Here is a 56863-nt window from a genome sequence, read left to right on the forward strand (position 1 = left end):
GCAGTGGCAAGTACTGCCCCGCGACGGCCACGGTCCCATGTTGCGCCACAACGGCGCTGGCGCCTGGCGAGTCTGGTGCGAATCGCCGCTGGAATGGGACGAGCCCCGTGCGCTGTTCCGCCGCCTGGGTAACGATTTCGGGCAGTTGAGCGACGAACAGATCGATCAGGTGCTGGCCATCCATGCCATCGACGCCGACCAGTTGCGCGGCTTGCACGTCTGCGGCCGTGCGCCGGAAGCCTGCCTGGTCGATTCCGTGAGCCGAGTACTGCTGGCCAGGCGCATTCAGGCGTTGGTCAGTGAGCTGCGAAGCGGCACCGCTACTGACCGTGAACTGCTTGAGCGCGTGCAGCGTTGGGAGGGGGCAGAGGGGCTCCCGCCACAGGCCTTGGCAAAACGGGTATGGCGCCAGCGCCGGTCATTCCTGCAACAGTTGTACTACGAAAAATACCCCGTCACGGCGGATACCCATGAGCTGCAGCGCAGCTTCCCCAGCTTGCATCGCCTGGGCGCCGAGGAGCTGTTGAATGGAGCTCGCCAGGCGCATCTGGAGCTCTCGGCGGCTGCACTGGCCAGGCGTATCCGCTGTCTGCGGGTGCACGAAGCACTGCTGTTCGACACCCCGCAGAGCCTGGATCTGGCCCGTGTGGTGTTCAGGCTGGCGGAGCAACTACCGGGTGCCGACAAGGGCCCCGCCTGGCAGTTGTTCGACGGTGACGCACTGGAGCCGGTGAGCCAGTCGAGGGTCGGGCAACCGCTGTGGCGCCTGCACCATCGAGCCGGGGCGTTCCAGCTCAGCGATGAAAGCGGCGCCACGGTGGGCACGGATGGCGAGCTGTTCGAGGTGATGGCCAATGCCTACTCGAGTGAACAGCGCGCGGCACTGGGGCTGGGTGAGCCATTCGCTTCGCAGTTGCGGGCTGCGCTGGCCAGCCGCCTGGCGGGGCAGGAAGATAAGCTGGCAGAGTGGCTCGGTATCAGGCGTGATCCTGGCTTTTTCCGGATGCCACAACAGTTGGGTGATGGCCGGGTCGGCTACCCGCTGAGTCAGTGGCGCCGCCGCCTCGGGCTGGAACGGCAGCGCCCGGTAAGCCTGCTGGCAGAGTTGCGTGATCTGTACCCGGGGCTGGACGATGAAGCGGTCGTGCGCTGGCTCGACAACCTGCGAGCGTCGCAACGAAGCCCGGCTGCCGAGCTGCAAGCACTGCGGCAACAGCTCACGGCCTTGCGCCAGTGCCTCAGGGCCTGGCAGTTCTCAACCGTCCGCACCTGGCGCTGGAAGGCGCGCAGGGAGTTCGCCCAAGGGCTGCTCGAATGCTGGCGTTATCAGGTGCCGCGCCAGCTGGGTGCGGTTGCCGAAGAGCACGCCTACATGTTCAGCACCTACGGCAGCGACCTGGACGCGTTACCCGCACTGCCGCCCGACGTCAGCTTCGGCCATGTGACGGAAATCGGCTTGCGTACCTTGCAACTGCGCGAGGTGCCGGAAGGCTTCCTGCGGGCCTTCCCCTCGCTGCGTTCGCTGAGCGTGACCAACTGCCGGTTGCGCAGCCTGTCGCTGCCCGAGGCCATGGCCGCTCGCCTGAATGTGCTGGACCTGTCGGGCAACCAGTTGCGGATGGACGAACCGCTGCACCGCTTGCTGGCGCACGCCGGCTCGCTGGTCTACCTTAATCTGTCGCACAACCCGCTGGCGCGCGCGTTTGCGCTGGAGGGCATGCCGGGTCTGCGCACACTGCTGCTGTGCAACACGCAGTTGGTCGAGATGCCGACGGGGGTCATGCAGGCGCCGCGACTCACTACCCTTGACCTCAGCGAAAACCGCATCTTTGCGCTGCCATTCGCCTTCTATCGCTCCAGGCTGTGGCTGGGTGCCAGGGTGCGGCTTAGCGGAAACCCACTGGCGTTGGCGGCGGACGCCTGGCATGAAGTGGCTGACGGCGAAGTGCCGCTCAAGCTGCGCTGGCTCGACCTGGTTGCCCGTGGGCAGCGGGACCAGATGGCCGATATCTGGGGCAAGCTCGATGGCAAGCCTGCTTCGAGGGACTTCTTCCACCTGCTGGAGCGGCTGACCACATCGGCCGACTTCCAGGAGGGGTTCCTGGCCCGCTACCTGGCGTTGCGGGTGTTCAGGATGCTGGCCTACATGTCCGAGCGCCCGGCGTTGCAGGGGCAGCTGTATGAGCATGCGCTGACCGAACATTGCCAGGACAACGCCACCCTGCGCTTCAGTGACCTGGAGGTGCGGGTGCGGGTCTGGAAGGCCTTGCACGGTGATCTGTCCGGTGAGCGCGAGTGCGCATTGCTGCACCTGGGGGCGCAGTGCTGGCGGCTGGACACGCTGGATACGGTGGCCGGGATGCATGCCATCGCGGCGGGCCGGGCGGAGGAATCGATCGAGTTTGCGCTGGCCTACCGGCTGGCGTTGGCAGACACGCTGGATCTGCCCATCGAGCATGACGACATGCTCAACCCCGGGGTGGCCAACCTTGCAAGCCATGATCTGGTCAATGCCCAGCGTTTGGTCAGGTCTGCCCAGTCCAGCGATGCGCTGGCTGACTATCTGCTAACCCATGAATTCTGGCGCGAGCACCTGACGCAACGACACGAAGCCCGCCTGCGTGTACCGCAAGCCTTGCACGATGAGCTGGAGACGCTGCTCGCAAGCGATGCCGGGCAGGCACAGATCGACCGCCTGCACGCACGCATCCAGCAGCGCGAGCGCAATCTGCTGGAACAGCTTTCACGCGAGGCCATTGCCCGGAACCTGCCCCTGGTCTTCATACCGCCGGTTGTACCGCGGGCGTCGCTGCGTGAGTAGTAGTTATCTAGCCTGGGCCTGGCGCGTGAACCGCCTAACCTCGTGCCTTCGACAACGACGGAGGCATGTATGGGCACACCTGACCGAACCCTGACGGCGGAACAGCAGCTGGCCATGGAGCAGGCGTATCAGGACAAGCTGATCGCCAAGCGGCTGCCTGGCTGGTTGGGCAGGCTGGATAGCGTGCAGCTCGATGCAGTCAGCCAGGCGCTGAAGGCCAGCCTGCTGCATCGACAGCAGCTTGCTACTCGCCTCGCGGGCCTGCAGCCTGTCGATGCCTTCGTCAAGCGGGCATTGAACCAGGCCCTGACGGGCCGCTACGAGCGCGACGTGGATATCGACCTGTTGTACCTGCGCCGTTGGTATTACTACTTCACCGAGAAGCCGACATGGGCCACCGGGCGCTGGCCGCAGATGGACCGGGACTACACCGACACGCCGCTGTATCAGGCTGCGTTGAACAACTTCACTGCCCAGGAAGCGGCCGGGGAGGGTGAGCCCAGGCGCAATGGCCTGTTCGATGTGTTGGGCAAGGAGCTGGGGCAACGGTCGGCGGCGGACTTTGCGGGGCTCTGCCGCAAGCTGGACCTGGGCGCGGCTTATCAGCAGCACCTGGACGCCGTGCTGGATGAAGCGTTCAGGGCGACCCTGACGCAGATGCTGCGCCAGGGTTTGCTGGTCGATGCCTACAGGGCAAGAAGCGACGGGGCGCTGGATGACCAGGAGCTGAAACTGATCATCACCCTGGCGCAGGAATCGCGCCTGCAGCAGCTGGACGGTTCGGTGGTGCGCTATCGGCAACTGCAGCTCAGTGGCTGTGACGTGCAGCAGGTCATCGTGCTGCAAGTGCTTGACGAGGGTTTGTTGCGCAACACCACACGGCGAATCCTCGTGTACATTCCGGGCGACCGCAATGGTGCCTGGAGCGGCCACCCGAGCCTGCAAGGTTTTATTGGCGAAGTGCTGCAGCAACGCCTGCGGGATCGGCAGTACCAACAGTTCTTTCGCCGCTTCATCAAGCTTCGCGACCAGCAGCGGTTCTCTGCCGCCCATACCAGCGGCAGCCTGACGGGGCAGCTGCTGAGCATCGGCGAGGCGCTTTTCGACCATTTGCCAGCTGCGCGTATCGCCCAGATCAAAGACGATGCTGCGATGGTCGTCACGCCAACGGCACAAGTGGACCGCGCCCTGCAGGCGCATCGCGACCAGCAGCTCAAGCAGCAAGGCTGGGCCCTGGCAACGCTGGCCGGGTTATTCATACCGGCGCTGGGCGGCGTGGTACTGGCGGCAACCGTCTGGGAGCTGCTTGGCGAGGTGTTCCAGGGCATCGACGACTGGCGCGACGGGGACACCCAGGCCGCGCTGGAACACCTGACCAAGGTCGCCAGGGACGTGGCACTGGTCGCGCTCACCGGGGCTGGCGTTGCGCTTGCGCGGCGGGCCTGGACGGGCTCCAGCTTTGTCGATGGCCTGGTGCCGACGCAGCTGGAAGACGGTAGCGAGAAACTCTGGGACCAGAACCTGCAGGCATACCGGCGCCCGGCGCCTGCCGCGGACAATGAGGCGGATGCCTTGGGTATCCATGCCGACGGTGAGCATGACCTGGTGGAGCTGGACGGGCATTGGTACAACATCGTGCAGCGCAGCGAGGACCAGCAGTGGCAGGTACGGCCGCAGCAGGGGCACGGTCCACTGTTGCGCCATAACGGCGCAGGTGCCTGGCGGCTCTGGAGCGAACGGCCGTCGCAGTGGGCCGACCCTCGGTACCTGTTTCGACGCCTGGGTACGCCCTTCCGTCAGTTGACCGATGGACAGGTCGATCAGGTGCTGGCCAATCAGGGGCTGGCAAGCGACGATCTGCGCGCCTTGCACATGTACGGCAGGGCGCCGGACCCGGCGCTGGTCGATGCCGTATTGCGCGCGCGCCTGGCCGGGCGGGTGGCACAGCTGATCGAGCATTTGCGTGCGGGGAGTGTGCCCGTGGATTCGGATGCACTCGCCTATGCCCGGGCCTTGCCCGGTGCGGCAAGCATGCCTGGACCCGCGCTGGGCGAACTGGCCTGGGCCAGCCGCCAGGCGTTGTGGCAGCAATGGTACGAAGACGTGCAACTGCCCGAGTCTGCCAGCATCGCCACACTGCGTCGGGCGTTCCCCAGCTTGCACGTGCTGGCCGCCGACGCGGTGCTGCGTGCGGCGACCGATGCCGATCGCCAGGCGCTATTGGACTTCGCCCGTATCACCCCGGGGCTGGCCCGGTTGGCAAGGGCCAGTGCGATACATGCCCGGGTATCGCGGGTGATCGAGGCCATGCAGATCGATACCCCGCAGCACCTGGACATGGCGCGTGTGGTGCTGCGGCTGTTCGAACACTTGACCCGGACCGCCAATGGCCCGGTCTGGCGGCTGTTCGACGACCAGGCCCCAGGCCCGCTGCTGACCACCCGTGGCATTGGCACACACTATGACTTGATCCATCGGCACGGGCGTTTCGCATTGCGCGATGCACAAGGGCTGAGCTTGGGTGAGCCCGGGGATGTGTTCGAAGTCATGACCCGGGCGCTTCCTGCTGCGCAGTGGCACGCCCTGGGGCTGGCTGAGCCGGTGTCCGCCAGCTTGCGACAGGCCCTTGCCGAGCGCGCGGTCGAGCAGCGGGCGCAGCTGCCGGCGATGCTCGGGGTGGCCCGCCAGCCGGCATGGTGGGTGGCGCCGCAACGGGTCGGCAAGTGTGTCGGTTATCCGCTCAGTTGCTGCCCGGGCTGGTTCGATGCCTTCACCTTTCGGCCACGTTCGCTGGCGGCACGGGTGGCGGATCTGTACCCGGATTTTGACGATGACGAGCCTCAGATCCGTCGCTGGCTGGAAGACGTTCAAGCGGCGGGACGCGATGTGGCGCAACTGCTTGCAGAGCTCGAGCAGCAGCTCAAGCTGCTGGAGCGCCAGCTCAAGGCGTGGGCCCACAGTGCCCCCACTACCCGGCAGCGACAGGCGCGGCGCGAGTTCAGGCATGGGCTGGTCGACTGCTGGCGCTACATCGTGCCTCAGCAGAGTTACCGCATCCGTTACGAAGAGGGGTACAGCTGGCGCTGGATTGGCCGTGACGTGAACGAGTTGCCGGAGCTGCCTGTCGAGGTGAGCTTGCCGCATGTCAGGGTCCTGCAGTTCGAGCAATCGGGGCTGAAAGTGCTGCCAGATGGGTTCTTGCGTGCCTTTCCCAATGTCTGCACCCTGGAACTGATGGGTAACCACCTCAAGCGGTTGCCGGCACAGTTGGCGCAGCTCAGCCGCTTACGGTCGCTGGACCTGTATGACAACCAGATCGAACTGGACCCTTCCCAGTCCACGCTGCTTGCCAGCTGCGAGTCACTGCTTTACCTCAACCTGTCGAGAAACCCGCTGCGTGCCAATTTTTCGGTGCAGGCAATGCGCGATCTGGTCGAGCTCAGGTTGCGCGACACGGGCATCACGCGGTTACCGATCGGTGTGCTGGAGCTGCAGGACCTGCAGGTGCTCGAGGTGGGTGGCAACCGTCTTCATGAGCTGCCCGAAGGCTTCTACGACTCGCCGGTCTGGCGTCGAGGCCAGGTCACCCTGGAGGGTAACGAGCTGTTGCCTGCCGAGCGCCGGCGACTCATCGAAGCCAGGGCCGCCAGGGGCATGGAGGCCGTGCAGTCGGCCCCCGGCAATGTGCCGACCCGTCTGCTCTGGCTGGATCGCGTGGGCGATGAGCAACGCGCACCGTTTGCCTCGCTGTGGTCCAGGGTGGAGGATGAGGACGGATGTGAACAGTTCTTCAGCCTGCTCAAGGAACTCACGCAGTCCGCCGATTTCAGCGGTGCACAGGCCAGCGACCTGGCGCGCAGGGTGATGGACATGATGCAGCAGATGACGGAGTTCGCCGCTTTGCGCGAAGCACTGTTTGCCGCTGCGCAGATCGAGACCTGTGGCGACGGTGCCGCCATTCATTTCAGTGAACTGGAGGTGAGGGCCTTGGTGTGGCACGCCGAGCACGAGGCGGCGGGTGCCTGTCAGGCGCAGGTGCTGGCGCGGCTGGCGAGGCGCCTGTGGCGCCTGTCGCGGCTCAACGCTTATGCATTGCGCGACTTTCGCAGCCGGCGGCAACGATCGCCAGAGCTCGAGGAAATCGAGGTGGTGCTGGCCTACAACATTCACTTGCGCGATGGGCTCGATCTGCCGGTCAACACACAGATGATGCGCTTTCCTGCTTCCGCCCTGGTCGATGACCAGCGGGCGGCGCAAGCGGCAGCCTGGGTAGTCGGGCAAGAAACCGACGACAACCTGGCGGAGTGGATGGTGCAGTGCCGTTTCTGGCAGCGCTATCTGGAGAGCGCCCACACACAGGCCCTGCGAGTCCCTGACCATTACCGCAAACAGCTGGCGGCACTGCATTCCGAGGCCGATATCCAGGTACTGCAGGCAGTGATCGATGTGGAACAGCATGAGCGCAAGCTGGCGTTGACACGGCAAGCGCTGCAGGTGGTGGAGACGCCATGAGCCCTGCACAAGCCAGCCCTGCACCGCGCCGGGTTGGACTATGCTCTGGTCATGGGCCTTGGCTGCTGTGCCCTAGGCTGGGATCAGCCGAGGGCTCCTGGTAATGGCCAGTTACCTTTCGCCTGCCCCAAGGCGCGTCAGGTGGTTTAGGCTCTTGTCGGATCTTTCTCCCTGATCCGTAGTCTTTTGGTTTATCGAGAGAAATAAGGAGATTCGCATGCTCGTCCGGTCAATGACCCTCGCCACCTTGCTCGCTGTTGCCGGCCCGTTGCTTGCGGCTGACAGTGATGCGCCGCTGGCCAAGGAACTGGGCAAGGCCAGGCCATTGGTCGTCATCGCTCCAAGCAGTGCCGACCCCACCCTGCGGGGGTTGAACGAGGATCTCAAGGACCCGGCTACCCAGGCGGGTTTCAAGGAGCGCAAACTGGTGCTCTTCAGCGTTGCCCAGATGATGGGCAAGCGTGAGGACAAGAACCTCGAGCAGCAGACCACGATGGCCCTTATTCGCGAGCTCAAGCTGGGCGCAAGCAAGGGTACCAAGGTGATCCTGGTGGGCATGGACGGTGAGCGTCACGTGCTCAAGGATGATGATACAGGCGAGAAGATTGACCCGCAGGCGATCTTCCAGGCCGTCGATGCGCTACCGGCGAGCGAAAAGGCCGTGAGCGCGCCGGAACCTGTGGCGGCGGTACCTGAACCCAAGGCCAAGGACAGCAAGCCCGCCAAACCGGCCAAACCAGCCGCCCCCCCTAAACCCCTGGACGATTGATCGGCGAGTGCAGGGGGCCGTTTCTGTCAGCACGGCGGGGAGGCTCCTACAGGACATGCCAATTTCGGTGATTCAGCCATGTAGCGCCCATGCGGCCTAATGACTCCACTTATCAAGCAAAGTGGAGATGCATCATGACTGAAGCACGTAAAACCCTTGGCCTGCTCGGCGCTGCACTGATTGGTGGCATGGCAGTCGGTAGCAACGCGTTTGCCGTCGAACCGCTGCCACAGGGCTACCTGCTGGCCGATGCCAAGGCACAAGCCGAAGGCAAATGTGGTGAAGGCAAATGCGGTGGCGATAGCAAAGCCGAGAAAAGCGAAGGCAAGTGTGGTGAAGGCAAATGCGGTAGCAGTGGCAAGGCCGACCACGGTAAAAGCAAATCCTGATTGAGTTGCCGACTCAACGACAACGCCCCTCCTGCATGTCAGGCGGGGCGTTTTTCTTGACAGGGGATTCAATGATGAACCGCACACCCTTGCTCACCGGCCTCGGCCTGCGTCGTGGCCTGATGCCTGAACTGCTCGACCTCACACCAAGTGCAGTGGATTTTCTGGAATGCGCACCGGAAAACTGGATCGGCGTTGGTGGTGCCTATGGCCGAAGCCTGGCGCAACTGGCCGAGCGCCATGCGCTGACCTGCCATGGGCTGTCCTTGTCTTTGGGCGGGAGCTTGCCAGTGGACCGGCACTTCATGCAGCAGCTTCGGCGCTTTCTGGATCGCTACCAGGTGCGCCATTACAGCGAGCACCTGAGCTACTGCAGCGACGATGGGTACCTTTACGACCTCATGCCGATACCGTTTACCGAAGAAGCCGTGCATCAGGTCAGTGCGCGTATCCGCCAGGCGCAGGATGAATTGCAGCGGCGAATTGCCGTGGAGAACATCAGCTATTACGCCGCGCCTTATCAGGCGATGACTGAGTTGGAGTTCGTCTGTGCAGTGCTCGATGAAGCCGACTGCGACCTGTTGCTGGACGTCAACAACGTCTTCGTCAATGCCTGCAATCACCGCTACGACGCCCAGGCGTTCCTGCGCGGGCTACCCGCAGCACGCGTGGCAGGGATGCATGTGGCGGGCCATTACCAGGAGGCGCCGGATCTTCTGGTCGATACCCATGGCGCGCCGGTGAAGGACGCTGTATGGGGCCTGTTCGCCAGTGCCTGCAGGCGCTTCGGGGCTGTGCCTTCGGTACTGGAGCGCGATTTCAATTACCCGCCGTTGGCCGATTTGCTCGCAGAGGTCGAGCGCATGCGAGCCATTCAACAGGAGGTAGCGCTTGAGCAGCACATTGCGTAACCAGCAATTCATCCTGGCGCGGCATCTGCGAGATCCGCTGCGCCATGCCCCCCCTCCGGGGCTGGAGGCTCGGCGCCTGAAGGTGTACCGCGAGTTGTTCTACGGCACCATCGAAGGGCTGCTGGCGAACAGTTTTCCAGTGCTTCGGCAAACGCTTGGCGAGCAGTGCTGGCATGCGCGGGTGCATGATTTCTATGCCAGCTACCGCTGTCAAACGCCATTGTTCACCGAAATCGCCGCTGCTTTTGTCGGCTACTTGCAGGGTGTGCAGCCGAAGGCGTCCTGGGAGGTGGAACTGGCCCACTACGAGTGCGTCGAGTCACAGCTCTACTTGAGTGATGCCAAGGACCCGCCCCATGACCCCAATGGCGATTTGCTGGAGGCAGAACCCGTGCTGTCATGCACGGCAAAGGTACTGGCCTATCGCTGGCCGGTCGACCGCATAGGCCCGGGCTTTCAGCCACAAGTGGCGCCTGGCGTAGCGACCTTGTTGCTGGTTTATCGCGATGCCGGCCTGCGTGTGCGGTTTGCCCGTCTTTCCCCCATGACCTACCGCATGCTGGTGCTGCAAGGCCGGGGGCGGGACCGTCTGCAGGCGCTGTCAGCCAGTCTGCAGGAGGGGTTGGCGATGCTCAGGCAGTTGCGAGAGCAAGGCATCATCGTCGGTACCCGGTAAGTGGGAAAACGGGGCTGCCCTGCAGCCCCGGCGTGTCGTCACCGTGAGCGGGCCTTGAGCCAGTGGTCCAGGCTCATGCGCCCCGAGCCTTTGAGCAGCAGTGGCAACAGCGCGACCAGGTAGATCAGCGGCAACTTGAAGTTGCCGTACCCCTGGTCGGTTATGGCATAGCCTTGCGCCAACTCGGCCAGGCTCGACCACTGCGCAGGCCAGTGCACGGCGGCAATCGCCACCACGGTCAGCACCATCAGCCCCGCCGACGCCAGCCGAGTGCCCAGGCCGAGTAACAGCAGCAGCGGCAGCAGCAGTTCGGCCCACATCGACAGCTGCCAGTTCAGCTCTGCTGGCAGGGCGTTGAAGGGGAAGGGGAAACTCCCCTGCAAGTCGGCGAACCAGTTGCTGCCATTGAATTTCTCCAGGCCGGACTCGAAAAACTCCCAGGCCAGGAACAGCCGCAAAGGCAGGTCGGCAGTCCAGCTACCAAGGTGATCGACTTGGTTGAAGGTGCGGGTCAGTGCATTCATGTGGGTATCTCGCTTCAGGAAAGGGCGTTGGCCGCGCGGCGGGGCGCCAGCTTTGCGGTCAGTTTGAGGGCGATGGCGCTGAACATCAGGGCGAAGGCCAGTGGGTACCAGCCGCCCATGGGGATGCGTTTGTAGAACGACAGGCAGAACACTGCGGCCAACACCCACATGCCGGTGCTGTGCAGGGTTTTCCAGGCTCGGCCGCCGAGCAGCCGCATCGGGGCCTTGAACGAAGTCAGGGTGAGCAGCAGCAGGAACAGGTAGCCGATGCTGCCGGGCAGGTTCGAGGTGGCTGTGCGCCCGGCCCAGAACAGTTCAGGAAACTGCTGGGCGTAGCGGTAGATCAGCACACCATGCACGGTGTGCGAAAAGGCGAAGGCCAGGCCTAGGTAGCGCCGCTCGCGAAGCAGCCGCCGGCTGCCGCTGCCGGGCAGCAGGGTGGCTGCCGACGAGGCCAGGAAGGCCAGCAGGAACAACGCGAACGAACTGCGCGCCGTGGCGCGAATGGCACTGCGCAGGCCATCCGCGCCTGGCCCAGCGCCGAGCAGGACCACGGCGGTCATCAGCAAGGTCAGGCCCGCAAGGGCGGCGAACAGCTTCCAGCCGGAGGGCAGGGTGAGCGGCTTCATGGGTGAGGTCTCCCGGAGTGTCGTTGTGTGACCGGGAGTGTGGGCGGGACGGGTATCTGCAGTGTGTCGGTGAAAGCGGCTTTATGTATCGGACTGTAGGCACGGCGGCTGTAGGGCGGCCCGCTCGGCCGCCGATTCTGCCGTCACAGCTCGATCTGAGCGCACAACCCGCCGCTCTGGCGGTTGCTCAAGGTCAGCCTGCCACCCATGGCCTGGATCAGCTGGTGGGCAATGGCCAGCCCCAGGCCGGTACCGCCCGTGCTGCGGTTGCGCGAGCTTTCTACCCGGTAGAACGGCTTGAGCACCTCGTCCAGCTCTTCGGCGGGGATCCCCGGGCCTTCATCCAGCACCCGTATCAGCGTCTTGCCGTGCTCGCGGCTGACCTCAAGCTGAGCCTTGCCGGCAAACTTCAGGGCGTTGTCCACCAGGTTCACCAGTACCCGGCGCAGGGCATGCGGGCGGGTTTCCAGCAGGCTGCCGCTAGTGCCGTGGCGCTCTACCTGGGCGCCGCTGTCCTGGTAGTCGAACACCACGCTGTCGAGGAAGGCGTCGAGGTTGATCCGGCACGGGGTTTCGGTGTTGATGTCCATGCTGCGGGCGTAGGCTACGCCTTCGCGCACCAGATGCTCCATGGCGTCCAGGTCATGCCAGAGCTTTTCCTTTTCGACCCCTTCATCCATTACCTCGACCCGCAACTTCATGCGGGTGATCGGCGTTTGCAGGTCGTGGGAAATGGCTGCAAGCAGCTGCATGCGCTCTTTCAGGTAGGCCGCGATCCGTGCCTGCAGTGCGTTGAAGGCGACGGCGGCGTACTTCACCTCGCGCGGGCCGCTTTCGTCCAGCAGCACACCGGGCTTGTCCGGGTCGAGGTCGTCAACCGCCTGGACCAGGCGGGTGAGTGGCCCGATGGCCAGGCGCACCGCCAGCCAGGTACAGAACAAAAGCACGGCAAGCTGGATCAGCAGCACCAGCGGCAGCCAGCGCGCTACCGGGACGGGGGCCGGTGTGACATCGATGGTCAGCGGTGCGCCATCGGCCAGGCGCAAGTGCGCCTGGAAGTGCGCATTCGGGCCGGGGATCTCCTGGAAAGTCAGGCGGTACTGGCTGCCAATGGCCTTGATGATCGACTCGGCGGCCATGGGCGGGTCGCTGCTCGGCATCGCTTCGCCGGCCAGCCCTTCGTCGAGCCGGTAGCGATAGGTGCGTCGCTCCAGGCGCGGTAGCCACGCAGCGCGCTCGGCGGCAGGCAGGCGGTCGAGGATGGCCACCGAGGTGGCAACGTCCAGTTCCAGGTTGCTGAGCATCATCGAGCGGCTGCTGATGTAGCGTTCGTACGCCTGCAGGCTGAACGACAACCCATAGGCCAGCACCAGCCCGGTGAAGAAGATCAGTGCCAGGCGCGAGGCCAGGGTGCGCGGCCACTTCATGACGGCGACTCGAGCAGTTGCACCGCCAGCGAGAACACATAACCTTCACTGCGAACGGTCTTGATGCAGCTCGGCTCCCGCGCATCGTCACCCAGGCGTTGACGCAGGCGGCTGACCAGCAGGTCGATGGAGCGGTCGAAGATGTCGGCTTCGCGGCCCTGGGTCAGGTTCAGCAGTTGCTCGCGGCTCAGCACCCGCTGCGGGTGGTCGAGAAATACCCGCAACAGGCGGTATTCGGCACCACTGAGCGCCACCAGGGTGCCTTCGTTGTCCAGCAGGTGACGGGCGGTGGTGTCCAGCCGCCACTGGCCGAAGGCGAGCAGGCGGCTGCTTTCGCTGATGGTCAGGTTCGGCGGCAGCATGCGCGTGCGGCGCAGCACGGCATTGATGCGGGCCAGCAGTTCGCGGGCGGAGAAGGGCTTGGTCAGGTAGTCGTCGGCGCCCATTTCCAGGCCGATGATGCGGTCGGTCTCGTCGTTGCGTGCGGTCAGCATCAACACCGGTGTGTTGCGGTGCTTGCCGGCACGCAATTCGCGGCACAGCAGCAGGCCGTCGTCGCCGGGCATCATGATGTCGAGGACGATCAGGTCGACGCTGTTGGCTTCGAGGAAGGCGCGCATCTGCCGGCCGTCGCCGACGATGCTGGTGCGCAGGCCGTTCTTCTTCAGGTAGTTGCCGACCAGCTCGCGGATCTCACGGTCGTCATCGACGATCAGGATGTGATCGACATGTTCCATTCTCAGCGTTCCTGTTCAAGGGCAATGGGCGCAGTGTACCGAGCGCGTGGCTGCTTGCCTGCGGGGTTTTGTATTGCAGTGTATCTGCACCGGATACAGATACAGGAAGAAGCAGATCACAGGCCTGAGCGACACATGGGAGATACCTGGCGAACGTGTAATGGCTCTCGACCGGGGCGTACTGACCCCCACCTTCAATGTGTTGCAAAGGAGAGTTGCCATGAACTTCAAGACCCTCGCCAGCGCCAGCCTGTTTGCCGTACTGGGCTTCGCCGCCGTCGCCGCCAATGCCAGTTCCACTTCGATGAACGACGCCAGCGTCATGCAGTACCGCTACGGCGACCAGCTGGATGTGAAGCGCGTGCTGTCGGTGAAGGATGACCAGAGCAATGCCTGTGGGCCGATCAACACCCGCATGGACTACCTGAACTCCAAAGGCCAGAAAGAGAGCGTTGAATACCGCTCCTACGCCACGAGCGGTTGCCATGACAACTGACCGCCGGCTGTTGTTGAAAGTGGGGGGCGTGGCTTTGGCGCTGGTTGGCCTGGGCCTCGCCGGAGGGCAGCTGATGGCCCGCGACAATTACGGCGCCATGCCGTCGCTGGCCGGTGCCAGCCAATGGCTCAACTCGCCGCCGCTGGATGCGCCGGCGCTCAAGGGCAAGGTGGTGCTGGTGGACTTCTGGACCTGGGACTGCATCAACTGCCAGCGCAGCCTGCCGCATGTCAACGACTGGGCACGGCGCTATGCCGACCAGGGCCTGGTAGTGGTCGGGGTGCATACGCCGGAGTACGACTACGAGCATGATGTGGGGCAGCTCAAGAGCAAGGTGGCAAGCCTCGGCATCGGTTATCCGGTGGCGGTAGACAACGATTACCAGGTGTGGAATGCCTGGGGTAACCAGTTCTGGCCGGCGCACTATTTTGTCGATCGGCAGGGGCAGGTGCGGCATGTGCACTTCGGTGAGGGTGACTATGCCGGCCAGGAGAAAGTCATACAGGCGCTGCTGGATGAAAAAGGTTAGATCGGCGTTTACCCCTTCGCGGGCAAGCCCGCTCCCACAGGTGAAGCGCCAACCTCAAAGGCTGCGGTCAACCTGTGGGAGCGGGCTTGCCCGCGAAGAGGGCGTTGCGGTCTGTCAGGAGAGGCTGGCGAAATGTGCCTGCATCCGCTCGGCATCCGCCGGTTTGCCACTGAACAGCTCGAACGCCTTCACCGCCTGGAACACCGCCATGTTGCTGCCATCCAGCGTGCGGCAACCCAGCGCCCGCGCAGCTTTGAGCAGTTCGGTCTCCAGCGGGAAATAGATGATTTCAGCCACCCACAGGCGCGGGTGCAACAGTTCCACCGGCAGCGGCGTGCCTGGCAGCTTGGCCATGCCGACCGGTGTGGTGTTGACCAGGCCATCAGCCTCGGCCACTTCGGCCGCCAGGTCCGTGCCCAGTACCGCCCGACCCGGGCCGAAATGGCCGTTGAGGTTGTCGACCAGTGCCTGGGCACGCGCCGCATCCACTTCGAACAGCAGCAGTTGCTCGACCCCTTCGCTGAGCAACGCATGGGCCACCGCCGAGCCGGCGCCGCCAGCGCCCATTTGCACCACGCGCCGGCGCGACACATCCGGCAGGCCACGGCGCAGGCCTTCGGCGAAGCCCAGGCAGTCGGTGTTGTGGCCGACCCGCTTGCCGTCCTTGAGCACCACGGTGTTCACCGCGCCAATGCCGCGCGCCTCGTCCGACAGCTCATCGAGCAGCGGCAAGATTGCCTGCTTGAACGGGTAAGTGATGTTGAGCCCGGTAAAACCGGTGTGCTGGGCGGCATCGAGCAGCTGCGCCAGGGCGCTGTCTTCAAGCTTGAGCTGGTCGGCGTCGATCAGGCGATAGAGGTAGCGCAGCTGCTGGGCGTCGCCTTCATGCTCGTGCAGGGCAGGGGTGCGCGAGAGCTGGATGCCACGGCCGATCAGGCCGGCAAGGATGGCAGGCTGGCTCATGCGCGTGGCTCCTGGAACATCGCGGCGAAGTGGCTCAGGGCCATGCGGTAGCCGTGGCTGCCCAGGCCGCAGATCACCCCGACGGCAATCGACGAAACGAACGACAGGTGGCGGAACGGCTCGCGCTTGTGCACGTTGGACAGGTGCACTTCGATGACCGGGAGCTCGCTGGCCACCAGGGCGTCGCGAATCGCCACCGAAGTGTGGGTCCAGGCGCCGGGGTTGATCACGATACCGGCACAGCGGCTGCGGGCGGCATGGATCCAGTCGATCAGCTCACCTTCGTGGTTGGTCTGGCGGAATTCGATTTCCAGGCCGTGGGCATGGGCAGTGTCGGCGCAACCCTGGGCCAGGTCGGCAAGGGTTTCATGGCCATACTGGGTGGGTTCACGGGTCCCCAGCATGTTCAGGTTGGGGCCGTTGAGCACGAGAATAAGGGGCTTCATGGCGGGCATCGCTTTGTTGTTGTTGAATGCCGCTATGTTTGTACTGGGTGGTTAATTTCGTCAATCAGCTAGGGTGTCGCAGGGGGGCAAAGTGGGCGATTATCGGACTGATTTACGCCGTCAGCCGGATTACAGAATTGTAATTTTCGCGCCACCCCTCCGATAACCACCCGTCCATACAGTTCCTCGCCAATGCACGCCGACGAGGACGCCCGAAGTGCCCACCCCCCGCAAGATCGCCTTGCTCAGCCTGCTGTTGGCGGCCTCTGCCAGCGCCCAGGCCGGGCAAGGCATGAGCCTGCCCGAGGCGCTGAGCGCCGCCTTTGCCAACAACCCTGAACTGGCCGCTGCCGGTCGCGAAATCGGCATCGCCGAAGGCGAACGGCGCCAGGCCGGGTTGATCCCCAACCCGGAACTGGCCTGGGAAATGGAAGATACCCGCCGCGACACCAGCACCAGCACCGTTACCCTCAGCCAGCCACTGGAACTGGGCGGCAAGCGCGCTGCGCGCATCGCTGTGGCGGGTGTCGGCCAGGCCATTGCCCAGCTGGACCTTGAGCGCCAGCGCAATGGCCTGCGCGCCGATGTAGTCCAGGCCTACCACGCCGCCCTGCGCGCGCAGACGGCCGTGGAACTGGCGCAGCAATCGCAGGCGCTGACCGAGCGCGGCCTGCGTGTGGTACAGGGCCGGGTCAGCGCAGGCCAGTCGTCGCCGGTGGAAGCCACCCGCGCGCACGTGCAACTGGCCCAGGCTCAAGCAGAGGAACGTCGTGCCAAAACCCAGCGTACCGTGGCCTACCAGGCGCTGGCACGGTTGACCGGTAGCCCGCTGGCGACCTTCGACCTGTTGCCAGCGAGCCAGCTGTCACCCGGGCAGGCTCCGTCAGCCGACACCTTGCTCAGCCAGGTCGAACGGACCGCCGAATGGCGCCTGGCCGCCGCTCAGGTCGAGCGCGGCGACGCGTCGCTGGGCTCGGAAAAGGCCCTGCGCATTCCCAACCTCACCGTCAGCGTCGGCAGCCAGTACAGCCGTGAGGACCGCGAGCGGGTCAACGTGGTGGGGCTGTCGATGCCCTTGCCGCTGTTCGACCGCAACCAGGGCAATGTGCTGGCGGCCGCGCGCCGTGCCGACCAGGCCCGCGACCTGCGTAACGCGGTCGAGCTGCGCCTGCGCAGCGAAACCCGCAGCGCCGTCGATCAATGGCGCACGGCGATGCAGGAGGTTCAAGCCTACGACCGCACCATCCTGCCCGCGGCGCAGCAGGCGGTGGACACCGCCACCCGCGGCTTCGAAATGGGCAAGTTCGCCTTCCTCGACGTGCTCGATGCCCAGCGCACGCTGATCGACGCACGCGGGCTGTACCTCGAGGCACTGGCCTCGGCGACCGATGCACGGGCACAGGTCGAGCGCATTTATGGCGACCTTGATGGTTTGAGCAAAAATTCGAGCAGCAGGAGCAACAATGACTAACCCCCGCAAACTCGCTCTCCTGGCCGCTGCCATTGCCGTTCTCGGCTTGGGTGGTCTGGCCTGGACCGGTATCGATGGCCAGGCCAGCAAAGGCGAGGCCCGGCACGACGACCATGGTGAAGACAGCCATGGCCACGACGACGAAGCTGGTGAAGAGCACCAGGAACAGGAAGGCGCACTGCACCTGTCGATCGCCCAGATCGAGTCGGCCGGCATTCAGCTTGCCGCGGCCGCCCCGCGTGAACTGGGTACCGCCATCAGCTTCCCTGGCGAGATCCGTTTCGACGAAGACCGCACCGCCCATGTGGTGCCACGGGTGCCGGGGGTGGTCGAGGCGGTGCAGGCCGAACTCGGCCAGGCGGTCAAGCGCGGCCAGGTGCTGGCGGTGATCGCCAGCCAGCAGATCTCCGACCTGCGCAGCGAGCAGCAGGCCGCCCAGCGTCGCCTGGAACTGGCGCGCCTGACCTTCCAGCGTGAGCAGCAACTGTGGCAGGAGCGTATCAGCGCCGAGCAGGATTACCTGCAGGCGCGGCAGGCCTTGCAAGAGGCCGAGATCGCCCTGGCCAACGCCCGGCAGAAGGTGGCTGCCGTCGGCCCGGCGGGCGCCGGCAACCGCTACGAATTGCGCGCCCCCTTCGACGCCGTGGTGGTGGAAAAGCACCTGAGCGTGGGCGAAGTGGTCGACGAGACCAGCAATGCCTTCACGCTGTCCGACCTGAGCCGGGTCTGGGCCACCTTCGCGGTCGCACCGCGCGACCTGGCCCGGGTCACCACGGGGCGCAGCGTGACCGTCAGCGCTCCGGACCTCGGCGCCGAGGTCGAGGGCAAGGTCAACTACGTCGGCAGCCTGCTCGGCGAGCAGAACCGCGCCGCCACCGTGCGCGCCACCCTGGCCAACCCCGAGGGAGCCTGGCGCCCCGGGCTGTTCGTCAACGTCGCCGTCAATGTCGAGCGGTTCAATGCTGCGGTCGTCGTGCCCGAAAGTGCCTTGCAGAACTGGGAGGAGCAGACCGTGGTGTTCGCCCGCACCGACGAAGGTTTCCAGGCGCGCCCGGTGAAGACTGGCCGCCGCGACGCAGGCCAGGTGGAGATCACTGCAGGCTTGGCAGCCGGCACCCAGGTGGCTGCCGCGGGCAGCTTCGTCCTCAAGTCCGAACTCGGCAAGGCTTCTGCCGAGCACAGCCATTGATCGCGGGGACGCTTGCATGTTCGAACGCCTGATCCAATTCGCCATCGAGCAGCGCCTGGTGGTGATGCTCGCCGTGGTGCTGATGGCCGCCGTGGGTATCCACAGCTACCAGAAGCTGCCGATCGATGCGGTGCCTGATATCACCAACGTCCAGGTGCAGATCAACACGGCCGCGCCGGGTTATTCGCCACTGGAGACCGAGCAGCGCATCACCTTCGCCATCGAGACGGCCATGGCCGGCCTGCCGGGTCTCAAGCAGACCCGCTCGCTGTCGCGCTCGGGGCTGTCCCAGGTGACGGTGATCTTCGACGATGGCACCGATATCTTCTTTGCCCGGCAACTGGTCAACGAGCGCCTGCAGGTGGCTCGCGAGCAGTTGCCCGAAGGCATTGAGGCCGGCATGGGGCCGATCTCCACAGGGTTGGGGGAAATCTTCCTGTGGACCGTGGAGGCCGAGCAGGGCGCGCTCAAGGACGACGGCACGCCCTATACGGCGACCGACCTGCGGGTGATCCAGGACTGGATCATCAAGCCGCAGCTGCGCAACGTGCCGGGTGTCGCCGAGGTCAACAGCATCGGCGGCCATGCCAAGCAGTACCTGATCGCCCCGGAGCCCAAGCGCCTGGCGGCCTACAAGCTCACCCTCAACGACCTGATCGCGGCGCTGGAACGTAACAACGCCAACGTCGGTGCCGGCTACATCGAGCGCAACGGCGAGCAGTTGCTGATCCGTGCACCGGGGCAGGTGGCCTCGGCCGAAGACATCGCCAACATCGTCATCTCCAGCGTCGATGGCACACCGATCCGCGTCAGCCATGTCGCCCAGGTCGGCCTGGGCGAGGAGCTGCGCTCTGGCGCGGCCACCGAGAACGGCCGCGAAGTGGTGCTGGGTACGGTGTTCATGCTGATTGGCGAGAACAGCCGCACGGTGTCCCAGGCAGTGGCGGCCAAGCTCGTCGAGATCAACCGCAACCTGCCCAAGGGCGTGGTCGCGGTGACCGTCTACGACCGCACCAACCTGGTGGAAAAAGCCATTGCCACGGTGAAGAAGAACCTGCTCGAAGGCGCCATCCTGGTGATTGCCGTGCTGTTCCTGTTCCTCGGCAACATCCGCGCCTCGCTGATCACCGCCATGGTCATCCCGCTGTCGATGCTGTTCACCTTCACCGGCATGTTCAGCAACAAGGTCAGCGCCAACCTGATGAGCCTCGGTGCCCTGGACTTCGGCATCATCGTCGATGGCGCGGTGGTGATCGTCGAAAACGCCATCCGCCGCCTGGCCCATGCCCAGCAGCGTCATGGCCGCATGCTGAGCCGTGCCGAACGCTTCCACGAGGTGTTCGCCGCCGCCCGCGAGGCGCGCCGGCCGCTGATCTACGGGCAGTTGATCATCATGGTGGTGTACCTGCCGATCTTTGCCCTGACCGGGGTCGAGGGCAAGATGTTCCACCCGATGGCCTTCACCGTGGTGATGGCACTGCTGGGCGCGATGATCCTTTCGGTGACCTTCGTGCCAGCGGCCATCGCGTTGTTCGTCACTGGCAAGGTCAAGGAAGAAGAGGGCATGGTCATGCGCACCGCCCGCCTGCGTTATGCACCGGTACTCGAGTGGGTGCTGGGGCGGCGCAAGCTGGCGTTCACCGCCGCCGCCGGGCTGGTGGTGCTGTCCGGAGTGATGGCCAGCCGCATGGGCAGCGAGTTCATCCCCAGCCTCAGCGAAGGCGACTTTGCCTTGCAGGCGCTGCGCGTACCCGGCACCAGCCTGTCGCAGTCGGTGGACATGCAACAGCGTCTGGAGCAGGCGATCATCGCCCAGGTGCCGGAAGTGGAGCGGGTATTTGCGCGCACCGGCACCGCCGAGATCGCCTCCGACCCGATGCCGCCGAACATCTCCGATGCCTACGTGATGCTGCGCCCACGCGAGCAGTGGGGTGACCCGGGCAAGCCACGCGATGAGCTGATAGCCGAAGTCCAGCGCGCTGCTGCCAGCGTGCCGGGCAGCAACTACGAGCTGTCGCAGCCAATCCAGTTGCGTTTCAACGAGCTGATTTCCGGCGTGCGCAGCGATGTGGCGGTGAAGGTGTTCGGTGATGACATGGACGTGCTCAACCGCACCGCTGCGCAGATCGCCAGCAGCCTGCAGCAAGTGCCAGGCGCCTCGGAAGTGAAGGTCGAGCAGACCACCGGCCTGCCGGTGCTGACCATCGATATCGATCGCGACAAGGCCGCGCGCCATGGCCTGAATGTGGGGGACGTGCAGGATGCCATTGCCATTGCCGTCGGTGGGCGCACGGCGGGCACCTTGTACGAGGGCGATCGCCGCTTCGACATGGTGGTGCGCCTGTCCGAATCCCTGCGTACCGATGTCGATGGCCTGGGCAACCTGCTGATCCCGGTGCCTGCCAGCGCTGCAGCCGGCACGGCGCAGATTGGTTTCATCCCGCTGTCGCAGGTGGCGACGTTGAACTTGCAGTTGGGGCCGAACCAGGTCAGCCGCGAGGATGGCAAGCGCGTGGTGGTGGTCAGCGCCAACGTGCGGGGGCGCGATCTGGGTTCGTTCGTCGAACAGGCCGAACAGACCTTGCGCGAACAGGTGCAGATCCCGCCGGGTTACTGGACCCGTTGGGGCGGCCAGTTCGAGCAGTTGCAGTCGGCGGCCGAGCGCTTGCGGGTGGTGGTGCCGGTGGCGCTTCTGCTGGTGATGGCCTTGCTGCTCATGATGTTCAACAACCTCAAGGACGGCTTGCTGGTGTTCACCGGGATTCCGTTTGCCTTGACCGGCGGGGTGCTGGCGCTGTGGCTGCGGGATATTCCGCTGTCGATTTCCGCAGGGGTGGGGTTTATCGCCTTGTCGGGGGTGGCGGTGCTCAATGGCCTGGTGATGATCGCCTTCATCCGTAACCTGCGCGAGGAGGGGCGCGGTTTGCGGGCCGCGGTCGAGGAGGGCGCGTTGACGCGCTTGCGGCCGGTGCTGATGACCGCGTTGGTGGCGTCGCTGGGGTTCATTCCGATGGCCTTGGCGACAGGCACCGGGGCTGAAGTGCAGCGGCCGCTGGCGACGGTAGTGATTGGTGGGATTCTTTCATCTACGGCGCTGACATTGCTGGTGTTGCCGGCGCTTTATCAGTGGGCGTACAGACGCGAAGAGGATTGAAATCGCCGGGGCCGCTTTGCGGCCCCAGGGATCTCAGATCGGAGTACGCACCTGAGGGCTCACATCACTACCAGGTTCATCATGCAGCGAAATCCGCGATGTCTCCGGCAACGCCAACCCGCCCACCAACGCCACCAGCGCAATCACCACCAGGTAGAACGCCGGCGCCAGGCTGCTGCCGGTCTGCCCGATCAGCCAGGTCGCCACCAGCGGCGCGGTGCCGCCAAACAGGGTGTAGGCCACGTTGTAGGTAATCGCCGAAGCGGTATAGCGGGTCCGCGTCGGGAAGCTCTCCGACAGCAACGCCGCCGTCACCACACCACTGCACAGCGCCCCCACCGCCAGCAGGATCACCCCCAGCAGCGCCCCCGACATCGACCCGGAACTGGCCAGCCAGTAAGCGGGGAACACGCAGATCATCACCCACAGGCAGGTGAAGCCGATGGTCTTGCGCCGCCCGACCCGGTCCGAGAAGGCCCCGGCCAGCGGGCAACCGACAGCCGCGAACAGCAACGCCACGGTGGTCACCAGCAGCGACTGGGCGCGGGTCAGGTTGCCGACCAGTTGCAGGTAGGTGGCGAAGTAGGTGGTGAACATGTAGAACGACAATGCCGTCAGCGAGATGAACATGCCCAGGTTGCGGATCGCCCGGCCGTGGTTGCGCAGGGTTTCCTTGAGCGGCGAATGCTCATGCTCCTTGCCTTGGGCGATGGCTTCGCGGAACGCCGGGGTTTCCTCCATGCGCCAGCGCAGGTACAACCCCACCAGCCCCAGCGGTGCGGCCACCAGGAACGGGATGCGCCAGCCCCATGCAGCCATCGCCTCGGCCGACAGGCTGGCCTCCAGGCCGTAGGCGATCACCGCTGCACAGGCAAAGGCGGAGAAGGTCGAGACCGGCACGAAGCTGCCGTAGAACGCTCGCCTGTTTTGCGGCGCGTGCTCCATCAGGTAGGCACAGGCACCGGCGTATTCGCCACCGGCAGAAAAGCCCTGCAGGCAGCGCGCCAGGGTCAGCAGCGCCGGTGCGGCAAGGCCGATGCTGGCATAGGTCGGCAGCAGGCCGATCAAGGTGGTGGAGCCGGCCATCAGCAGGATGGTCAGCGACAGGATGCGCTTGCGCCCAAGGCGGTCGCCGAGCGCGCCGAACACGATGCCGCCGAGCGGGCGCAAGGCGAATGCCACGGCAAACACGGCGAAGGTCTTGAGCAGGGCGACACTGGCATCGCCGCTGGCGAAGAACTGGCTGGCGATCAGCGTGGCGAGGAAGCCATAGACGGCGAAGTCGAACCACTCGACGAAGTTGCCGATGGCCGAGGCGGCGATGACCCTGCGCAGGGTGGCGGGGGATACCTCATGGGATGCAGACATACGGAAGCTCTCCGGTTTCCATAGGCAGCCTGAATGAATGTGGCGCGCTCAGGCGCGCCATCGTTGTTATCAGGGCCAGTAGACCGAGTAGCGCAGCAGGGTGCTTCGTTCAGGGCGACATCGGGATATCTGATTCGACCACCGGCCGCTATTGCCGGCCGACCCGCCACGGTGCGTATTCCAGCTCGCTGTAGCCCTTGGCCACGCCGTGCATGTCTGGCGAAAAGCCCGGCAGCCGGCTCAGGTCCATGCCTTGGCAACGGCTGTTGAGCTGGGCCTGCAGCGTGCCGTCGAGGCGAAAATCGTTCGGCCGCAGCGGGTGCGGGTAGATCTGCACCAGGCACTCTTCGACCTTGCCTTGCGCATTGGCCTGGTAATACACCGACACCCTGCCGATGCTGTTCACCGGCTGATCGCGCAGCAGGTGCTGCCAGAAGTACTCGCGTTGCGCGATGACCTGGCGCCGTGGCGTGCCGGGTGCCTGTGCGGCGGCGGGCAGCACCACGAACATCGGTGCGCGCACTTCCACGGTGCCGTCTTCCTCGCGCATCCCTTCGGGTACCACAGGGTAGATGGTCTTCCAGCATTGCGCCTCCACCATGCTGGCCAGTGCCTTGAAGTCCGAGCGCTTCACGTCGGCAGGCAATTGCATCTCCAACCCGACCGAGGCCTTGCTGGCCTTGCAGTAGGTAGGGGCGGAGTGCTGGTCGAGTTTGACCGTCAGCATGACCACACCGACCTGCTCGTCGGTGTCTGCCGTTGCGATGCCGAGCTTCAGGGCCTGCTGCATGTCGCTGACGAAGGTTTTACGTGCCTGGGGATCCACCTTGGGCGCGACATGGCTCTGGCAGCCAGGCAACAGGAGCAGTGCAACAGACAGAAGAGCGGGAGATAGTGACTTCAACACGGGAGCTTTCAAAACAACGACTTCCTTGAATTGCCTGAGCCGGGGCTTCACGTGCCGGCGTGGATGAGGTCGCACATTATCACTGGTCGCGAGTTAGGAATTGAGAGCAAGGTAAGTAGGAAAGCTCTTAAAGTCTGTGCCGGTGTGGTAACCGGCACAGACGTGAGCATCAGAAGCGCAGGTCCAGCGCCAACTCGAAGGTCCGCGGTGCCCCCATGTAATACTGCAACCCGTAGGCCTGCTTGGCATACACCTCATCGGTCAGGTTGCGCACCCGCCCGGTGATCGTGGTGTGTTCATCCAGCCGATAGCGGGCAAAGGTGCCGAACAAGGTATAGCCCGGCGCCTTGAGAGTGTTGGCGTTGTCGGCATACACCGAGCCGACGTAGCGCGCATCCACACCCGCTGACCAGGCCGAGGTGAAGCTGTAGGTCAGCCACAGGTTGGCGACATTGGCCGGCACGTTGACCGGGGCATTGCCCTTGCGCGAGACCGACACGCCGTTGACCGCTTCGTTGAACTCATCGTACTGCGCGTCGACGTAGGCATAGTTGCCCTCGGCCAGCAGCTTCGGCGTGACCTGCAGTCGCCCGGACAACTCGACCCCGCGCGAGGTCTGCTGCCCGGCCTGGACCGTCAGGTTGGGGTTGCTCGAGTCGCGCACAGCAAAGTCCTTGCGCACGATCTGGTACAGGGCCACGGTCGCCGCGCCGCGTCCGTCGAGGAAGTCGAACTTGCTGCCCACTTCCCATTGCTCGCCCTTGGACAGGTCGAACGTGCCGACGTTGGCGTAGGTGGCTGCCGCCAGCGAGCCGGCCGGCAGGTCGGCGGCGGTGCTGTACTGGGCGTAGAGGCTGGCCGAAGGCGTCAGTTCGTAGGTCAGGCCGATGCGCCCGGACAGCGGTTCCCAGCGCCGCTCGAAGAACGCAGGTGAAGTCGGCGTCACCGCGCCGTAGTTGGTCACCTCCATGTCCAGGTAGTCGTAACGCAGGGCGGTGAGCAAGGCCAGGCGCTCGGTCAGTTGCAAGCGGTTCTCGGCGAACACCGCACGGTCGCTGGTGACATGCCGGCGCTGCTTGGTCAGCCCGGCATTCACCCCGGGGATGTCGTAGAAACTGCCAGGGTCGAAGTGCTCCGGGTCGACCACATCGGTCCAGCTCCCGGCGGTGGGGTACACGCTCTGGCGCATGTGCGAGTAGTCCAGGCCCAACGACCACTGGCTGGCCAGGCCGAACAGCTGATTGTCGTGGCGCAGCTCGATGCGGTCGCCCAGCACGCTCTGTTGGTGGCGCTGCAGGTAGGGGCTGGCGCGTTGGACGTTGCCGCTGCTGGTATAGCTGTAGCGTTCGACGTTGCGGTAATCGCGCTGGGCGCTGTAGTGGTACAGGGTGTTGTGCACGCTGGTGCTGTCGCTGAGCTGGTAGTCAAGCAGCGAGCGCAGCCAGCGCACCCGCTGTTCGTAACGGCCATCGGCGACGTTGTAGTTTTCGAAACGGCGGCTGTTGTCGATCTTCATGGTGCTGCGCCCTGGCAGGATCGGCGTGCCCCAGTACGGGCTGTGTTCGCGGTCCTCCTGGTATTCCAGCGCCAGGGTGTGGGTCAGGTCGGGCGTCAGGTCGCTGAGCAGGGAGAACGCCAGGCTGTCGGTGTTGCGCGTGTTGCGGTCGATGTAGCCATTGCCGTCGGTGTGGCTGAAGTCCAGGCGCATGAAGTGGCGGGCATCGGCCGGGTTGCTGGCCAGCGCCTGGTTGATGCCGATGGCCACCTCCGAGTCGTCGTAGCTGCCGTAGCGCACGCGGCCATCGATGATCTGCTGGTCGCGGCTGGCGGTCTTGGTGATGTAGTTGATCGAGCCGCCCACGGCACCTGCGCCGTGCAGGAAGGATGACGGCCCGCCGAGCAGCTCGACGCGGTCCAGCACCCAGGCATCCACCGGCCGGGTGGCGCTGCTGTAGCCGAGGTTGATGCCGTTGTAGAGCTGGCTGACCTGGTTCTGGGTAAAGCCGCGGTAGCTGACGAAACCGCCGTAGCCCGGGTTGGCCGAAGCGTTGACGCCGGTCATGGCGTTGATCACGTCCTGGCTGTCCTTGGCACCCCGTTCTTCGATGATGCGCCGGTCCGAGACGCTGACCGAGGCAGGTGTCTGCCGAGCGCTGAGGCCCAGCCGCGAGCCGGTGCTAATCGGCTCGTCCAGTTGCACGCCGGAGGGCGCATCGCGCTCACCATCGATGGTGGTGGCGCTGAGTTCGACGGCGGCATCATCTGCCCAGGCGAAGGTGCAGGTGCCCATGAGGAGCACCAGGGAGGTATTGCGGAGCATGTTGTTGGGTCTTCCACGCAAAGGTCATGGCTGACGGCGAGCGCGCAGGCAGGCGCGCCCGGCTCAGGTCAGGCGATTTGAATAACGGCTGCGGGGAGGACGGCAGGGGGAGCGCGGGGTGTGAGGGCAGGGCGCAGGTAACGGGGCGGCGGTTGCGCCCAGCTGCGCACGACGATGGGCGAGGTGGCGGTGACCTGTGACGGGCTGAACGACCAGCCGCCGCTGGCGATTGGCACGGCCAGGCCGAACGAGGAGCACACCGGGCAGTCGAGCTGGGCCATGTGCTGGTCGCCACCGGCACCGTCGAGGTCGATGGCCACACCGTGCTCGCTGTTGATCGAGCAGAAACCACCTTCCAGGCCGGCCAGGCGCAGGCCACCCATCTGGCCGTGGTGCAGGCCACACAGCAACAGGCTGAACAGGACGCTGGCATAGAGCGTCCAGGCAGTCAGCGTGCGGGTGTGCCGGGTGATTTTCATGGCGGCGAATCTATCACCCGGACGAACGGCAGGGTAGTGCCTGGCCGTGGCAGGTTGTCGCAGTTCAGGCCGCGCGTTCGAGCACGTCCAGCAACTCGGCGAACTCCTGCGCCAGCTTGTGGCGTGGCGCCATGTGCACCAGCGGTACCGAAACCTGGTGCGATTCGCGCATCTTGATCGAGCTGCTGAGGTACACCGGCAACACCGGCAGGCCTTCGTTGCGCAGCTGCTCGACCAGGGTCTGGTGCAGGGCGGTGCGCCCGGCGAACTGGTTGACCACCACGCCCTCTACCTGCAGCGCCGGGTTATGGTCCTGGCGCAACTCCTCGACCTCGGCCATGACGCTGAGCAGTGCCTGGCGCGAGAAGCTGTCGCAGTCGAACGGAATCAGCAGGCGTTCGGCGGCCACCAGGGCGCTGAAGGTGTAGAAGTTCAGCGCTGGCGGGGTGTCGATGTAGATCCGCTCGTAGTCCTCGCCCAGCTCCACCAGCAGCTTGCGCAGCTTGTTGATCTTGAACTTGCTCTCCAGCTTGCTCTGCAGGTCGCTGAGGTCGGGGCTGGCGGTCACCAGGTGCAGGTTGTCGTAGCGGGTTTCGGTGATCGCCACGCGGTGCTTCTTGCCAGCGGCGGTGACCGGTGACAGCGTCTGGCGGAAGAAATCGGCGATGCCGGTGGGGATGGCGTGGTCGGTCAGCCCGGTGAGGTAGTAGGTGGCATTGGCCTGGGGGTCGAGGTCGACCAGCAACGTGCGATAGCCTTCGGCGGCACTGGCCGCGGCGAGATTGCAGGCGATACTTGATTTGCCCACGCCACCTTTCTGATTGAAAACCACACGACGCATGAGACGCTCATCCATGAAGAGGGAAAATGTCAGGTTGGGGTCAATCCTATGACCGAATCACGACAGTTTTATGACAAGGTTTGTTACAACAGTGAAGTTCATCTTTCTCCAGGTGCAAGCGCTCTGTTGCGGCCTTTTCGCGGTCAGGGCCGTTCGACGTAGCGCCGGTAGAAATCCAGGGTGGCCAGGTTCTTGTCCTTGGCCTCGAACATGATGTCGAAGCGGTCGGTGAACTGCAGGGCGTAGCGGTTGGTCCAGTCGTTCCACATCTGCGCGCTATGCGGGTACAGATCGCGCTTGTTGACCTTCTCCAGCAGCGCCTGAAGGGTCAGCTTGCTGTCGGCATCGAAGCCAAGCGCCTGCAGGCTTTCGGGCGGCTGCGAATAATGCATGGTTGGCCGCACACCACGCCAACTGTCGATGATCCGCGCCACACGCGGGTCGTGCGGGTCGATGTAGTCACCCTCGTGGATCCAGCAGTGGTGGATGTCCAGCACCACCGGTGCCAGGTCGGCCAGTGCCAGGCAGTCGTCGACCCCATAGGTCTTCTCGTCGTTCTCGAACGTGATGACGTTGCGCGCCACTTGCGACAACCTTGGCCACACCTCGCGTACACCCTGCGCGCCGAGGCGCCCGGCGATGTGCACATTGCACTTGAAGTCCTGAAAGCGCTGGCCGAAGCCCATCAGGCGGATCATGTCGGCGTGGTATTCGAACTCGGCCAGGCTGTTTTCCACCACCTCCGGGCGGTCCGAGCCGAGCACGCAGTACTGGCCGGGGTGGAAGGACAGGCGGATGTCCTGGTCGCGGGCGAGTTTGCCGATGGCGGCGAAGCGCTCGGTCATCAGCGCCTGGAATTCGTCGTCGCGATAGATCGGCCCCACGTTGAGGTGGCTGTAGAGCGGCAGCAGGTCGCTGCTCAGGCGTACCATGCGCAGCATCGGCGGCAGTTCAGTGACATAGGCCAGCAGACGCAGCTGGGCGTCGAGGTTGTGCTGCACCAGCTCCAGCAGCTTGGCCCGGGCCGCTTCGGTGCTGGCGCTGGACAGCCAGCGCAGGGTGGTGGTGCGCGGGTTGAACGTGCGCTCGATGGCCTCCAGCGCCTTTACCGACAGGCTGCGGTGCGGGTGGCGGTACATGCAGGCGAAGCCCAGGCGGGGCATGGCAAGTCTCCAGTTGCGAGATGTTCCTTGGACCACTGCGCATTACAGAATGATCACTTCAAACCTGTGCCGGCGAAATACCAACTCAGGTTCAGGAGCCCGACTTTTCCAGCGTCTCCAATTCATCCTCGACCTGCTGCATGCGCTGCTCGGCCAGCGCCTGGACTTTTTCGTCCCGCGCCGTTTCGCGCATCAGGCCGGTAAGCTTGTCGCTCAGGCGTTTGCCTTCTTCGGTCTCTTCCAGCGCCCTGGCCTTCGCCGGGTCGCGGGTGGCGGCGACGATGGTGGCGAATTCGGCGTCGCTGAAGTGCTCCTCGCTGTAGAGCTTGAACAGGTCCTGGCGCTGGTCCTCGACGGTGAGGTGCTTGCGCAACACATTGCTGATGGTGGCTGCATCCAGCTGCGGGTGGGTGCGGGTCAGCAGCGCGGCCATGCGCTCGATGTTGTGGTCGTAGGCCTCCTGCAGCGGCAGGTTGGCCAGAATCTGCTGTTCCCGGGTGGGCTTCTGGTCGCAGGCAGCGAGGGTGGTGATAAGCAGCAGGGGTAACAGCAACTTCTGGATGCGGGGCATTGGGGTGGCCTTGGGGGCGTAGTGCAGAAGGGGGATTATAGCGGTGTCGGGTTGCCAGCCATCAGCCCTTGAGGTAGAAAAACGCTCGCCCAGATCACCTTTCCATGCACATGACCCAGTGGATCATCCAACCCCCCAGCCACGGCAGTATCCGTGAAGTCGTGGCCTTCATCGACAGCGCCCGCCGCGGGCTGTTCCCGATGCTTGCCGATTCGCCGCTGCCCAGGGACCTCGCCCGTTTCGCCGAGTCGTACCTGGAAGGCGAGGGGCATTTCCTCGAAGCCCGCGCTCATGGTCGGTTGATCGCAGGCGTTGGCTACTTGCCCTACGACCACCGCTTCGCCCAGCTCGACTACAAGGGCAAGCGCGTGGTCGAGGTGGTGCGCCTGTTCGTGCTGCCCGAATACCGCCGCCTGGGGCTGGCTGCGGCCCTGTTCGCCGCCTTGCGCGAGCACGCCCGTGCCGCTGGGGTCGAATGCCTGTATCTGCATACCCACCCGTTTTTGCCCGGAGCGATCCGCTTCTGGGAGCGGCAGGGCTTTGCGCTGATCGAGGTGGAGGACGACCCGGTGTGGCGTACGACACATATGGAGCATTGGCTCACCATGGAGGGCGCGGGCCTGTCAGAAACTGCCTGACAACGGCCACTCCACGGCCAGGCGGATCTGGTCGCCATCGAGCTCCGCCTGCGCCGTATTGCCCCGGTGCATGTTGTGCCGCAGCGAAAACGTGGTGCCCTTGGCCTTGCCACTCTGCACCACGTAGCGCGCCTCAAGGTCGCGCTCCCAGTGCTTGCCACCCTTGCCATAACCCAGGTACGCATAGCCGCCGTCGGGGTCGACGTGGCTGCCGTCGATCGCGAAGCCGCGAACGTACAAGGCGCTCAGGTTCAGGCCCGGCACGCCGTAGCCGCCCATGTCCAGGTCGTAGCGCGCCTGCCATGATTTTTCGTTCGGGGCGTTGAAGTCGGACATCTGCACGGCGTTGGCGAGGTAGATCGCCCCGCGGGAGACGTAGTCGAACGGCGTGTTGCCATCCACCTGCTGCCAGCCGAGGCTGACGCTGTGCGGGCCCTGGCTGTAGCGCGAGACCAGGCTCCAGGTGGTGTTGTCGATACGCCCGGACAGCGCCTTGCCGGTGTCGGTGGTACGGTACAGGTTGAGGTCCAGGCTCAGGCTGCGACGGTCGTCCAGTGCATGGGTGAGGGTGCTGCCGAGGTAGTGCTGGTTCCAGCTGTCTTCGTAGCGCGAGGTGTACAGGCTGGCGCTGAAGGCGGCGCCGGGGTTCCACACCAGGCCGGCGAGGTCGAAGCTGTTGCCCTGGCGGCCGTCGGAGTAGTTCACCACGAAGCCCTGGTCGTGGCTGGACGCATTACGGTCGGTGTTTTCGTTGAAATGGCCGGCGACCACCTTGAGGGTGGCGACCTCGCTGCTGGTGAGAAAGAATCCGGTGGCCGTTTCTGGCAGCAGGCGGCTGTCGGAGGAGCTGAATACTGGCGTCTTCACCCGCTGTTCGCCCCAGGACAGCACGGTGTTGGATACCCGCAGCTTCAGCGCCGCGCCGCCACGGCTGTATTCACGCTGTGGGTGGCCGTCGTTGTCCACCGCCAGCAGGCGCGCCTTGCCAGCACGGCCGCCGCCGCTGTCGAGCTGCACGCCCTGATAGGCGTGGGCATCGACGCCGACACCGATCAGGCCTTGGGTGAAGCCGGACTGCATGGTGCCCATCAGGCCGTAGGCCCACTCTTCAGCCATGCCATTGCGTTCGCTGCGCGGCTTGTAGGCATTGCGTGCGCTGCTGTTGCGCCCACCGTGTTTGTAATCGCGCTGGTCGTAGACCGTGCGGTTGAGCAGGCTCCAGCTGCTGTCCTCGATGAAACCGTGGCTTTGCGATTGCGCCGAATCCGCCAGGGCGAACGGGGCCAGGCCTGCCAGGGGCAGGGATAACAGCACAGCGGCGGGGCGCAACGGCATGGCGGGAACTTCCAGGTTCAGGGGGCGCGAAAACGCAGGATGCGCGCGCCGTCGAAGGGGTCGGTGAGGTAGTGAGCGTGCGCGCCGAAGGTGCTCAGCAGGCGCTCGGGGGTGAGCACTTCCAGCGGCTTGCCGAGGGCCACCAGGTGGCCTTTGTCGAGCACCGCGACACGGTCGCAGGTCAGTGCCTGGTTGAGGTCGTGCAGGGCCACCAGGGTGGTCACCGGCAGCGCCTGCACCTGTTGCAACAGGCTCAGCTGGTGCTGGATGTCGAGGTGGTTGGTCGGTTCGTCGAGCAGCAGTACCTGCGGGCGCTGGGCCAGGGCGCGGGCGATGTGCACGCGCTGGCGCTCGCCGCCGGACAGCGAGCTCCAGACCCGTTCACGCAGGTGCGTGGCGTCGAGGTCGGCCAAGGCCTGCTCGACGATGCCACGGTCTTCCCGGGAGAACGGCGCCAGCGCCGACAACCAGGGCGTGCGCCCTAGGGCGACGGCATCGAACACGCTGATCGCATCGAGGGTATCCGCCTGTTGCTCGACCAGTGCCAGCGCCTGGGCGACGCGCCGGCGCGGCAGGCGCGCCAGGGGTTCGCCGAGCAGCTGCACACTGCCGGTGCCCGGTGTGCGCAGCCCGGCCAGCAACTTGAGCAGGGATGATTTGCCCGAGCCGTTGGGGCCGACGATGCCCAGGGTTTCACCGGCGACCACGTTGAGGTCGATGTTACACAGCACGGTGTTGCCCGACAGTTGCAGGCCCAGCCCCCGGCAGGCAAGTGGCGCGACCCGCACGGTGTTCATGACGGTCATGGGCGCCCCCGGCGGCTGATCAGGATCAGCGCGAACACCGGCGCGCCGATCAAGGCGGTGACCACACCGACCGGGATCACCTGGCCACTGATCAGTGTGCGCGACAGCACATCGGCGGCAATCAGGAACAGCGCGCCGCCCAAGGCGCTGGCCGGCAGCAGGCGGCTATGGCCGGGGCCGAGCAGCAGGCGCAGCGCGTGGGGGATGACCAGGCCAACGAAACCGATGGCGCCGACGATCGACACCATCACCGCCGTTACCAAGGCTGCGCAACTGATCAGCAGCAACTGCGTGCGGCGCACGGCGATGCCCAGCGAGGCCGCCGAGTCGGCGCCGAAGGTGAAAGCATCCAGCGCCCGGCGGTGCCACAGGCACACCAGCAACCCGAACAGTGCCACCGGCAATGCCTGCCACACCGACGGCCAGCGCACGCCGCTGAGGTTGCCCAGCAGCCAGAACAGAATGCCGCGCGCCTGCTCGGCGGTGGCCGACTTGGTGATGAGGAAGGCGGTGAGGGCCGTGAACAGCTGCGAGCCGGCGATACCGGCGAGAATCACCTGGGCATTGTTGCTGCTTGGCCCGGCTGCACGGGCCAGCACCAGCACCAGCGCAAAGGCCGCCAGGGCACCGATGAAGGCGCCGCCGGACATGCTCAGGGCTGCGCTGCCCAGGCCCAGCAGGCCGACCAGCACCGCGCCGGTCGAGGCGCCAGCGGACAGGCCCAGCAGGTAAGGTTCGGCCAGCGGGTTGCGCAGCAGTGCCTGGAGGATCACCCCACACGTCGCCAGCCCCGCACCGCAGGCAGCGGCGACCAAGGCGCGGGTCAGGCGGTAGTTCCAGACGATGCCGGCGTCGATCGGGTCGACCGGGTAGCCGGCCTGCCACAGGTGGTTGGCCAGCACCTGGTAGACCAGCTGTGGCGACAGGTTGGTTTCGCCGATGGCGGTACCGGCCAGCACGGCCGCGAGCAGGGCCAGCAAGGCCAGGGCGGTGTAGGGCAGGGCGTTCATCACTGCGCCGCTTTACCGCTGGCGAAGGCCGCAGACAAGGTCTGCAGGCCGCGGAACAGGCGGATGCCGGCCTGCATGGCGTCGGCGTCGAGGATGATGATGCGGTTGTTCCTTACCGCATCCATGTTCTTCGTCACCGGGTCGCTGTGGAGGAATCCGAGCTTCTTCTGGTAGTCGTCGGCAGGAAAGCGACGGCGGTCCATGCGCGCGATGATCAGCCAGGTCGGGTTGGCCTTGGCCAGGGTTTCCCAGCCCACGGTCGGCCATTCTTCGGTCGATTCGACCACGTTGCGCACGCCCAGGGTGCGCAGCATGAAGTCGGCCACGCCCTGGCGGCCGGCAACGTAGGGGTCGATGCCGAGGTCGGCACTGGAGAACCAGAACAAGGCCGACGTGTTGGCCAGGTCCTTGCCGCTCAGTTGCTGTTTCGCGTTGTCCAGGCGTGCTTTGAGGTCGGCATTGAGTGCGGCGCCGCGGTCCTGCACGTCGAAGATCTCGGCCAGCTGGCTGACGCTCTTGTAGATGCTGTCGACCTGGAATGCCTGCAGGCGGGTGCCGTCGGCGCCGACCAAGTTGTCCTTGCCTTCGCAGTCCGAGGGCAGCAGGTAGGTCGGAATGTTCAGCTCGCTGAACTGTTCACGGGTAGCGACCGCGCCTTGGGCGCCGACCATCCACTCGAACTGCACCGCCACCAGTTGCGGGCGCTTGCCGACCACGGCTTCGAAGCTGGGCTCGTTGTCGGCCAGGCGCGGCACCTTGTCGTTCAGGGCCTTGTATTCGGGCAACACGTTATTGAACCACAGCGAGGTGCCGGCCAGCTTGTCAGCCAGGCCCAGTGCGTAGAGGATCTCGGTGCCGGCCTGGCCGATGGTGACCGCGCGCTCGGGCGCCTGGGCGAAGGTCTGCGCTGTGCCACAGTTGTCGATGGTCAGCGGGTAGTGAGTGGTGGCGGCCTGGGCCAGGCCGGCCAGGCTCAGGCCGGCGAGCAAGGTGGCAATACGGGGCAGCATGGTGGGCGATCTCCTGTCGAACAGTTCGGGTGAGGAACGCACGGACAGGCATCGCCGAGCCCCTGCGCGCGCAGGGGCAACACGGATGGCCATCCCGGACACCCCGCCGGTTGGTGAATGTATGCCGGCAGGTCTCCTGACTGGTGCGTCGTCGCCCGGCTCCGGCCTTCCCGGACCTGTTGATCCAGTGGCATCGATGGAGCAGGCTCGGCACCTACAGTTGCGGGGGCAGTTCCGATTGGCACGCCTGATTGGGCGGGCCCGGGATTCCCTATTAATTCCGTGGTGGAAACCGGCGGGCCGCATGGTAGACCATCCGGCCGTCGGGTGAAACGCCAAATCAGAAGTACTTCAGCCAGCGGATGTCGCGCCGGCGCGCCTTGAGCCGGGCGAACCCGCGCACCGGCAGGTACAGCACCGCCGCCAGCAGCAGCGCGCCCAGCCACACTGCGCCGATGCCATCGAAGCCGAAGTAGTCGCCGTGGTTGAGGCCGAACAGCGCCACGCAGGCCAGGTACAGCAGCTTGAGCACGTACAGGTGCAGCAGGTAGAAGAACATCGGCGCCGCACCGAACACCGCCAGGGCGCTGATCCAGCGGGCAACCCCCGCGCGCTCGAAGGCACGCAGCAACAGCAGGCCGCAGCCCAGGGTCAGGGCCAGGAACAGCAGCGAAGGCGGGTATTTGGTGATGTTGAAGAAGCTCATCAGCGTCTGGGTGATGGTCGGGTAGCCGCTCCATGGCGCCTCGCCGTAGCCGTTGTAGATGCGCAGCACCATGAAGCCGAGCAGGGCGATGACCCCGGCCATCAGCAGCCGATGCTGGCGCTCGGCGGTATCGCTGCCTCGGGCGAACCACGGGCCGAGGCCGTAACCCAGGGCGATCACGCCGATCCACGGCAGCACCGGGTAGGAGGTGCGCAGGCGCAGGTTCTCCGAGACCTCCAGCCAGCCACGGTCATGCAGGATCGCCCACGGCACGTGCAGGGCCGACTCCACGCCGAAGTGCAGGCCATCGAGCAGGTTGTGCCCGGCGATGATCAGCGCGCCCAGGGCGAGCAGGGCAGGGCGTGGCAGCCACACCAGCAGCGACAGGGCGATCATGCTCACGCCGATGGCCCAGATCACCTGCATGTAGACCACGCTTGGCGGCAGCTGGAAGGTCCAGGCGAAGTTGACCAGGGTGAATTCCAGCACCACCAGGAACAGCCCGCGCTTGAACAGGAACGCCGAGACATCGCTGCGGCCCTGGTGCTTCTCGCCATACAGCCAGGCCGACAGGCCGGTGAGCAGGACGAACACCGGGGCGCACAGGTGGGCCAGGGTGCGGCTGGCGAACAGCGACGGGTCGGTGGCATCGATGGTCATCGGGTCGCTGACCTGGCGGTGCAGGAAGAAGGTTTCGCGCACATGGTCGAGGAGCATGAACAGGATCACCAGGCCGCGCAGGGCATCGATGCTCTGCAGGCGCTGGGTGAGCAGGGTGGGGGTGGCTGAGGCACTGGTCATGGAATGAGGTCGCAGGCAGGAATGATTGTCAAATGAAACGTTATCTTATAACTATTTCATTTGCGGTTGATAGCGGTTTTTGTGTTGCCAGTGCTGGCCTCTTCGCGGGCAAGCCCGCTCCCACAGGGATTGCGCAGATCTCAGGCCTTGCACATAACCTGTGGGAGCGGGCGTGCCCGCGAAGAGGCCATCAGCTCAGAAGGTGTAATCCACGGTGGCGAAATACGACCGTGGTGCGCCCATCACCCATTGTTCGCCACTGAATACCGAGGCCACATACTCCCGGTCGAACAGGTTGTTCACCTGCAACCCCAGCCGCACATCCGGCAGCACCTGCCAGCCGATGTTCGCATCGACCACGGTATACCCCGGCGCACGCTGGCTATTGGCCGTGTCGGCATAACGCTCATCCACATACCGCGCGCCAATCCCGGCTTCCACCTGCTGGCCAAAGCCCTTGCTCAGCCACAGGTTGGCCGTGCGCCGCGGCACATTGGCCGGGCGGTTGTCCGCACGGTCCTGGGCCACGCCATCGACCACTTCGTCGAAATCATCGTACTTCGCACGCACCAGCGAGGCATTGGCCGACACCTGCCACTGCTGCCCCAGGGCCAGCTCCAGCGACGCTTCCAGGCCATCGGAGGTCTGCTGCCCGGCCTGCTGCGCCTCGTGGGTGATCGGGTCGTCCACCAGCAGCTTGCGCTTGACGATATGGAACGCAGCCAGCGTCCACTCGCCACGGCCCTCCCAGAAGCGCTGCTTGAGGCCCAGCTCGGTCTGCTTCGCCTCGGTCAGGTCGTAGTGCATCTGCGTCGGGCTGAGGCTGACCAGGTTGTCCACCCCGTCCTCGCTGGTGGAGTACTGGCCGTAGAGCGACAGGTCATCGGTGAACGCGAACACCAGCCCGGCGCGCCAGTTACCGCCCTGCAGGCTTCGGTCACTGCGGCTGCCGTCGACCAGGTTGTCACGATCGATATGGTTCTGGTCGCGGCGCACGCCAGTCACCAGCGACAGCCGTTCGGTTAGCTGCAGGCGGTTCTCGGCGAACAGGGCAAAGGTGTGGGTGGTGGACAGCGTTTGCGGGCGGGTTGGCGAGTCGCTGTGGAACCAGCCCGGGGTCGGCTGCCATGGGTCGATGTAATCACCGTCCACGTCGTTGTAAGGCCGGTTGCTGTCGACATTGAAACGCACCTTGTTGTACTCGGCACCGACCAGCGTCTTGCTGGCCAGGCCGAACAGGCTGTGGTCGAAGGTGAAGGTCTGGCGGTCGCCGATCTGCTCCTGGTTGTGTTTGATCTCCAGGTAGCTCTGGCGCTCCAGCTGCTCGCGGTCGGCGTCCCAGCTGTAGTTCTCGGCGTTGCGCCAGTGGCGGCGGCTCTTGATGTAGTAGAGCTGGTTGCTGGCGCTGAGGTGGTCGTTGATCGCCCAGTCGCTGGTGAAGCGGGTCCACTCGTCGTGGTAGCGCTGTACGTCGTTCTGGATGTTGTAGTTCTTCTTGCGCAGGCTGCTGCGGTAATGGCCGTCGATCAGCGGCGTGCCGTAGTAGTTGGCCGGCTGGGCGTCGCCGCGTTCGTGCGCCAGGGTGAAACTCAGGTCGTCGCTGGCATCGAAGCGCAATGCAGCGCTCAGGGCCAGGCTACGTGAGTCGGTGCGGTCGACCCAGCCGTTGCCGGCCTGCTGGTTGAGGGTCAGGCGGTAGCTCAGGCGCTCGCTGAGGCTGCCGCCGCTGTCCAGCCCCAGCTGCTGGCGGTCCCAGGAGCCGTAGCCCAGGCGCAGGCGGTTGTGGATGTCGCCGGTGAACGGTTTTTTCGGGATCACGTTGATCACCGCGCCCGTGGCGCCTTCGCCATACAGCACCGAAGCCGGGCCGCGGATCACGTCGATCTGCTCGACCATCCACGGGTCGACCGGGAAGGTCTGGGTGCCGGCCCCGGTGTACAGGCGCGCGCCGTCGAACAGGGTCATCACCGAGCCATGGCCGGTGAAACCACGTGCCGACAGGCCGGTGCCGCCATCGCCCGGGTTGCCGATGAAGGTGATGCCGGGCGAGCGGGTCACGGCGTCCTGCACGGTGAGGTTGTTGCGCTGCTCGATCTGTTCGGCCGAGATGCTGCTGGTGCTGGCCGGGGTTTCCAGGGCACTGAGGTGGAGCCGTGAACCGGCTTCGGTCGGCGTGGCCAGGTCGACGCGTTGTAGGTCAACGGTATCGGTGACGGCCGTGGAGGGGAGGTTCAGCACAGGCTCGTCGGCCAGGGCTGGCAGGGTAACGGCCAGGCAGGCCGCCAGGGGGTGAAGCTTGATGAATCGGGACATGTCGTTCCACTGCTGCAGGAATGAATGGATCCCGGTGGAAAACACGCAAAGGCACACCCCGTACGCAGGCGCACGCGGAGACCGGCCTGCGCCCGCCCACCGCGGGTTGCCAAGTGAAGCTTCAGGCCGGTCTCCGGGCTTGCGAGGGTCGTGAGGCCTTCACCTTCCCATGCTGGCGCACAGTGGTGTGTCGAAGGCATCGCTCGCTTACCGTTGCGGGGGCAGCGCCGGACTTGTCGTGGACCACGACGCACCGGCTTCCCGTTTCACCCTGCGCACGGCGGCGCAGGACACCTGAAACTGGCGCGCATCTGACCATCGAATGGCCGGCGCGTCAAATGCCGGTATCAGCGCCCGCGGCGGCGCGACACCCGTGCCTCGATGTTCTTGCGCCCGATCAGCAGCGGTGGCTTCTCCACCACCGGCTCATCGGCCAGCCACTTGTACATCACCAGGCAGTCGACCAGGCCCAGGCGGGCGTGGCGATAGGCTTTGGGCAGGCGGCCAACGGTCTCGAAGCCCAACTTGGTCCACAGTGCCACCGCTACTTCGTTGCTCGCCACCACCGAATTGAACTGCAACGCCAGGAAGCCCTCCTGGCGCGCCAGCTTCTGCGAGTGCTCGCACATCAGCCGGGCCACACCACGGCCACGGGCAGCCTCGCAGACCATGTAGCCGCAGTTGCCGACATGGGCGCCCGGGCCGGCGGCGTTGGCCTTGAGGTAGTAGGAACCGAGCAGTTCGCCATCTGCTTCGGCCACCAGCGTGTGCAGCGGCAGTTGCAGCCACAGCTGGCGTGCCTGCTCGACGTTCAGTGCGGGGTCGAAGGCGTAGGTCTCGCGGGCCTGGACGATGGCCTGGAAGGTCGGCCAGAAACGCTCGAAATCGTCGGGCGTCATGGGGCGAATGTGGATCATGGCGGTTCCTGCAATGGCTAGGCCGCCAAGTCTGGGTGGCGCGGCGCCGTCGCGCAAGGGCGGCGACGCCGTTTGCCTTCAGCCGTTGGCCTTGCCCACCGCATCCATGGCGCGGGCCGAGTAGACCAGCGCGGCCCCGGCATTCATCGCCACGGCCACGCCCAGGGCCTCGGCGATCTCCTCGCGGGTGGCGCCGTGCTTGACGGCTTGTTGCGAGTGCACGGCGATGCAGCCGTCGCAGCGGGTGGTGACGGCCACGGCCAGGGAGATCAGTTCGCGGGTCTTGGCGTCCAGGTGGTTGGTCTTGGCACCCGCGCCGCTGGCGGTCATGTAGCCGGCCACGGTGTCGGGGGACAATTGCTTGAGGTCGCCGATGCCGGCCATCAACTGCTTACGGTAGGCGTCCCAGTCCATCATGCTCATCGTCTTCACCTTGGGGAGGTTGCGGGAGGAGCTTTCAGGCTAGTCGAATTTGCGCCTGTCGCCGGTTGCCGGTGACAGGCGCGAAGGGCATATCAGATGTAGACGAACACCAGCACCAGGGCCGCGACCACCAGCCACTTCTCCAGGTAGTAGCGCATGCGGTTGCGTTTTTTCAGCGCCTTGCCACGCTCGCGGATCTTGTAGATGCGGGTGAACAGGCGGTTGATGCCGCCGGTCTTGTCGCCGGCGTCGTTGGGTGCGGCGGCGGCGGCCATGACGTTGCGGCTGAACCAGCGATTGAACGCGGTGGCCCAGCGGTACTTCAGCGGGCGCTCGATGTCGCAGAACAGGATGATGCGGTTGTGCTCGGTGGTGTTGGCTGCATAGTGGATGTAGGTCTCGTCGAAGACCACGCCCTCGCCATCGCGCCAGGAGTATTTCTCACCGTCAACGTCGATGTAGCAACCGTCATCGTTCGGTGTGTCCAGGCCGAGGTGGAAACGGTAGGAACCGGCGTACGGGTCACGGTGACGGACCAGCTTGGCCCCCGGTGGCAGGGTGGCGAACATCGCCGCCTTGACCGTGCCGATGCCTTGCAGCAATTCGGTGGTGCGTGGGCACAGGGTCATCGCCGACGGGTGGCTTTCGCCGTACCACTTCAGGTAGAAGCGCTTCCAGCCGGTCTTGAAGAACGAATTGAAACCGACGTCGTCATAATTGTCGGACTTCTTGATCTCGCCCACGTGCAGCAGCTGCTGGGCTTCGGCGCGGATCTCCTGCCAGTGGTCCTTGAGCGGCTGCAGCTCGGGGAACGCCTCGACCGGCAGGTAGGGCTTGGCCGGGTGCTTGGAGAACAGGTACAGGAAGCTGTTGACCGGTGCCAGGAAACTTGAGTGGTCGCCCAGCTGACGGGTCAGCTTGTGGCGCACCCGACCGCGCAGGTGAACATAGGCGATCGAGAGGACGAAGATCAGTACGAGTGCAATTTTCATGGACGGTTACTTGTCGAAAAATGGCCATGCGCCATGGCATAAGCTCGCCAGCATAAACAATCATGGGGGTAGTTTGTACATATTGTTACGCCAATTCCGGATGACTTTGGTGTAATGGCCTATGGTGTGCGCAAACGTTTCACGTGATGGAGTTCACATGGTTCAGGACATTCGCCCCAGTGGCACCCCCTTCAAAAGGTTGTTCTTCGCCTTGCCCGTCAGCGATGCCCAACGCCGTGCGATAAGCCAGTGGCGGCGAAGTCTGGGCCTGCGCAGCGGCAAGCCGGTGCCCAGCGAAAACTTCCACCTCACCTTGCTGTTTCTGGGTGATGTGGATGCGGCCCAGGTGCCGGCAATCTGCGCGGCGGTGGACAACCTGGCGCGGCCGGGCGCGCCGTTGCGTTTGCTGCTGGATCAGCTGAAAACCTGGCAGCGCGCCAATGTGCTGGTGCTGGAACCGCAGGAAACGCCCGCCGCCTTGCGCCAGTTGGTCTATGGCCTGCAGCAGGCGTTGCTGCCGATGGGGTTCGAAGCGCAGGCCCGTGAATACCGCCCGCACCTGACCTTGTCACGGGACTTTCGCGGCCAGGCCCCGGAGGCGGCCGAGGCGCCTGATTTCCATTTCAGCGCCAGGCACTTCACTCTGTACGAATCGCGCAAAGGCCGTTACTGGCCGCTGGCGCAGTGGCCTTTGGCAGACTGACTGCCACGGCACTACTGGCGCCGAAACTACAGTAGGAGGCCACTGGCAGTTACCGGTTCATGCTCTGCGGGGCGCATTCTGGCGAATGCCTGGATGTTGGGCGCAGCAGGGCGGACAGCCCCAGTAGCAGCAACGTGCCAATGACCATTATTCCCCAAGCCCAGTGCAAGGAACTGAGGTGGTCGCGCACTACACCGGCCATCAGCGGTACGCTGGCGGCAATCAGGTAGCCACCACCTTGTACGAATGCCAGGAGTGCACCGGCTTGCGCTGGCGAGTCGGCGTGATCGAGGGTGACGATGAGCGAAAGCGGGAAAAGTGCACCGATGCCCAGCCCCAGGCACAACGTGGCCACTATCGCGAGCTGCAGCGGCGCGATCATCAAGCATGCCAAGCCCACCAGTAGCAGGATTATCACCATCGTCAGCGGCTGCCTGCGGTCGGGGTAGCGTTGAATGAATGCTGAAACCAGCAGGCCGGCGATGACTTCCGTCAGGGTAAGGGCTGCCAACAGGTAACCGGCATCGGCGGCAGTCCAGCCCAATTCGACATAGAACGGCGCAAGCCAGGCTAGCACCAGCGTATAGGCCCCGGTGCCAAGACCGAAGAACAATAGCAGCAACCAGGCTCGCCCGTTTCTGTATGGCAAGCGGGCATCGCTGCGGCTAACGGGGTGGCGACCGACGGCGAACAACCAGGCGAGCAACCCGAGCAATGCCGGCAAAGCCGCCACCCCCAAGGTCAGTTGCCAACCCATCAGGGCGGCGCCAGGGGCCGCAAAGGCGGCGGCCAGCGCTGCGCCGCCCATGATGCCGGTGGTGAACAACCCCATCAGCATACCCCCGCTATCGGGGTGACTGCGCTTGATGAACGCGGGCATCAATGCCTGGATCACTGCAATGCCGACACCTCCCAGAGCCGCTGTGGCGATCAGTGCCGAACTCGACGTCACATAGGCCCTCGCGGCGCAACTCATGGCAATCAGCGAGATACCCAGCGCCACGCCTTTGACTTCACCGACAAGGCGCAGCAGCCATGGGCCGGAGAGCGCAAACAGGCCCATCATCATGACCGGCAGGGTCGTCAGCAGGCCGCCTTCTGCGTTGCTCAGGCCCAGTTCATGTTGCAGTGTTCCCAGCAATGGGCCGATGGCGGCCATGATGGGGCGCAGGTTCAATCCGATCAGTACGGCCAACAAGCCGACGCACGCTTTGTTTGGCAGATTACGCATCGTGAGGTTGCTCCTGCAGGAAGGCACCTATTGCCAGGTTGAAGGCATGGGCGTGGGGGATGTTGAACACATGGCCGTCGCCCGCCAGGGTTATCTGTCGGGCGTGAGCGATACGCAGGCTGATTTCCTCGGCTTCCGAGCGTGGGCTGATGGAGTCTCCTTCGGCTGCGAGCACCAGGGTCGCGGCCTGGATAAGCGGCAACTGGTTGCTGACGTCGAAGTGCTTCATGCCATTGCACCAGCGGATCTGGTCTTGCGCGGACAATTGAGCGGCTTGGGCGTGCCAGGCCTGATAGAGCCGCTGGCCGCGGGCAGAGTCTGCGAAATCTGCACCGACCAACGCCGGCCAGGTTGACTTGAATCGCTTCAGGCATCCATCCGTCTGCCGCAGGCCTGCGGCCCAGTCATCGAGCATCCCCTGCCGATGTGAAGTGTTCATGTTGACGAACGTACCGGCGACGACCAGCTTCTGCACCGCTTGCGGAGCATGACAGGCCATTTCGAGTGCCACCATCCCGCCCAGGGACAGGCCGATCAGGTGTGTGCTGTCGAGCCCCAAGTGATCGAGCAGTGCCAGCATTTCCAGTGCCTGGGTATGGGCTGTGATACCTTCGGGCGCTTCACTGGACGCGCCGTGGCCCAGCAGGTCGGATACGATGACGCGATGGCCGAGGCCAAGCAGCGCGTTGACCTGAGGTATCCAGGCCCGCCCGCTGTTACCGAGGCCATGCAATAGCAAAACCGGGCTGCCGGCGCCTGCGTCGTAATAGTAATGTCGATGCTGTCCGTGTGTGAAAAATGCCATGTGTATCTCCTGATCCTTCAGCCACATGCCCGTCAAGATAGCTTAACGTTAAGATAGTTTAAAGGCGTCGAGGTTCAGGAATGTGTACGGGTTAACGTTGATAATTTGCACGATCGAGGGAAGCGATGAATGACCATGTGGATTTCGTGGTGGCACAATGGGCACAGGCGATGCCCTCGGTGGATGTCACATCCATGGAGGTATTCGGGCGTATGGTGCGCATTCAGAAACACCTGGAACGCATGCGTGCCGAAGCGCTGGCACAGTACGGATTCAAGGAAGGTGAGTTCGATGTGCTGGCAACGCTGCGTCGAGCAGGGGCGCCGTACCGCTTGACGCCAACTGAACTGTATCGTTCGTTGCTCATCACTTCGGGAGCCATGACCAACCGGCTGGCTCGGCTGGAAAGCGCCGGGATGGTCGAGCGTATTGCCGACAGCCACGACAAGCGCAGTTATCAGGTTGCACTGACTGCCGGGGGGAGGGCATTGATCGAAAGGGCCGTCCTTACACATACCGAAATTCAAGAGTTGGTGTTGGCCCCTTTGGATGCACAGCAGCGGGCAGTTTTTGCACAACTGCTGAAGCAGTTGCTCGCGCATCTGCCTGGCGAGGGGGCTCCCACTCCATGAACTGGAATATTCAGGAGGAATTTCCATGCTTCACAGCAACTACCTCAAGCAATTGGACCTGCAGGACATCGTGGTGTTTCTCAACTTGCTGGAGCTGCGTAGCGCCAAGCGCACTGCCGAGCTGATGAGTGTCAGCCAGCCCACGGTCAGTTATTGCCTCAAGCGCCTGCGCGGGTGCTTTGACGATACGTTGTTTTCTTCTTCGCAGGGTGTGCTTCAGCCGACCACCAAGGCTGAGAAGATCGCTCCCTATCTGCGGGTGGTGGTCGAGTCCGTCAACCGCTGCGCAGAAGACGACAGCACGGTGTCGCTGCAGGCCGTGCGTAAAATCTGGAGGCTTTGTGCCCCGGAATATTTTGAACTGTCATTCCTGCCTCAGGCCCTGGCGGTGCTGTCTCGCACCCATGGCAACACGTCGCTGCATTTGGATCGCCTGAGCCGTGACCTCCCGGTGGACCGGCTGATTTCGGGTGAAATTGATATCGCCATCGGCTTTGGACCGGGCTATCACCAGATGCACCCCGAACTGCAATGGCAGGCGGTGATCAACGATGATTTCGTATGCCTGACCAGCCTGGACGCGCTGGTGAACGACGGTGCAATGAGCCTGGATGAGTTTTGTGCCTCGCCCCATGTATTCCCCACGCCATGGATCTCGGAAAAGAACATGGTCGACAGCTGGTTGGACAAAGTGGGGCGCTCGCGCAATGTGCTGGTGCGCGCCAACGGCTACCAGGCCTGCGTGAACATCGTCGCCGCGGTGCCTGCCACCGTTGCGTTGCCTGCGCGGTTGTTACCGCTGTTGCGGATCCCCGCGCAAGTGAAAGTCTGCCAGCCGCCGCTTGGGTTTCCCAGCTTCACCTTGGACATGATCTGGGCGCGCGATCGCAGCGACAGCAAAGATCTTTCCAGCTTGCGCGCGTTGATCGAGCAAGTCGCCGAGGCGTTGCGGACGGATTGATGAAACGGACTTTTAATTTTTTACAACGCCTTTCGATTTCTTAAAACCAGCCACGTACTCATTTCACTTACTGTGTGGTCATCGGGTAGCGGACGTTTCTACCTGAACCCACACTTCACGGAGGAATGAGTCATGCTGGCGCACGTGCAACCCCTGGTACTTCCTTATTACGGGCAGCCGACGCCTTGCTACGGTTTCGAATGTGTAGTTGCTGTCGATCGTGACAGGCGCGTTTGTGATTCGATCAGCGGTGCAGCACTGTACGAAGACCTGGTCCATAGCGGTGCGGTCATTTACCGTGACTTTGCAGATAGTCTTACTGACTTCAATGAATTCGTCAGTGCACACTCCGCGCGCGTCACCTTCGACCCTGCACGCAAGGCGGCCACGTCGAATACTGCGGAAATCGAGGCGGGCGTGCATGAAATGGGCCTGCACCGCGAAAACGGAAACCTGCCGTTCAATCCTGACTTGCAGTGGTTCTATTGCCTGGAAGCGGCGTCTGTCGGATCGCAAACTACGCTCTGCGATGGCCAACGTGTGCTGTTCGACTTGTCGGCGAAAACCCGAAAGTTATTTGAGCAGCGCGAGATTCGATACAGCCGGCGTATTCCGTGGCAAAACGTAAAACGCTTCCTGAGCATTGAACTGCAATTGCCGTTGGAGGCGATAACGGACGCGCATCTGCAGCAAGTCAATGAGCAGGTCGCCGGGCAAACTTATCGGCGCATCGACCAACATCTCATTGCCTCGGAACTGATTATTTCAGCCGTGGAAACCAGTTGCTTCAGCGGCCGCAAAGCGTTCTGCAATTCGATGCTTGGCCCCAGTGTCAATTACGAACCGCCACGTATAACGTGGGCGGATGGGGAGGATATCTCGCTTGAAATATGGGATGAAATCAAGGAGGTAACGGAGCGCAATACCTACAGCCATTTCTGGCAGAAGGGCGACATCATTGTCATCGACAACACGCGCGTCATGCACGGCCGCCGCCGGCTGGACGATACTTCGCGTCGCATTTTCGGCGCCCAGAGCTATCGCATCGGAGGTACCGGCCAATGATCAGCAAGAAAATGCAGGATTACCTGGCAGGAACGCCCGACCGCGTCGTCATCCGTGAAATGGGCGGGCGTGAATATACCTTGCACGAATTGCGGCGTGATGTAGTGCGCCTGGCGAATGCGCTTGAGGGCCGTGTGGGCCGCTGCGAACGCAAGGTATTCGGTATCGCCATGCGCTCTTGTTACGAATGGGTCTACACGTTACTGGCGATTCAAAAAATCGGTGCAGTACTGTTGCCCGTGCCAATCGAGTTTTCCGATGATCAGATCGGCAGCCTGCTGGGCAAGGCAGCAGCGGTACTGGTCAGCGATGAGAAAACCGCTAGCCGCCTGCACGGCATTCTGCCGGACAAGCCCTGCTTCATTCCAGGCCAACTGATGACCCAGGCTATCGGCGATGAGTGGCGCAACGAAGACGAATTGATGCCGGACGGCATCGTATCGATCATCCATACCTCAGGTACCACCTCGAAACCCAAGGGGGTGATGATTCGCGACGAAGCGGTCGGCCTGTTGGTGGACAACGTGATGAAGCGCTTGCCACAGCAACCGTTGCACTACTTCTCCATCGTACCCATGAGCTTGTTGATCGAACAGGTGCTCGGCGTGTTCATCCCGATTCTGTCGGGGGGCACCCTGTCCCTGATGCCCGAGGGCGTGCCCGAATACGGCGCGGCGAGTGGCAACGCTGCGCAGTACCTGGAACTCATTGCCCCCAACCAGCCGAACTTCCTGTACTTGCCACCCAAGTTGCTGGAGGAGGCCAACATGCTGCTTGAGCACTGCTCGGTGCAGCAACTGTTCGGTTCGCAGCGCCCGCATATCATCACCGGTGGCGCGAAGATCCCGGTCATCGTCCTGGAGGCACTGGAGGCCCGTGGTGTGCAGGTGTTCGAGGCCTATGGTCTGAGCGAGAACTCGTCGATCATTTCGCTGAACTCGCCCGTCGAGCGGCGAATCGGCTCTGCCGGCAAGCTCCTCGACGGAATCGAGCCCAAGCTGGTCGATGGCGAGCTGCTGGTCCGCACGCCAACCCTGTGCGCGGGGTATTACAACGCTGACGATACTGCTTGCGATCTGTCCGATGGCTATTTGCATACCGGTGATATCGCCGAGTTCCGCGACGGCTTCCTCTACATCACCGGGCGCAAGAAGCACGTGATCATCCTCTCCACGGCACGCAACATTTCGCCCGAGTGGGTGGAGAACGTGTACAAGGAAAGCCCGCTGGTGGACGACATGATCGTCATGGGCGAGGGCAAGGACGAGCCCTGCGCCATCGTGCTCAGCACCGCTGGCACTGAGTGTGTACGTGACGAAATGGCGCGTCTGGAGCATCGCCTCGCTGATTTTGCCAGGGTTCGGCAGATTCGCGTGATCGAAGATATCGCCCTGTTCCGCGAGCAGTTCTACACCGTTACCGGGCGCCCGCGACGTGCTGAAATCGAAGCTCGCTTCATTGATCAGATGTACGCCTGAGGAGGAGGGAACCCCATGTACATCGTGCGTAATTTCTACAAGGGGCGGCCCGGCTACCGGTGCCTGCAAGAGGCGGTGCGTGCGCATTACCTGAAGCACTATGACGCCACTCCAGAGCCGCAGCCCGATCTGTTCGTCTGCCTGACAGATGCCAACGGAGGGGCCCCGGGCTATGCCTGCGCCGGTATCAGCTATGGCGACTCCGGCAAGCTGTTCAGCGAATACTACCTGGATGAAGGCCTGGATGAACGTTATGGCGTGGACCGCGGGCGCATCGCCGAAGTCGGTGCCTTTGCGTCATTCCGAAGCGGCAGCGGGGCAGGCAAGTACCTGCTCAATAATGTGATCAGCATGTTGGCGCTGCGCAACTTTGGCCTGGTTGTGCTGACCGCGACCGAACAGGTGCGCCAGCTGCTGTTGCCAATTGTCGACAACCTCGACGACCTGGGGAGTGCGGACAGAGGGCGAGTCAAGGAGCCTGCCATCAACTGGGGTACCTATTACGAGCAACGGCCACGGGTTGTGGTGTCTCGCCTGTCACCACCCAGCATCTGGACCCGCGCACCTGCACCTGAACTTGGCCTCGCCCAGCCACATTTCACCCGCCAGGCATCGGCCTGACCATGACACGCGCTGGGCATCACCTTGCCCGGCGCGCTGGAGGTAAGCATGACCGTGACCAAGCGTTACGAGAATTTCATCGTCTTTCTGGCCCCTCTGATCAACAGTGTGGGCGGCATCGCCATCGACCTGTATGCGCCCAGCATTCCCTCCATCGGCCGGGAGTTGTCGGCCAGCCCTGCGCTGATGCAGAACACCATTACCATCACGCTATTGTTCTATGCGATCGGCCAGCTGTTCTTCGGCGTCATGGCCGATGCCCGTGGGCGCAGGCCTGCGGTGCATTTGGGGCTACTGGTGTTTCTTGCCGGCAGCGTGCTTGCCACGGTGGCCACTTCCATAGAAATGCTGCTGCTGGCCCGTGCACTGCAAGGCTTCGCTATCGGCGCTTGCCAGGTGGTTGCGCGTGCCTTGCTGGTGGACATCGTCAAAGGGCCGCGTTTCTATGTGGCAATCATTTACCTCAGCCTGGCTTTCGGCCTGGGGCCCGTCATCGCACCCTATGTGGGAGGCATGATCGAGGTGCATCTGGGGTGGCGCTACAATTTCGTCCTGTATGCAGTGTACGCGGTGATCGTGCTGGCCTTTGTGCTGGCGGGGCTCAAGGAGTCGTTGCCACGCGCCGGGCGGCGCAGCCCCTTGCAGACCATCGCTGGCTACCGCTGCATCTTGGCTGACAGCCGCTTTCTTTCCTCGGTGACCGTGCTTGGCTCCAGTTTCTCGGCGTTCCTGTTGTGGAACGTGTTCGGGCCGTATGTTGTCCAGGAGCGGTTGGGGCATAGCGCACAATACTTCGGTACGACGGCGCTCGCCGTGGGTAGCTGCTACCTGGTCGGTACGTTGCTGAACCGGGCGTTGATCCGGCGCGTCAATCCGCAGGTCTTGATGTGGACGGGCATGTCGCTGTTCTTGCTAGGGGTAGCAATGATCGCTGCCAGGCCGAGTGGGCTGAGCCTGGCGAGTATCCTGAGTGGCATCATGTTGGTTGCGTTCGGTCAGGGTTTCATTTTCTCCAATGCCATGGCCCGTTCCATGTCCCTGTTCCCTGATCGAGCAGGTGTTGCGGCAAGCTTGCAAGGCTGCTTGATGTTGATATTCGGCTCACTAGCCTCAGGCATCGTCAGCACCTTGCCGCTAACGTCAAATCTCGCTATCGCCGGTGTGTTCCTGGTGCTGTGGCTGGTTTCGCTGTCAGGCATGCTGAGCGTGCGGGTACAGCAGCAGGCTACGGCGGCCTGAGCCACGGACAGCCATGCAGATCAGCCCCTGGGGCTGCGCCGCGTTCTTGGCTTCCCGGGGCAGATCTGTATGGCCATTCCCTTGATGTCGATCTACTGGGCGGTAAGAATCCTGTATCAGACAGGCAGGCTCTGGTAGGGCAGTTCATCCCCCGGGCTGCGGGCAAACTGGCGCTTGTACTCGCGGCTGAACTGCGAGGTGCTCTGATACCCCACTCGGTGCGCCGTCTGCGCCACACCCAGCCCTTCGCCGATCAGCATCTGCTGCGCCTTGAGCAGGCGCAGGCGCTTGAGGTACTGCATCGGCGCCATGTCGGTGCAGCGTTTGAAGTGCTCATGGAATGTCGACACGCTCATGTTGGCGCAGGCGGCCAGCGCCTCGACACTCAGCGGTTCGGTGTAATGCTCGCGCAAGTGCGTCAGCGCCGCACCGATGCGGGCGAAGTGCCCCTGCTGCTCCACCAGCGCCCGCAGTACCCCGGCCTGGGGGCCACGCAGTGCGGTGTACAACACTTCGCGAATGCGCGCCGGGCCCAGCACCTTGGCGTCCAGCGGGTCCTGCAGGCAGTGCAACAGGCGCTCCACGGATTCACGCATCGGCGCATCGAGCGCCGCCGAAGTCATCGACTGTGGCGTCTGCGCTTGCACTGCGGGGTCGGGTGCCAGGTCCATGCTCTGCACCAGTTCGCCCAGCACACCGCGGTCGATGTCCACCGCCACGCCCAGCAGCGGCTCGTCGGTGGTGGCGAAGGTCTCGCACATGAACGGCACCGACAGCGCCTGCACCAGGTAATGCCCGGCACCGTACTCCAGGGTACGCGGCCCCAGGCGCGCCAGTTTGCTGCCCTGGGCCAGGATCATCAGGCTCGGCTCGTAGATCTGCGGGCTGCTGGCCACGTAGTGGTCCCAGCTCAGTACCTGCACCTGGGGCAGGTGCGTGGGCACGAAGCCTGGGCGGGTGGCCAGGCTGCGGATCATTGAACACAGCGGGGCGTTGGCGTCGACGTGGCGGGTCAGTTGCATGATGAACCAGGGCAGAGAATCAGACAGTGTCATCATCGCAGATTGGCCGGCCAGCGCCAGATGCTCGAGATGAGGTCCGGAGGATCAGGCATGGATGCCGGAGGATCAGCCGTGGGCGGGGAGGGCGTTGGCGAGCAGAATGCGCGGCCTGAATCGTTTCACTTCCCTGTGAGGTCCCCCATGTACACCGCCATCGGATACGCCGCCCAAACCCCCACCAGCCCCTTGGCGCCCATGACCTTCGAGCGCCGTGCACCGCGCCCGGACGACGTTGCCATCGAGATCCTCTACTGCGGCGTGTGCCACTCCGACATCCACCAGGCGCGTAACGAGTGGGGCATCGCCGTGTACCCACTGATGCCTGGCCACGAGATCATCGGCCGGGTCACCGCCGTGGGCGACAAGGTCACATCGCACAAGGTCGGCGACCTGGTCGGCGTCGGCTGCATGGTTGACTCCTGCCGCCACTGCGAAGCCTGCGCCAAGGACCTGGAGCAATACTGCCTGGAAGGCCCGACCATGACCTACGCCACCCCGGACCGGGTCGATGGCAGCAACACCATGGGCGGCTATTCCAGCAGCATCGTGGTCAGCGAGCACTTCGTGGTGCGGATTCCGGCCGGCATGGACCTGCCCAGCGCGGCGCCGATCCTCTGCGCGGGCATCACCACCTATTCGCCGCTCAAGCACCATGGCGTCGGCCCCGGTCACAGGGTCGGCATCCTCGGCATGGGTGGTCTGGGCCACATGGGCATCAAGCTGGCCAAGGCCCTCGGCGCCGAAGTGACCCTGTTCACCCGCTCCCCGGCCAAGGCCGAGGAAGCCCGCCGCCAGGGCGCCGACCATGTCATCGTGTCCACCGATGACGAGCAGATGCGTGCCGCCGCCGGCCGTTTCGACTTCCTGCTCGACACCATCCCGGTGCAGCACGACCTCAACCCCTACCTGGAAACCCTGAAGTTCGACGGCGTGCACATCCTGGTCGGCCTGATCGAGCCGATCGACCCGGCCGTGCATGCGGCCAACCTGGTGCTCAAGCGTCGGGTGCTGGCCGGTTCGCTGATCGGCGGCATCGCCGAAACCCAGGAGGTGCTGGACTTCTGTGCCGCGCATGACATCCGTTGCGACATCGAGATGCTCGACATCCGCAACATCAACCAGGCCTATGAGCGCATGATCGCCGGCGATGTGAAGTACCGCTTCGTGATCGACATGGCCACCCTGCAGGGCTGACGCGGCACATACCGGTCTTTTTCGCAGGGCATACTGGTGCGCGCCGCCGCCATGGTTGTGAGGCCACGGCGTGACGCGTACCATGCGGGCAATCCTTCCAATAACAAACCCGTGCCTCAGCGCGGCCGATACTTGGCCCCTGACGCGCGTCCTTTCGCCATGCCTGCGGAGAACAGATTCCCACCCATGAACGGACCCATCCCCAACAACCTGCCCCCGAGCACGGGTGGCGGCAGCTGGCTGAGCGTGATCGCCCTGGCCTTGGCGGCCTTCATCTTCAATACCACCGAGTTCGTCCCGGTGGCGTTGCTCAGCGACATCGGCAGCAGCTTCGACATGACCACCGCGCAGGTCGGCCTGATGCTGACCATCTATGCCTGGGTGGTGGCGCTGGCTTCGCTGCCGATGATGCTGCTTACCCGCAACATCGAACGCCGGCGCCTGCTGCTGTTCGTGTTCCTGGTGTTCATCCTCAGCCACCTGCTGTCGTGGTTGTCGCAGAGCTTTGCCATGCTGCTGGTCAGCCGCATCGGCATCGCCCTGGCCCATGCCGTGTTCTGGGCCATCACCGCGTCGCTGGCCGTGCGCGTGGCACCGCCGGGCCAGCAGGCCAAGGCGCTGGGGTTGCTGGCAACGGGCACGACCCTGGCGATGGTGCTGGGTATTCCACTGGGGCGCGTGGTGGGCGAAGCGCTGGGCTGGCGCATCACCTTCCTCAGCATTGCCGGCGTAGCGCTGGTGACCATGCTGTGCCTGATGAAGTCGCTGCCGTTGCTGCCTAGCCAGAACTCCGGCTCGCTGCGCAGCCTGCCGATCCTGTTCAAGCGCCCGGCACTGGTGATCACCTACCTGCTGGTGACCCTGGTGATCACCGCGCAATTCACCGCCTACAGCTACATCGAGCCCTTTGCCCTGCACGTCGCGCAGATCGGTGGCGAACGTACCACGCTGTTGCTGCTGTTGTTCGGTGGCGCTGGGGTGTTTGGCTCGGTGCTGTTCAGCCGTTACAGCGACCGCTTCCCGCATGGCTTCCTGGTGGGCTCGATCGGCGTGTTGGCGGCTTGCCTGCTGTTGCTGCTGCCGCTGTCCGCTAACTTTTATGTGTTCGCGGCGCTGAGCATGTTCTGGGGCGTGGCGATCCTCAGTTTCAGCCTGTCGCTGCAGTCCAAGACCCTCAAGCTGGCGTCCGATGCCACCGACGTGGCCATGGCGCTGTTCTCCGGCATCTACAACATCGGCATCGGTGGCGGCGCTTTGCTGGGCAGTATCGTCAGTAGCCAGATGGGCGTGGCCGATATCGGCTGGGTGGGAGGCAGCGTGGCAGTGGTCGGTTTGCTGCTGGCCGTGGCCAGTACCCGGCGTTTTCGCGAGGCGCTTGGCCACTGATTTACCTGCAACGGCCCCTTCGCGGGCAGCGCCCGCTCCCACAGGGATTGCACCAACTTCAAGAGCGGTACATTACCTGTGGGAGATCACCCAGCCCTTTGGGCTGCGCTGTCGCGCAGAGAACAAAGCCTCAGCATGCGCCGCTTTACCCTGTGGGAGCGGGCGTGCCCGCGAAGCATGCGACGCGGTGCATGGCACCGGCTTCGCCGGTGTTCGCGGGCCCGCCCGCTCCCACAAGACCCCATCTAAATCAAAGAGTTATGTATTGTTCTATGAGAGGCTGGATCAGTTTCAGCTCAGCACTGCAGCCCAGGCCGACACCAGCAGCAACCCGGCCAACCCCCGGTTGAACCACAGCAAACGCCCCGGCGCCTGCAACCAGCGCGCGCTGCCCACTCCAAGCGCGGCCCACGCCGCCATGCACGGCAGCGCAATCAGCAGGAACACCAGCGCCAGTTGCCACACTGGCAACGACGGCGCGGCAAACACCCCGATCACCGCCACCGCCATCATCCATACCTTCGGGTTCACCACCTGCAATGACGCCGCGCTCAATGGCCCGAAACTGCTCCCCGATGAGGTATCCAGCGGTTCACCCGCGCTGCGCAACATGCGCAAGGCCAGCCAGCTCAGCCAGAGCACACCTGCCCAGCTCATCGCACGTTGAGCCAGCGGGTGGCGCATCAGCAGTTCACCCAGGCCCATTCCCACCAGCAGCACGACCGCCGCCGCCGCACCGCAGGCCGCGAGTATCGGCACCAGGCTGGCGCGCATGCCTTCACGGGCTCCATGGGCAAGCATCAGCAGGTTGGTCGGCCCCGGGCTGATGCTGGCGACCAGGGCGAAGAGGATGAACGGCAACAACGATTGCGACATGGTAAACGGCTCCGATTGATCAGAGCCCCATGCTCGCAGCTGACCCCGCGTCAGTCTGGAAGGTTTGAGCAGCGGCGGCGGTAGTCGGCCGGGGTCAGCTGGTAAGCGCGCCGGAACCAGCGCCCCAGATGGCTCTGGTCGGCAAAGCCCAGCACCATGGCCACCTCGGCGGGCGTCTGGCCTTGGGCGAGCAGGCGCCGGGCGCGGGTCAGACGCAGCTGGATCAGGTAAGCGTGGGGCGCCAGGCCGAAGGCGGCCTTGAAGGCCCGGGTCAGGCGGAAGCGGTCGACCCCACAGGCCTGTGCCAGCTGCTCCAGGCCGATGTCCTGGTCCAGGTGGGCGTGCAGGTAGTCACGTGCCCGCTGCGCGGTCAGCGGCAGGCGTGGGTCGGGGTTCAGGCGCTTGCGCCAGTGCAGGTGGCGGGTCAGGCAGCTGAGCAGGTCATCGGTGGCGGTTTGCCGCACGATGCGCAACTCCGGGCCATGCACGGCCTGGAAGGCCCGGGCGACGGCGCCGACCAGGCGCGGGTCATGGCACAAGGGCTCGGCGATGCTCGGCAGGCTGTCGCTCGGTGCCTGTTCGAACAACGTGCGCAGTTCGGCCTCCAGCCAATGTGGCTGCAGGTACAACGTCGAGTAGGTAAAGCCTTCGGCGGTGGGCGCCTGGCCGTTGTGGATATCGCCAGGCTCGAGCAGGAACACGTGCCCCGGCGTGCTGTTGTGGCGCACCTTGCGGCAATCGAACTGCTGCACGCCCTGCTCGGTGAAGCCAACCAGGAAGCTGTCGTGCCAGTGCGGGTCGTAGGCATGGCCGACAAAATGCGCGCGGACCGACTCGATGCCGGTGTCGGCGTCTTGCTTGAGGTCGATCCAGTTGCTCATGGCGCTGCACTGCTGACGGGTAGGGCAGTTCACCTTACCGCAGATGCGCCAGCGGGTTTAGAACAATTGTGCAGGCTGCAGCGCGGCAAAGCGCTCGCGCAACCACAGGTGCAATTGTGTCACCGCAGGCGACAGCTGCTTGCGGTGCGGGCACACCAGCGTCACCGGCGTGGCTTCGCCCTGGTGGTCCGGCAGCAGGACTTCCAGCTCGCCGGCGGCGATGTTGGCGCTGACGTCCAGCCACGACTTGTAGACGATGCCTTCGCCTTCCAGCGCCCAGCGCCGCACCACGTCGGCATCGTCGCTGACCAGTGGCCCGCGTACCTGTACGGTGCGGTTGCCAAGCTGCCATTTGTCGTACACGCGGTTGTGTTGCAGGTACAGCAGGCAGTCATGTTGCTGCAGTTCTTCGGGCGTGCGGGGGCGGCCGTGGCGGGCCAGGTAGCCGGGCGATGCCACCACCACGCGGCGGTTCCAGGGGGCCAGGGGGAGGGCGATGTAGTTGGCGTCCTGGTTCAGGCCATAGCGGATGGCGATGTCCACCGGGTCGCGGCTGAAATCGGCCATCTGGTCGGAGAGGAAGAAACGCAGGTTCAGGGCCGGGTGCTCGCGGCGAAACGCGCTGAGCCAAGGCAGCAGCAGGTTGCGGCCAATGTCCGATGGCGCCGAGACCTGCAACACGCCGCGCAGGGTGCTGTGGCTGCCGTGAAGCTGCTCGTGGCCCTGGCGCAGGGTGTCCAGCACACGCTGGGCAGTGGGCAGGTACAGCTCGCCCTCGGCGGTCAGGCGCAAGCTGCGGGTGGTGCGGGCGAACAGGCGCACGTCGAGGTCGCGTTCCAGGCGCTTGATCGCGGCAGCCACTTGCCCGGGCAGCAGGTCGGCTTCATGGGCGGCGGCGGTGAAGCTGCCGAGTACGCTGCTGCGCACGAACAGCTCCAGGTCGGTAAGACGAAGCATTTTCACTCCAGGGGTGAAAGTGTTGCTGCATTCTGCCGGTTTTTCTTATCAGCAGGAAAGATAAGATGCGCGACAAATCCCCTTTCGTTCACTGGAGTTGCAGCATGGATACCGTCTCCCTGGCCAAGCGCCGCTATACCACCAAGGCCTACGATGCCGCCCGCAAGATCCCTCAGGCCACGGTCGATGCGTTGCTCGAGCAGCTGCGCCACAGCCCGTCTTCGGTCAACTCGCAGCCCTGGCATTTCATCGTCGCCGACAGCGCCGAAGGCAAGGCCCGCCTGGCCAAAGCCACCGACGGTCGCTTTGCCTACAACTCGCCGAAGATTCTCGACGCCTCGCATGTGATCGTGTTCTGCACCCGCACCGACATGACCGAGGCGCACCTGAATGCGGTACTCGACCAGGAACAGGCCGATGGCCGCTTCCGCGACGAGCAGGCGCGGGCAGGGCAGAACCAGAGCCGTCGCGGTTACGTGGACCTGCACCGCTTCGACCAGAAGGACCTGCAGCACTGGATGGAGAAACAGACCTACCTGGCCTTGGGGACCGCACTGCTCGGTGCCGCAGCCCACGGGCTGGATGCCACGCCGATCGAAGGCTTCGACAGCAAGGTACTGGATGCCGAACTGGGCTTGCGTGAGCAGGGCTACAGCAGCGTGGTGGTGTTGAGCCTGGGCTATCGCAGCGATGCGGACTTCAATGCCGGGCTGAACAAGTCGCGTTTGCCGGCTTCGACGGTGTTTACCTTCCTCTGAGGGGCGGTGGGGGTCGGCGTGCTCGCCTCAAGCCCCCTACCACAATGCCGCAGAAGCCGCCGCCAAAGCCCGCCCGAACACCGCAATCGCCGTGTCCACCTCGGCCTCGCTGGTAAACCGCCCGATACTCACCCGAACGCTGCTGCGTGCCCGCGCCTCGTCCATCCCCAGCGCCAACAGCACATGCGAAGCCGCGTTACTCGCCGAGTTGCATGCCGAAGTAGTCGACAGCGCCAGTTCACTGGCCAAGGTCATGCTGTTGAAACCGCTGGCCTCGATGCACAGGTTCAAGGTGTGAGGAATGCGCTGCCTGGCGCAGCCATTGAGGCTGACGCCGGGCAACGCCAGCAACCCTTCACGCAAGCGTTCGGCCAATTGCTCGATACGCTGATGCTCGCGGTCACCCGGCTCACCGGCCAAGGCGAAGGCGCTGCCCATGCCAACGATCTGATGCGTCGGCAAGGTACCCGAGCGCAGCCCTTGCTCATGCCCGCCACCGTGGATCTGCGCACGCATCAGCTCACGGGCACGGGGCCCGACATACAGCGCGCCGATGCCTTTCGGCCCATACACCTTGTGCGCCGAAAACGACATCAGGTCCACCGCCATCGCCTGCAGGTCGATGGCCAGCTTGCCGACCGCCTGGGCCGCATCCACATGCAGCAGGGCGCCATGGGCGCGAACCCGTTCGCCGATGGCCGCGAAGTCGGTGACGGTACCCAGTTCGTTGTTCACGGCCATCAGCGACACCAGGCGGGTGTCGACGCGCAGG

General features: G+C 64.4%; 50 protein-coding genes, 1 pseudogene and 2 riboswitches (2 of these 53 running past the window's edge). Of the genes and pseudogenes, 22 read left to right on the forward strand and 29 right to left on the reverse strand.

Going from position 1 to position 56863, the window contains the following annotated elements:
• From CAF78_RS04595 to CAF78_RS04620, 6 genes and pseudogenes are all read left to right on the forward strand, one after another.
• Positions 1 to 2821, forward strand: the 3' portion of a protein-coding gene (locus tag CAF78_RS04595; RefSeq protein ID WP_085674277.1) for an NEL-type E3 ubiquitin ligase domain-containing protein. Its footprint begins 1667 nt before the window's first position; only the last 2821 of its 4488 coding nucleotides appear in the window; its start codon lies beyond the left edge, outside the window; its stop codon occupies positions 2819 to 2821.
• Between the two features lie 69 nt (positions 2822 to 2890).
• The gene (locus tag CAF78_RS04600; RefSeq protein ID WP_085674275.1) at positions 2891 to 7333 is read left to right on the forward strand and encodes an NEL-type E3 ubiquitin ligase domain-containing protein; all 4443 of its coding nucleotides are present in this window, start codon (positions 2891 to 2893) and stop codon (positions 7331 to 7333) included.
• A 217-nt stretch (positions 7334 to 7550) separates the two neighbouring features.
• Positions 7551 to 8102 carry a DUF4174 domain-containing protein gene (locus CAF78_RS04605; protein WP_085674273.1) on the forward strand — a complete coding sequence of 184 codons (552 nt, stop codon included), beginning with the start codon at positions 7551 to 7553 and terminating at the stop codon, positions 8100 to 8102.
• 134 nt (positions 8103 to 8236) lie between these two features.
• Positions 8237 to 8467: pseudogene (locus tag CAF78_RS04610) on the forward strand (hypothetical protein); the annotation flags it as partial.
• Positions 8468 to 8565: 98 nt separating this feature from the next.
• Positions 8566 to 9402, forward strand: coding sequence for a DUF692 domain-containing protein (locus CAF78_RS04615; protein ID WP_085674922.1), 837 nt, complete (start codon positions 8566 to 8568; stop codon positions 9400 to 9402).
• Entirely contained in the window at positions 9383 to 10078 is a 696-nt protein-coding gene (locus CAF78_RS04620; RefSeq protein WP_085674271.1) for a DUF2063 domain-containing protein, read from the forward strand. Before CAF78_RS04615 ends, CAF78_RS04620 begins: the two co-directional genes overlap by 20 nt.
• A 38-nt stretch (positions 10079 to 10116) precedes the next feature.
• Here the strand turns inward: CAF78_RS04620 and CAF78_RS04625 are convergent, their stop codons facing one another.
• From CAF78_RS04625 to CAF78_RS04640, 4 genes are all read right to left on the reverse strand, one after another.
• On the reverse strand, positions 10117 to 10602 hold the full coding sequence (locus tag CAF78_RS04625) for a DoxX family protein (protein WP_085674269.1): 486 nt from the start codon (positions 10600 to 10602) through the stop codon (positions 10117 to 10119).
• 14 nt (positions 10603 to 10616) lie between these two features.
• Positions 10617 to 11231, reverse strand: a complete 615-nt coding sequence (locus CAF78_RS04630) for a ferric reductase-like transmembrane domain-containing protein (RefSeq protein WP_085674267.1) — start codon at positions 11229 to 11231, stop codon at positions 10617 to 10619.
• Positions 11232 to 11374: 143 nt separating this feature from the next.
• Positions 11375 to 12658 (reverse strand): HAMP domain-containing sensor histidine kinase, encoded by a 1284-nt coding sequence (locus CAF78_RS04635; protein ID WP_085674265.1) that lies wholly within the window; start codon positions 12656 to 12658, stop codon positions 11375 to 11377.
• Complete coding sequence (locus tag CAF78_RS04640; protein ID WP_085674263.1) at positions 12655 to 13395, reverse strand: response regulator; 741 nt, start codon at positions 13393 to 13395, stop codon at positions 12655 to 12657. The genes CAF78_RS04635 and CAF78_RS04640 overlap by 4 nt, the downstream gene beginning before the upstream one ends.
• Positions 13396 to 13615: 220 nt before the next feature.
• Here CAF78_RS04640 and CAF78_RS04645 point away from each other — a divergent pair, with 220 nt between their 5' ends.
• Both CAF78_RS04645 and CAF78_RS04650 read left to right on the forward strand, forming a co-directional pair.
• The gene (locus tag CAF78_RS04645; protein WP_085674261.1) at positions 13616 to 13891 is read left to right on the forward strand and encodes a DUF2790 domain-containing protein; all 276 of its coding nucleotides are present in this window, start codon (positions 13616 to 13618) and stop codon (positions 13889 to 13891) included.
• Complete coding sequence (locus CAF78_RS04650; RefSeq protein WP_085674259.1) at positions 13881 to 14420, forward strand: thioredoxin family protein; 540 nt, start codon at positions 13881 to 13883, stop codon at positions 14418 to 14420. Before CAF78_RS04645 ends, CAF78_RS04650 begins: the two co-directional genes overlap by 11 nt.
• Before the next feature lie 114 nt (positions 14421 to 14534).
• Here CAF78_RS04650 and CAF78_RS04655 read toward each other — a convergent pair whose 3' ends face one another.
• Positions 14535 to 15383 (reverse strand): shikimate dehydrogenase, encoded by an 849-nt coding sequence (locus CAF78_RS04655; RefSeq protein ID WP_085674257.1) that lies wholly within the window; start codon positions 15381 to 15383, stop codon positions 14535 to 14537.
• Positions 15380 to 15829 (reverse strand): type II 3-dehydroquinate dehydratase, encoded by a 450-nt coding sequence (aroQ, locus tag CAF78_RS04660; RefSeq protein ID WP_085674255.1) that lies wholly within the window; start codon positions 15827 to 15829, stop codon positions 15380 to 15382. Before aroQ ends, CAF78_RS04655 begins: the two co-directional genes overlap by 4 nt.
• 217 nt (positions 15830 to 16046) lie before the next feature.
• On the opposite strand from aroQ, the gene CAF78_RS04665 reads away from it, so the two are divergent.
• The 3 genes from CAF78_RS04665 to CAF78_RS04675 are packed head-to-tail and all read left to right on the forward strand — an operon-like array spanning position 16047 to position 21643.
• Positions 16047 to 17300, forward strand: coding sequence for a TolC family protein (locus CAF78_RS04665; protein WP_085674253.1), 1254 nt, complete (start codon positions 16047 to 16049; stop codon positions 17298 to 17300).
• Positions 17293 to 18489 carry an efflux RND transporter periplasmic adaptor subunit gene (locus tag CAF78_RS04670; RefSeq protein WP_085674251.1) on the forward strand — a complete coding sequence of 399 codons (1197 nt, stop codon included), beginning with the start codon at positions 17293 to 17295 and terminating at the stop codon, positions 18487 to 18489. Before CAF78_RS04665 ends, CAF78_RS04670 begins: the two co-directional genes overlap by 8 nt.
• Positions 18490 to 18505: 16 nt before the next feature.
• Complete coding sequence (locus tag CAF78_RS04675) at positions 18506 to 21643, forward strand: efflux RND transporter permease subunit (RefSeq protein WP_085674249.1); 3138 nt, start codon at positions 18506 to 18508, stop codon at positions 21641 to 21643.
• Positions 21644 to 21676: 33 nt separating this feature from the next.
• Here the strand turns inward: CAF78_RS04675 and CAF78_RS04680 are convergent, their stop codons facing one another.
• The 7 genes from CAF78_RS04680 to CAF78_RS04710 form a co-directional block, all read right to left on the reverse strand.
• The gene (locus CAF78_RS04680) at positions 21677 to 23011 is read right to left on the reverse strand and encodes an MFS transporter (RefSeq protein WP_085674247.1); all 1335 of its coding nucleotides are present in this window, start codon (positions 23009 to 23011) and stop codon (positions 21677 to 21679) included.
• Positions 23012 to 23159: 148 nt separating this feature from the next.
• Positions 23160 to 23837 carry a hypothetical protein gene (locus CAF78_RS04685; RefSeq protein WP_256573836.1) on the reverse strand — a complete coding sequence of 226 codons (678 nt, stop codon included), beginning with the start codon at positions 23835 to 23837 and terminating at the stop codon, positions 23160 to 23162.
• A gap of 250 nt (positions 23838 to 24087) precedes the next feature.
• The gene (locus CAF78_RS04690) at positions 24088 to 26238 is read right to left on the reverse strand and encodes a TonB-dependent siderophore receptor (RefSeq protein ID WP_085674243.1); all 2151 of its coding nucleotides are present in this window, start codon (positions 26236 to 26238) and stop codon (positions 24088 to 24090) included.
• A gap of 68 nt (positions 26239 to 26306) precedes the next feature.
• Positions 26307 to 26717 (reverse strand): DUF2946 family protein, encoded by a 411-nt coding sequence (locus CAF78_RS04695; RefSeq protein WP_085674241.1) that lies wholly within the window; start codon positions 26715 to 26717, stop codon positions 26307 to 26309.
• Between the two features lie 64 nt (positions 26718 to 26781).
• Positions 26782 to 27558 (reverse strand): ParA family protein, encoded by a 777-nt coding sequence (locus CAF78_RS04700; protein ID WP_085674239.1) that lies wholly within the window; start codon positions 27556 to 27558, stop codon positions 26782 to 26784.
• A gap of 143 nt (positions 27559 to 27701) precedes the next feature.
• On the reverse strand, positions 27702 to 28721 hold the full coding sequence (uvsE, locus tag CAF78_RS04705; protein ID WP_085674237.1) for a UV DNA damage repair endonuclease UvsE: 1020 nt from the start codon (positions 28719 to 28721) through the stop codon (positions 27702 to 27704).
• Positions 28722 to 28812: 91 nt separating this feature from the next.
• Positions 28813 to 29292, reverse strand: a complete 480-nt coding sequence (locus CAF78_RS04710) for a hypothetical protein (protein ID WP_085674235.1) — start codon at positions 29290 to 29292, stop codon at positions 28813 to 28815.
• A 110-nt stretch (positions 29293 to 29402) separates the two neighbouring features.
• Here CAF78_RS04710 and CAF78_RS04715 point away from each other — a divergent pair, with 110 nt between their 5' ends.
• Entirely contained in the window at positions 29403 to 29930 is a 528-nt protein-coding gene (locus CAF78_RS04715; protein ID WP_085674921.1) for a GNAT family N-acetyltransferase, read from the forward strand.
• On the opposite strand, the gene CAF78_RS04720 is transcribed toward CAF78_RS04715, so the two are convergent.
• From CAF78_RS04720 to lpxO, 9 genes are all read right to left on the reverse strand, one after another.
• The gene (locus CAF78_RS04720; protein ID WP_085674233.1) at positions 29916 to 31265 is read right to left on the reverse strand and encodes an OprD family porin; all 1350 of its coding nucleotides are present in this window, start codon (positions 31263 to 31265) and stop codon (positions 29916 to 29918) included. The two genes, CAF78_RS04715 and CAF78_RS04720, sit on opposite strands and share 15 nt — an antisense overlap.
• A 17-nt stretch (positions 31266 to 31282) precedes the next feature.
• Complete coding sequence (locus tag CAF78_RS04725; protein WP_371856882.1) at positions 31283 to 32062, reverse strand: ABC transporter ATP-binding protein; 780 nt, start codon at positions 32060 to 32062, stop codon at positions 31283 to 31285.
• Between the two features lie 5 nt (positions 32063 to 32067).
• Positions 32068 to 33081 (reverse strand): iron ABC transporter permease, encoded by a 1014-nt coding sequence (locus CAF78_RS04730; protein ID WP_085674229.1) that lies wholly within the window; start codon positions 33079 to 33081, stop codon positions 32068 to 32070.
• Positions 33081 to 34091 (reverse strand): ABC transporter substrate-binding protein, encoded by a 1011-nt coding sequence (locus tag CAF78_RS04735; RefSeq protein WP_085674227.1) that lies wholly within the window; start codon positions 34089 to 34091, stop codon positions 33081 to 33083. Before CAF78_RS04735 ends, CAF78_RS04730 begins: the two co-directional genes overlap by 1 nt.
• 108 nt (positions 34092 to 34199) lie before the next feature.
• A riboswitch (cobalamin riboswitch) is annotated at positions 34200 to 34403 on the reverse strand.
• A gap of 28 nt (positions 34404 to 34431) precedes the next feature.
• Entirely contained in the window at positions 34432 to 35598 is a 1167-nt protein-coding gene (locus tag CAF78_RS04740; RefSeq protein WP_085674225.1) for a DUF1624 domain-containing protein, read from the reverse strand.
• A gap of 195 nt (positions 35599 to 35793) precedes the next feature.
• Positions 35794 to 37911, reverse strand: a complete 2118-nt coding sequence (locus tag CAF78_RS04745; protein ID WP_085674223.1) for a TonB-dependent siderophore receptor — start codon at positions 37909 to 37911, stop codon at positions 35794 to 35796.
• 106 nt (positions 37912 to 38017) lie between these two features.
• Positions 38018 to 38224: riboswitch (cobalamin riboswitch) on the reverse strand.
• Between the two features lie 34 nt (positions 38225 to 38258).
• Complete coding sequence (locus tag CAF78_RS04750; RefSeq protein WP_085674221.1) at positions 38259 to 38828, reverse strand: GNAT family N-acetyltransferase; 570 nt, start codon at positions 38826 to 38828, stop codon at positions 38259 to 38261.
• Positions 38829 to 38906: 78 nt separating this feature from the next.
• Positions 38907 to 39251, reverse strand: coding sequence for a carboxymuconolactone decarboxylase family protein (locus CAF78_RS04755; RefSeq protein ID WP_027919898.1), 345 nt, complete (start codon positions 39249 to 39251; stop codon positions 38907 to 38909).
• Positions 39252 to 39343: 92 nt separating this feature from the next.
• Positions 39344 to 40243 (reverse strand): lipid A hydroxylase LpxO, encoded by a 900-nt coding sequence (gene lpxO / locus CAF78_RS04760; protein WP_085674219.1) that lies wholly within the window; start codon positions 40241 to 40243, stop codon positions 39344 to 39346.
• 157 nt (positions 40244 to 40400) lie between these two features.
• Here lpxO and thpR point away from each other — a divergent pair, with 157 nt between their 5' ends.
• Positions 40401 to 40946, forward strand: a complete 546-nt coding sequence (gene thpR, locus CAF78_RS04765) for an RNA 2',3'-cyclic phosphodiesterase (RefSeq protein ID WP_085674216.1) — start codon at positions 40401 to 40403, stop codon at positions 40944 to 40946.
• 49 nt (positions 40947 to 40995) lie between these two features.
• Here thpR and CAF78_RS04770 read toward each other — a convergent pair whose 3' ends face one another.
• Together CAF78_RS04770 and CAF78_RS04775 are read right to left on the reverse strand one after the other, a co-directional pair.
• Positions 40996 to 42177, reverse strand: a complete 1182-nt coding sequence (locus CAF78_RS04770; RefSeq protein ID WP_085674214.1) for an MFS transporter — start codon at positions 42175 to 42177, stop codon at positions 40996 to 40998.
• Entirely contained in the window at positions 42170 to 42982 is an 813-nt protein-coding gene (locus tag CAF78_RS04775) for an alpha/beta fold hydrolase (protein ID WP_085674212.1), read from the reverse strand. Before CAF78_RS04775 ends, CAF78_RS04770 begins: the two co-directional genes overlap by 8 nt.
• A 125-nt stretch (positions 42983 to 43107) precedes the next feature.
• Here CAF78_RS04775 and CAF78_RS04780 point away from each other — a divergent pair, with 125 nt between their 5' ends.
• The 6 genes from CAF78_RS04780 (at position 43108) to CAF78_RS04805 (ending at position 48978) form a co-directional block, all read left to right on the forward strand.
• Entirely contained in the window at positions 43108 to 43614 is a 507-nt protein-coding gene (locus CAF78_RS04780) for a MarR family winged helix-turn-helix transcriptional regulator (RefSeq protein WP_085674210.1), read from the forward strand.
• A 25-nt stretch (positions 43615 to 43639) separates the two neighbouring features.
• Positions 43640 to 44575, forward strand: coding sequence for a LysR family transcriptional regulator (locus CAF78_RS04785; protein WP_085674208.1), 936 nt, complete (start codon positions 43640 to 43642; stop codon positions 44573 to 44575).
• A gap of 132 nt (positions 44576 to 44707) precedes the next feature.
• Positions 44708 to 45640, forward strand: a complete 933-nt coding sequence (locus tag CAF78_RS04790; protein ID WP_085674206.1) for a TauD/TfdA family dioxygenase — start codon at positions 44708 to 44710, stop codon at positions 45638 to 45640.
• A complete protein-coding gene (locus tag CAF78_RS04795) occupies positions 45637 to 47118 on the forward strand; it encodes an AMP-binding protein (RefSeq protein WP_085674204.1) in 1482 nt (493 codons plus the stop codon). Before CAF78_RS04790 ends, CAF78_RS04795 begins: the two co-directional genes overlap by 4 nt.
• Positions 47119 to 47133: 15 nt before the next feature.
• Positions 47134 to 47739 (forward strand): thermostable hemolysin, encoded by a 606-nt coding sequence (locus CAF78_RS04800; RefSeq protein ID WP_085674202.1) that lies wholly within the window; start codon positions 47134 to 47136, stop codon positions 47737 to 47739.
• A gap of 48 nt (positions 47740 to 47787) precedes the next feature.
• Complete coding sequence (locus CAF78_RS04805; protein ID WP_085674200.1) at positions 47788 to 48978, forward strand: multidrug effflux MFS transporter; 1191 nt, start codon at positions 47788 to 47790, stop codon at positions 48976 to 48978.
• A 116-nt stretch (positions 48979 to 49094) separates the two neighbouring features.
• Here CAF78_RS04805 and CAF78_RS04810 read toward each other — a convergent pair whose 3' ends face one another.
• The gene (locus tag CAF78_RS04810) at positions 49095 to 50000 is read right to left on the reverse strand and encodes an AraC family transcriptional regulator (protein WP_085674920.1); all 906 of its coding nucleotides are present in this window, start codon (positions 49998 to 50000) and stop codon (positions 49095 to 49097) included.
• Positions 50001 to 50180: 180 nt separating this feature from the next.
• Here CAF78_RS04810 and calA point away from each other — a divergent pair, with 180 nt between their 5' ends.
• Together calA and CAF78_RS04820 are read left to right on the forward strand one after the other, a co-directional pair.
• Complete coding sequence (gene calA, locus CAF78_RS04815) at positions 50181 to 51233, forward strand: vanillin reductase (protein ID WP_085674198.1); 1053 nt, start codon at positions 50181 to 50183, stop codon at positions 51231 to 51233.
• Positions 51234 to 51419: 186 nt separating this feature from the next.
• A complete protein-coding gene (locus CAF78_RS04820) occupies positions 51420 to 52619 on the forward strand; it encodes a sugar transporter (RefSeq protein WP_085674196.1) in 1200 nt (399 codons plus the stop codon).
• A gap of 291 nt (positions 52620 to 52910) precedes the next feature.
• Here CAF78_RS04820 and CAF78_RS04825 read toward each other — a convergent pair whose 3' ends face one another.
• Genes CAF78_RS04825 through CAF78_RS04835 form a run of 3 tightly spaced genes read right to left on the reverse strand, consistent with a single transcriptional unit; the run spans position 52911 to position 55333 of the window.
• A complete protein-coding gene (locus CAF78_RS04825; RefSeq protein WP_085674194.1) occupies positions 52911 to 53495 on the reverse strand; it encodes a LysE family translocator in 585 nt (194 codons plus the stop codon).
• Positions 53496 to 53545: 50 nt separating this feature from the next.
• Complete coding sequence (locus CAF78_RS04830; protein WP_085674192.1) at positions 53546 to 54376, reverse strand: AraC family transcriptional regulator; 831 nt, start codon at positions 54374 to 54376, stop codon at positions 53546 to 53548.
• 57 nt (positions 54377 to 54433) lie between these two features.
• Positions 54434 to 55333: a LysR family transcriptional regulator gene (locus tag CAF78_RS04835; protein ID WP_085674190.1), complete on the reverse strand. Its 900-nt coding sequence runs from the start codon at positions 55331 to 55333 to the stop codon at positions 54434 to 54436.
• 104 nt (positions 55334 to 55437) lie between these two features.
• Here CAF78_RS04835 and nfsB point away from each other — a divergent pair, with 104 nt between their 5' ends.
• Complete coding sequence (gene nfsB, locus CAF78_RS04840) at positions 55438 to 56091, forward strand: oxygen-insensitive NAD(P)H nitroreductase (RefSeq protein ID WP_085674188.1); 654 nt, start codon at positions 55438 to 55440, stop codon at positions 56089 to 56091.
• Positions 56092 to 56127: 36 nt separating this feature from the next.
• Here nfsB and CAF78_RS04845 read toward each other — a convergent pair whose 3' ends face one another.
• Positions 56128 to 56863: the 3' portion of a cysteine desulfurase family protein gene (locus CAF78_RS04845; protein WP_085674186.1), read on the reverse strand. It continues 419 nt past the right edge of the window; only the last 736 of its 1155 coding nucleotides appear in the window; the start codon falls outside the window, past its right edge — the gene reads right to left on this strand; it ends in the stop codon at positions 56128 to 56130.

This window comes from Pseudomonas sp. R28(2017) (assembly GCF_002112505.1).
In the GTDB taxonomy this organism is placed as follows: domain Bacteria; phylum Pseudomonadota; class Gammaproteobacteria; order Pseudomonadales; family Pseudomonadaceae; genus Aquipseudomonas.

Coding starts and splice junctions, on each gene's coding strand:
- CAF78_RS04805 (WP_085674200.1), top strand. CDS start 47,788: ATGACCGTGACCAAGCGTTACGAGAATTTCATCGTCTTTCTGGCCCCT.
- CAF78_RS04645 (WP_085674261.1), top strand. CDS start 13,616: ATGAACTTCAAGACCCTCGCCAGCGCCAGCCTGTTTGCCGTACTGGGC.
- CAF78_RS04795 (WP_085674204.1), top strand. CDS start 45,637: ATGATCAGCAAGAAAATGCAGGATTACCTGGCAGGAACGCCCGACCGC.
- CAF78_RS04740 (WP_085674225.1), bottom strand. CDS start 35,598: ATGACCAGTGCCTCAGCCACCCCCACCCTGCTCACCCAGCGCCTGCAG.
- CAF78_RS04810 (WP_085674920.1), bottom strand. CDS start 50,000: ATGCAACTGACCCGCCACGTCGACGCCAACGCCCCGCTGTGTTCAATG.
- CAF78_RS04755 (WP_027919898.1), bottom strand. CDS start 39,251: ATGAGCATGATGGACTGGGACGCCTACCGTAAGCAGTTGATGGCCGGC.
- CAF78_RS04720 (WP_085674233.1), bottom strand. CDS start 31,265: ATGCCGTTGCGCCCCGCCGCTGTGCTGTTATCCCTGCCCCTGGCAGGC.
- CAF78_RS04735 (WP_085674227.1), bottom strand. CDS start 34,091: ATGCTGCCCCGTATTGCCACCTTGCTCGCCGGCCTGAGCCTGGCCGGC.
- CAF78_RS04615 (WP_085674922.1), top strand. CDS start 8,566: ATGAACCGCACACCCTTGCTCACCGGCCTCGGCCTGCGTCGTGGCCTG.
- CAF78_RS04745 (WP_085674223.1), bottom strand. CDS start 37,911: ATGTCCCGATTCATCAAGCTTCACCCCCTGGCGGCCTGCCTGGCCGTT.
- CAF78_RS04680 (WP_085674247.1), bottom strand. CDS start 23,011: ATGTCTGCATCCCATGAGGTATCCCCCGCCACCCTGCGCAGGGTCATC.
- calA (WP_085674198.1), top strand. CDS start 50,181: ATGTACACCGCCATCGGATACGCCGCCCAAACCCCCACCAGCCCCTTG.
- CAF78_RS04600 (WP_085674275.1), top strand. CDS start 2,891: ATGGGCACACCTGACCGAACCCTGACGGCGGAACAGCAGCTGGCCATG.
- CAF78_RS04835 (WP_085674190.1), bottom strand. CDS start 55,333: ATGCTTCGTCTTACCGACCTGGAGCTGTTCGTGCGCAGCAGCGTACTC.
- CAF78_RS04655 (WP_085674257.1), bottom strand. CDS start 15,383: ATGAGCCAGCCTGCCATCCTTGCCGGCCTGATCGGCCGTGGCATCCAG.
- CAF78_RS04780 (WP_085674210.1), top strand. CDS start 43,108: ATGAATGACCATGTGGATTTCGTGGTGGCACAATGGGCACAGGCGATG.
- CAF78_RS04800 (WP_085674202.1), top strand. CDS start 47,134: ATGTACATCGTGCGTAATTTCTACAAGGGGCGGCCCGGCTACCGGTGC.
- CAF78_RS04715 (WP_085674921.1), top strand. CDS start 29,403: ATGACCCAGTGGATCATCCAACCCCCCAGCCACGGCAGTATCCGTGAA.
- CAF78_RS04635 (WP_085674265.1), bottom strand. CDS start 12,658: ATGAAGTGGCCGCGCACCCTGGCCTCGCGCCTGGCACTGATCTTCTTC.
- CAF78_RS04725 (WP_371856882.1), bottom strand. CDS start 32,062: ATGAACACCGTGCGGGTCGCGCCACTTGCCTGCCGGGGGCTGGGCCTG.
- nfsB (WP_085674188.1), top strand. CDS start 55,438: ATGGATACCGTCTCCCTGGCCAAGCGCCGCTATACCACCAAGGCCTAC.
- thpR (WP_085674216.1), top strand. CDS start 40,401: ATGGTTCAGGACATTCGCCCCAGTGGCACCCCCTTCAAAAGGTTGTTC.
- lpxO (WP_085674219.1), bottom strand. CDS start 40,243: ATGAAAATTGCACTCGTACTGATCTTCGTCCTCTCGATCGCCTATGTT.
- CAF78_RS04625 (WP_085674269.1), bottom strand. CDS start 10,602: ATGAATGCACTGACCCGCACCTTCAACCAAGTCGATCACCTTGGTAGC.
- CAF78_RS04750 (WP_085674221.1), bottom strand. CDS start 38,828: ATGATCCACATTCGCCCCATGACGCCCGACGATTTCGAGCGTTTCTGG.
- CAF78_RS04700 (WP_085674239.1), bottom strand. CDS start 27,558: ATGCGTCGTGTGGTTTTCAATCAGAAAGGTGGCGTGGGCAAATCAAGT.
- CAF78_RS04730 (WP_085674229.1), bottom strand. CDS start 33,081: ATGAACGCCCTGCCCTACACCGCCCTGGCCTTGCTGGCCCTGCTCGCG.
- uvsE (WP_085674237.1), bottom strand. CDS start 28,721: ATGCCCCGCCTGGGCTTCGCCTGCATGTACCGCCACCCGCACCGCAGC.
- CAF78_RS04630 (WP_085674267.1), bottom strand. CDS start 11,231: ATGAAGCCGCTCACCCTGCCCTCCGGCTGGAAGCTGTTCGCCGCCCTT.
- CAF78_RS04710 (WP_085674235.1), bottom strand. CDS start 29,292: ATGCCCCGCATCCAGAAGTTGCTGTTACCCCTGCTGCTTATCACCACC.
- CAF78_RS04670 (WP_085674251.1), top strand. CDS start 17,293: ATGACTAACCCCCGCAAACTCGCTCTCCTGGCCGCTGCCATTGCCGTT.
- CAF78_RS04830 (WP_085674192.1), bottom strand. CDS start 54,376: ATGAGCAACTGGATCGACCTCAAGCAAGACGCCGACACCGGCATCGAG.
- CAF78_RS04825 (WP_085674194.1), bottom strand. CDS start 53,495: ATGTCGCAATCGTTGTTGCCGTTCATCCTCTTCGCCCTGGTCGCCAGC.
- CAF78_RS04605 (WP_085674273.1), top strand. CDS start 7,551: ATGCTCGTCCGGTCAATGACCCTCGCCACCTTGCTCGCTGTTGCCGGC.
- CAF78_RS04770 (WP_085674214.1), bottom strand. CDS start 42,177: ATGCGTAATCTGCCAAACAAAGCGTGCGTCGGCTTGTTGGCCGTACTG.
- CAF78_RS04775 (WP_085674212.1), bottom strand. CDS start 42,982: ATGGCATTTTTCACACACGGACAGCATCGACATTACTATTACGACGCA.
- CAF78_RS04690 (WP_085674243.1), bottom strand. CDS start 26,238: ATGCTCCGCAATACCTCCCTGGTGCTCCTCATGGGCACCTGCACCTTC.
- CAF78_RS04785 (WP_085674208.1), top strand. CDS start 43,640: ATGCTTCACAGCAACTACCTCAAGCAATTGGACCTGCAGGACATCGTG.
- aroQ (WP_085674255.1), bottom strand. CDS start 15,829: ATGAAGCCCCTTATTCTCGTGCTCAACGGCCCCAACCTGAACATGCTG.
- CAF78_RS04650 (WP_085674259.1), top strand. CDS start 13,881: ATGACAACTGACCGCCGGCTGTTGTTGAAAGTGGGGGGCGTGGCTTTG.
- CAF78_RS04820 (WP_085674196.1), top strand. CDS start 51,420: ATGAACGGACCCATCCCCAACAACCTGCCCCCGAGCACGGGTGGCGGC.
- CAF78_RS04695 (WP_085674241.1), bottom strand. CDS start 26,717: ATGAAAATCACCCGGCACACCCGCACGCTGACTGCCTGGACGCTCTAT.
- CAF78_RS04675 (WP_085674249.1), top strand. CDS start 18,506: ATGTTCGAACGCCTGATCCAATTCGCCATCGAGCAGCGCCTGGTGGTG.
- CAF78_RS04790 (WP_085674206.1), top strand. CDS start 44,708: ATGCTGGCGCACGTGCAACCCCTGGTACTTCCTTATTACGGGCAGCCG.
- CAF78_RS04640 (WP_085674263.1), bottom strand. CDS start 13,395: ATGGAACATGTCGATCACATCCTGATCGTCGATGACGACCGTGAGATC.